The 57,671-nt window shown below is 64.1% G+C and carries 48 protein-coding genes and 1 pseudogene (2 of these 49 cut by a window edge); 12 read left to right on the forward strand and 37 right to left on the reverse strand.

The features are described 5' to 3' along the window. Together PWP93_RS06110 and PWP93_RS06115 are read right to left on the reverse strand one after the other, a co-directional pair. A protein-coding gene (locus PWP93_RS06110) for an ABC-F family ATPase (protein WP_421043830.1) crosses the window boundary here: on the reverse strand, positions 1-235 show its beginning. Its footprint begins 1,358 nt before the window's first position; the window shows 235 of its 1,593 coding nt (coding positions 1-235); the start codon lies at positions 233-235; the stop codon falls past the left edge of the window. Positions 236-459: 224 nt separating this feature from the next. Next, complete coding sequence (locus tag PWP93_RS06115; protein ID WP_421023912.1) at positions 460-1,362, reverse strand: NAD(P)-dependent oxidoreductase; 903 nt, start codon at positions 1,360-1,362, stop codon at positions 460-462. Positions 1,363-1,640: 278 nt separating this feature from the next. On the opposite strand from PWP93_RS06115, the gene PWP93_RS06120 reads away from it, so the two are divergent. Then, positions 1,641-1,850, forward strand: coding sequence for a dodecin (locus PWP93_RS06120; protein ID WP_421023911.1), 210 nt, complete (start codon positions 1,641-1,643; stop codon positions 1,848-1,850). 43 nt (positions 1,851-1,893) lie between these two features. Here PWP93_RS06120 and PWP93_RS06125 read toward each other — a convergent pair whose 3' ends face one another. From PWP93_RS06125 to PWP93_RS06140, 4 genes are all read right to left on the reverse strand, one after another. Continuing rightward, the gene (locus PWP93_RS06125; RefSeq protein WP_421023910.1) at positions 1,894-2,979 is read right to left on the reverse strand and encodes a BMP family ABC transporter substrate-binding protein; all 1,086 of its coding nucleotides are present in this window, start codon (positions 2,977-2,979) and stop codon (positions 1,894-1,896) included. Between the two features lie 72 nt (positions 2,980-3,051). Beyond that, a complete protein-coding gene (locus PWP93_RS06130) occupies positions 3,052-3,981 on the reverse strand; it encodes an ABC transporter permease (protein WP_421023909.1) in 930 nt (309 codons plus the stop codon). A 64-nt stretch (positions 3,982-4,045) separates the two neighbouring features. Continuing rightward, a complete protein-coding gene (locus PWP93_RS06135; protein WP_421023908.1) occupies positions 4,046-5,152 on the reverse strand; it encodes an ABC transporter permease in 1,107 nt (368 codons plus the stop codon). An 84-nt stretch (positions 5,153-5,236) separates the two neighbouring features. Next, on the reverse strand, positions 5,237-6,901 hold the full coding sequence (locus PWP93_RS06140) for an ABC transporter ATP-binding protein (RefSeq protein ID WP_421043831.1): 1,665 nt from the start codon (positions 6,899-6,901) through the stop codon (positions 5,237-5,239). A 279-nt stretch (positions 6,902-7,180) separates the two neighbouring features. Between PWP93_RS06140 and PWP93_RS06145 the strand changes: the two genes are divergently transcribed. Beyond that, a complete protein-coding gene (locus PWP93_RS06145; RefSeq protein WP_035532552.1) occupies positions 7,181-8,113 on the forward strand; it encodes a LysR substrate-binding domain-containing protein in 933 nt (310 codons plus the stop codon). Between the two features lie 149 nt (positions 8,114-8,262). On the opposite strand, the gene PWP93_RS06150 is transcribed toward PWP93_RS06145, so the two are convergent. Next, positions 8,263-9,666, reverse strand: a complete 1,404-nt coding sequence (locus tag PWP93_RS06150; RefSeq protein ID WP_421043832.1) for an 8-oxoguanine deaminase — start codon at positions 9,664-9,666, stop codon at positions 8,263-8,265. Between the two features lie 612 nt (positions 9,667-10,278). Between PWP93_RS06150 and uraH the strand changes: the two genes are divergently transcribed. Together uraH and PWP93_RS06160 are read left to right on the forward strand one after the other, a co-directional pair. Next, positions 10,279-10,632: a hydroxyisourate hydrolase gene (gene uraH / locus PWP93_RS06155; protein ID WP_421043833.1), complete on the forward strand. Its 354-nt coding sequence runs from the start codon at positions 10,279-10,281 to the stop codon at positions 10,630-10,632. A gap of 194 nt (positions 10,633-10,826) precedes the next feature. After that, the gene (locus tag PWP93_RS06160; protein WP_421043834.1) at positions 10,827-12,020 is read left to right on the forward strand and encodes a urate hydroxylase PuuD; all 1,194 of its coding nucleotides are present in this window, start codon (positions 10,827-10,829) and stop codon (positions 12,018-12,020) included. 84 nt (positions 12,021-12,104) lie between these two features. Here PWP93_RS06160 and PWP93_RS06165 read toward each other — a convergent pair whose 3' ends face one another. The 4 genes from PWP93_RS06165 to PWP93_RS06180 all read right to left on the reverse strand — a co-directional run bounded on the left by PWP93_RS06165 (position 12,105) and on the right by PWP93_RS06180 (position 18,096). Beyond that, positions 12,105-13,709 carry a TolC family outer membrane protein gene (locus PWP93_RS06165; protein ID WP_421043835.1) on the reverse strand — a complete coding sequence of 535 codons (1,605 nt, stop codon included), beginning with the start codon at positions 13,707-13,709 and terminating at the stop codon, positions 12,105-12,107. Continuing rightward, entirely contained in the window at positions 13,706-15,820 is a 2,115-nt protein-coding gene (locus tag PWP93_RS06170) for a peptidase domain-containing ABC transporter (protein ID WP_421043836.1), read from the reverse strand. The genes PWP93_RS06165 and PWP93_RS06170 overlap by 4 nt, the downstream gene beginning before the upstream one ends. Before the next feature lies 1 nt (position 15,821). Continuing rightward, the gene (locus PWP93_RS06175; RefSeq protein WP_421043837.1) at positions 15,822-17,039 is read right to left on the reverse strand and encodes an HlyD family efflux transporter periplasmic adaptor subunit; all 1,218 of its coding nucleotides are present in this window, start codon (positions 17,037-17,039) and stop codon (positions 15,822-15,824) included. A 100-nt stretch (positions 17,040-17,139) separates the two neighbouring features. Then, positions 17,140-18,096: a hypothetical protein gene (locus tag PWP93_RS06180; RefSeq protein WP_421043838.1), complete on the reverse strand. Its 957-nt coding sequence runs from the start codon at positions 18,094-18,096 to the stop codon at positions 17,140-17,142. A 605-nt stretch (positions 18,097-18,701) separates the two neighbouring features. On the opposite strand from PWP93_RS06180, the gene PWP93_RS06185 reads away from it, so the two are divergent. Further along, a complete protein-coding gene (locus PWP93_RS06185; protein ID WP_421043839.1) occupies positions 18,702-23,837 on the forward strand; it encodes an ESPR-type extended signal peptide-containing protein in 5,136 nt (1,711 codons plus the stop codon). A 115-nt stretch (positions 23,838-23,952) separates the two neighbouring features. Here PWP93_RS06185 and PWP93_RS06190 read toward each other — a convergent pair whose 3' ends face one another. The 11 genes from PWP93_RS06190 to PWP93_RS06240 form a co-directional block, all read right to left on the reverse strand. After that, positions 23,953-24,462 (reverse strand): ureidoglycolate lyase, encoded by a 510-nt coding sequence (locus PWP93_RS06190; RefSeq protein ID WP_421023896.1) that lies wholly within the window; start codon positions 24,460-24,462, stop codon positions 23,953-23,955. A gap of 131 nt (positions 24,463-24,593) precedes the next feature. Then, the gene (gene uraD, locus PWP93_RS06195; protein ID WP_421043840.1) at positions 24,594-25,115 is read right to left on the reverse strand and encodes a 2-oxo-4-hydroxy-4-carboxy-5-ureidoimidazoline decarboxylase; all 522 of its coding nucleotides are present in this window, start codon (positions 25,113-25,115) and stop codon (positions 24,594-24,596) included. Further along, the gene (gene puuE, locus PWP93_RS06200) at positions 25,112-26,071 is read right to left on the reverse strand and encodes an allantoinase PuuE (RefSeq protein ID WP_421043841.1); all 960 of its coding nucleotides are present in this window, start codon (positions 26,069-26,071) and stop codon (positions 25,112-25,114) included. The genes uraD and puuE overlap by 4 nt, the downstream gene beginning before the upstream one ends. 257 nt (positions 26,072-26,328) lie before the next feature. Next, positions 26,329-27,117 (reverse strand): aspartate/glutamate racemase family protein, encoded by a 789-nt coding sequence (locus tag PWP93_RS06205; protein ID WP_421043842.1) that lies wholly within the window; start codon positions 27,115-27,117, stop codon positions 26,329-26,331. Positions 27,118-27,162: 45 nt separating this feature from the next. After that, positions 27,163-28,677 (reverse strand): NCS1 family nucleobase:cation symporter-1, encoded by a 1,515-nt coding sequence (locus PWP93_RS06210; protein WP_421043843.1) that lies wholly within the window; start codon positions 28,675-28,677, stop codon positions 27,163-27,165. Between the two features lie 370 nt (positions 28,678-29,047). Further along, on the reverse strand, positions 29,048-29,770 hold the full coding sequence (locus tag PWP93_RS06215) for a GntR family transcriptional regulator (protein ID WP_421043844.1): 723 nt from the start codon (positions 29,768-29,770) through the stop codon (positions 29,048-29,050). A 314-nt stretch (positions 29,771-30,084) separates the two neighbouring features. After that, positions 30,085-31,011 carry a muramoyltetrapeptide carboxypeptidase gene (gene ldcA, locus PWP93_RS06220; protein ID WP_421043845.1) on the reverse strand — a complete coding sequence of 309 codons (927 nt, stop codon included), beginning with the start codon at positions 31,009-31,011 and terminating at the stop codon, positions 30,085-30,087. 103 nt (positions 31,012-31,114) lie between these two features. Next, complete coding sequence (gene tadA / locus PWP93_RS06225; RefSeq protein WP_421045019.1) at positions 31,115-31,684, reverse strand: tRNA adenosine(34) deaminase TadA; 570 nt, start codon at positions 31,682-31,684, stop codon at positions 31,115-31,117. Positions 31,685-31,803: 119 nt separating this feature from the next. Further along, positions 31,804-32,202 carry a DnaJ family domain-containing protein gene (locus tag PWP93_RS06230; RefSeq protein ID WP_421043846.1) on the reverse strand — a complete coding sequence of 133 codons (399 nt, stop codon included), beginning with the start codon at positions 32,200-32,202 and terminating at the stop codon, positions 31,804-31,806. A 538-nt stretch (positions 32,203-32,740) separates the two neighbouring features. Further along, positions 32,741-33,937, reverse strand: a complete 1,197-nt coding sequence (locus PWP93_RS06235) for an amino acid aminotransferase (RefSeq protein WP_421043847.1) — start codon at positions 33,935-33,937, stop codon at positions 32,741-32,743. A 72-nt stretch (positions 33,938-34,009) separates the two neighbouring features. Then, positions 34,010-35,437 carry an amino acid permease gene (locus tag PWP93_RS06240; RefSeq protein ID WP_421043848.1) on the reverse strand — a complete coding sequence of 476 codons (1,428 nt, stop codon included), beginning with the start codon at positions 35,435-35,437 and terminating at the stop codon, positions 34,010-34,012. Positions 35,438-35,691: 254 nt separating this feature from the next. On the opposite strand from PWP93_RS06240, the gene PWP93_RS06245 reads away from it, so the two are divergent. Further along, on the forward strand, positions 35,692-36,165 hold the full coding sequence (locus PWP93_RS06245; RefSeq protein WP_421043849.1) for an Lrp/AsnC family transcriptional regulator: 474 nt from the start codon (positions 35,692-35,694) through the stop codon (positions 36,163-36,165). A gap of 173 nt (positions 36,166-36,338) precedes the next feature. Here PWP93_RS06245 and PWP93_RS06250 read toward each other — a convergent pair whose 3' ends face one another. Continuing rightward, entirely contained in the window at positions 36,339-36,494 is a 156-nt protein-coding gene (locus PWP93_RS06250; RefSeq protein WP_421043850.1) for a hypothetical protein, read from the reverse strand. A 495-nt stretch (positions 36,495-36,989) separates the two neighbouring features. Between PWP93_RS06250 and PWP93_RS06255 the strand changes: the two genes are divergently transcribed. Beyond that, positions 36,990-37,811, forward strand: a complete 822-nt coding sequence (locus tag PWP93_RS06255) for an endonuclease NucS domain-containing protein (protein WP_421043851.1) — start codon at positions 36,990-36,992, stop codon at positions 37,809-37,811. After that, positions 37,808-38,524 (forward strand): hypothetical protein, encoded by a 717-nt coding sequence (locus PWP93_RS06260; protein ID WP_421043852.1) that lies wholly within the window; start codon positions 37,808-37,810, stop codon positions 38,522-38,524. The genes PWP93_RS06255 and PWP93_RS06260 overlap by 4 nt, the downstream gene beginning before the upstream one ends. Before the next feature lie 39 nt (positions 38,525-38,563). Here PWP93_RS06260 and PWP93_RS06265 read toward each other — a convergent pair whose 3' ends face one another. Then, positions 38,564-39,085, reverse strand: a complete 522-nt coding sequence (locus PWP93_RS06265) for a hypothetical protein (RefSeq protein ID WP_421043853.1) — start codon at positions 39,083-39,085, stop codon at positions 38,564-38,566. After that, entirely contained in the window at positions 39,082-39,255 is a 174-nt protein-coding gene (locus PWP93_RS06270) for an abortive infection family protein (RefSeq protein WP_421043854.1), read from the reverse strand. Before PWP93_RS06270 ends, PWP93_RS06265 begins: the two co-directional genes overlap by 4 nt. 642 nt (positions 39,256-39,897) lie before the next feature. On the opposite strand from PWP93_RS06270, the gene PWP93_RS06275 reads away from it, so the two are divergent. The 3 genes from PWP93_RS06275 to PWP93_RS06285 all read left to right on the forward strand — a co-directional run bounded on the left by PWP93_RS06275 (position 39,898) and on the right by PWP93_RS06285 (position 43,424). Beyond that, positions 39,898-40,731 carry a DUF932 domain-containing protein gene (locus PWP93_RS06275; RefSeq protein WP_421043855.1) on the forward strand — a complete coding sequence of 278 codons (834 nt, stop codon included), beginning with the start codon at positions 39,898-39,900 and terminating at the stop codon, positions 40,729-40,731. Between the two features lie 124 nt (positions 40,732-40,855). Beyond that, on the forward strand, positions 40,856-43,096 hold the full coding sequence (locus PWP93_RS06280) for a ParB N-terminal domain-containing protein (RefSeq protein WP_421043856.1): 2,241 nt from the start codon (positions 40,856-40,858) through the stop codon (positions 43,094-43,096). 82 nt (positions 43,097-43,178) lie between these two features. Next, the gene (locus PWP93_RS06285) at positions 43,179-43,424 is read left to right on the forward strand and encodes a hypothetical protein (RefSeq protein ID WP_421043857.1); all 246 of its coding nucleotides are present in this window, start codon (positions 43,179-43,181) and stop codon (positions 43,422-43,424) included. On the opposite strand, the gene PWP93_RS06290 is transcribed toward PWP93_RS06285, so the two are convergent. The 4 genes and pseudogenes from PWP93_RS06290 to PWP93_RS06305 form a co-directional block, all read right to left on the reverse strand. Further along, positions 43,325-44,098: a hypothetical protein gene (locus PWP93_RS06290; protein ID WP_421043858.1), complete on the reverse strand. Its 774-nt coding sequence runs from the start codon at positions 44,096-44,098 to the stop codon at positions 43,325-43,327. The genes PWP93_RS06285 and PWP93_RS06290 overlap by 100 nt on opposite strands. Further along, positions 44,091-44,783, reverse strand: coding sequence for a protein mobD (locus PWP93_RS06295; RefSeq protein ID WP_421043859.1), 693 nt, complete (start codon positions 44,781-44,783; stop codon positions 44,091-44,093). Before PWP93_RS06295 ends, PWP93_RS06290 begins: the two co-directional genes overlap by 8 nt. Before the next feature lie 9 nt (positions 44,784-44,792). Continuing rightward, entirely contained in the window at positions 44,793-45,257 is a 465-nt protein-coding gene (locus PWP93_RS06300) for a hypothetical protein (protein WP_421043860.1), read from the reverse strand. An 819-nt stretch (positions 45,258-46,076) separates the two neighbouring features. After that, positions 46,077-46,266 (reverse strand): annotated as a pseudogene (locus PWP93_RS06305) (LysR family transcriptional regulator); the annotation flags it as partial. A 294-nt stretch (positions 46,267-46,560) separates the two neighbouring features. Between PWP93_RS06305 and PWP93_RS06310 the strand changes: the two are divergent. Continuing rightward, positions 46,561-47,481: a LysR family transcriptional regulator gene (locus PWP93_RS06310; protein WP_057928653.1), complete on the forward strand. Its 921-nt coding sequence runs from the start codon at positions 46,561-46,563 to the stop codon at positions 47,479-47,481. Here PWP93_RS06310 and PWP93_RS06315 read toward each other — a convergent pair. The 8 genes from PWP93_RS06315 to PWP93_RS06350 all read right to left on the reverse strand — a co-directional run. After that, positions 47,478-48,179, reverse strand: a complete 702-nt coding sequence (locus PWP93_RS06315; protein ID WP_057928652.1) for a sterol desaturase family protein — start codon at positions 48,177-48,179, stop codon at positions 47,478-47,480. The genes PWP93_RS06310 and PWP93_RS06315 overlap by 4 nt on opposite strands. A 62-nt stretch (positions 48,180-48,241) precedes the next feature. Then, complete coding sequence (locus PWP93_RS06320) at positions 48,242-49,618, reverse strand: MFS transporter (RefSeq protein WP_057928651.1); 1,377 nt, start codon at positions 49,616-49,618, stop codon at positions 48,242-48,244. Between the two features lie 67 nt (positions 49,619-49,685). Next, positions 49,686-51,407, reverse strand: coding sequence for a GMC family oxidoreductase (locus PWP93_RS06325; protein WP_421023872.1), 1,722 nt, complete (start codon positions 51,405-51,407; stop codon positions 49,686-49,688). Between the two features lie 45 nt (positions 51,408-51,452). Beyond that, on the reverse strand, positions 51,453-52,259 hold the full coding sequence (locus tag PWP93_RS06330; protein ID WP_421023871.1) for an enoyl-CoA hydratase/isomerase family protein: 807 nt from the start codon (positions 52,257-52,259) through the stop codon (positions 51,453-51,455). Positions 52,260-52,265: 6 nt separating this feature from the next. Then, positions 52,266-53,840 (reverse strand): AMP-binding protein, encoded by a 1,575-nt coding sequence (locus PWP93_RS06335; protein WP_057928648.1) that lies wholly within the window; start codon positions 53,838-53,840, stop codon positions 52,266-52,268. Continuing rightward, positions 53,833-54,369: a (2Fe-2S)-binding protein gene (locus PWP93_RS06340; RefSeq protein WP_028213734.1), complete on the reverse strand. Its 537-nt coding sequence runs from the start codon at positions 54,367-54,369 to the stop codon at positions 53,833-53,835. Before PWP93_RS06340 ends, PWP93_RS06335 begins: the two co-directional genes overlap by 8 nt. Next, positions 54,366-55,187 (reverse strand): FAD binding domain-containing protein, encoded by an 822-nt coding sequence (locus tag PWP93_RS06345; protein WP_057928647.1) that lies wholly within the window; start codon positions 55,185-55,187, stop codon positions 54,366-54,368. The genes PWP93_RS06340 and PWP93_RS06345 overlap by 4 nt, the downstream gene beginning before the upstream one ends. Beyond that, on the reverse strand, positions 55,184-57,671 hold the 3' portion of the coding sequence (locus tag PWP93_RS06350) for a xanthine dehydrogenase family protein molybdopterin-binding subunit (protein ID WP_421043861.1). 554 nt of this gene lie beyond the right edge of the window; the window shows 2,488 of its 3,042 coding nt (coding positions 555-3,042); the start codon falls outside the window, past its right edge — the gene reads right to left on this strand; the stop codon is at positions 55,184-55,186. Before PWP93_RS06350 ends, PWP93_RS06345 begins: the two co-directional genes overlap by 4 nt.

Raw genomic sequence — 57,671 nt, forward strand, 5'->3', positions numbered from 1 at the left:
CGTCTTCGTACGCAAACTGGTCCTGGCGCAGCTTGCCCAGACGCACGTTCGGCTCGAGGATCACGGTGCCCGAGCTTTGCTCGAGATCGCCACCGAGGATCTTCATGAACGTGGACTTGCCGCAACCGTTCGCGCCGATCAGGCCATAGCGGTTGCCTTCGCCGAATTTGACCGAGATATTCTCGAACAAGGGCTTCGGCCCGAATTGCATGGTGATGTTGGCGGTAGAGAGCACAGCGCGTCCCGGAAAGTAGATCGACGAAAAACCTGTAATTTTAGCAGGTTATGCCAGTTCGCGCGCGGCTGCCAGCGCTCCGGCCTTGCAGGCGCACTCAGGAAAACTACCGGAAATTCGTGGCAGATTGGTGCAGGCGGCGCAGGGGCCGCCCGGGATGGGGTCTGATGAAAGCCCTTTGGGCAAGGGCGGCCGCTCGATGCCGCCTTCATCAGTTCACGCCATCAGGCGCGGCGCGGCGTCTGCAGGACGTCGACGAAACCCGACAAGTCCGCCTCGGCCAGGCCCATCGCGGCGCCGAGGCGCAGGACTTGCTGCACGGTGCCCGCGACGGGCATGGGCGTGCCGGTCTGGCGCGCGGCATCCGCGACCGTGTCCACGTCCTTCTGGAACGTTCTCAGTGCACCGATCGGCACGAGGCCGTCCTGCGTCATGCGCGGCACGAACGTGCGCAGCAGCGTGGAGTCGGCCCAGCCGCCCGCGAGCGCCTCAGGCAGCTTGGCGGCGTCGATGCCGCTGCGGCGGGCGAGCCCCACCGCCTCGGCAATGGCCGCAACCGTCGCCGTGACGATCGCCTGGTTGCACAGCTTCGTGGTCTGACCGGCGCCGGGACCGCCCATGTGCGTGACTCGCGCCGCATAGGCAGCAAGTATCGGCGCCACCGCCCCGATGTCTTCCGCCGTCCCGCCCGCCATGACCGCGAGCGAGCCCGCCTGTGCGCCCGCCACGCCGCCCGACACGGGCGCGTCCACCCAGCCCACGCCCAGCGTCGCCGCGCGCGCGGCCAACTCGCGCGTCTGTTCGGGCGGGATGCTCGAATGGTCGACGATCCGGCGCACACGCACGGCTTGGCCGCCCTCGGCCACCGCAGCGGCCAGCAAGCCGTGCTCGCCGAACACGACCTGCTCGACGGCTGCGCCGTCCGCGACGCAAAGCAGCACCACATCCGCGTGCTGCGCCAGCGCCGCGGGGGTGGCCGCGACCTGCGCGCCATCGGCGACCAGCGCCTCGGCCTTCGCCGGAGAACGATTCCACACGTGCACCGTGTTACCCGCGCGCAACAAATGGCGAATCATCGGTGCGCCCATCAACCCCGGCCCGCAAAATCCCAGTTCCTGCTTCTGCATCCTCTCCGTCTCCTGCATCGTGCCTCGCTACATTCGAGTCGGGCACATTTCACATTCCGCGCCGCGTGCGGTCTCTGCCAGGCTCCGGCCGGCACGTCCGATGCGGCGCAATCGCAAGGCGCCATGATACCGGCCGTCGTTGTTCGCCGTTGCCCGCCGTTGCCTATACTCGATTGACACGTGCGCCGAATGCACCGCGCCGCCCCGCAAGAGCTTTGCATGGGACTGGGACTAAGCGCTAAAGCGCCAAGTCCCATCGACACACAGGAGACATTGTCATGAACGACCACGTCTACAAGCAGATCGAACTCACCGGCTCCTCCACCGTCTCGAGCGACGACGCCGTGCGCGGCGCCATTGCGCGCGCCTCGAAGACGCTGCGCAATCTGCACTGGTTCGAAGTCACCGAAACGCGCGGACTGATCGAGAACGACCAGATCACGCGCTGGCAGGTGACCATCAAAGTCGGGCTGCGCATCGACGAGTAAGGTTCGTGCGCCGCCGCGTGGCGCAGCCTGGCCCTGCTTCGGCTTACTTCGGCAACGCGCCGTCCACGCCCTCGACGTACCAGTTCAGGCGCTGCAGTTCCGGATCGGTCAGCGTCTTGCCGGCCGGAATCTTGACCGCGCCGGTCTGATCCTTGATCGGGCCCGTGAAGACGTCCCACTTGCCGCTCGCGATCTGTTCGCGCTTCGCGGCGACGGCCTTTTGCGCGTCGGCGGGTAGCTCGGACGTGTTCATGTCGCCAAGATCGACGGCCTTCTGCGCGATGCCCCACCAGACCGGATCGTTCTTCCACTTGCCGTCCAGCACCTGCTGGATCGCGGCCGTATAGTAGACGCCCCAGTTCGCCTCCACCGAGCCCAGGTGTGCATGCGGGCCGAACTTCTTCATGTTCGAGTCCCAGCCGAAGGCGTGAACGTGCTTCTCCTCGGCGGTCGCGAGCGTCGCGCTTGAATCGGTGTTTTGCAGCAGCATGTCGGCACCCTGGCCGATCAGCGTCTCGGCCGCCTGTTTCTCCTTGCCCGGATCGAACCAGCTATTGATCCAGATGACCTTGGTATGGACCTTCGGATTCACCGAGCGCGCGCCCAGCGTGTAAGCGTTGATGTTGCGCACGACTTCGGGAATCGGCACCGAGGCGACGAAACCCAGCGTATTGGTCTTGGTCGCGTAACCGGCCGCCACGCCTGCGAGATACGCGCCCTGATACATGCGCACGTCATAGGTGCCGAAGTTCGCGGCCTTCTTGTAGCCGGTCGCGTGCAGGAACACGGTATCGGGGAAATCCTTGGCGACTTTCAGTTCGAAGTCCTGATAACCGAAGCTCGTGCCAAAGATGATCTTGTTGCCCTTGTTCGCGAGATCACGGAACACGCGCTCCGAGTCGGCGGACTCGGGCACATTCTCGATGCGCGTGATCTTGATCTTGTTGCCGAACTTCTGCTCGACCATTTTCGAACCCTGATCGTGTGCGAAAGTCCAGCCGGCATCGCCCGGATTGCCGAGATAGACGAACGCGACGCCCGGCGCATCGGCGGCCTGGGCCTGCGGCGCGAGCGCCGCCGCGCTACAGGTTGCGGCTACGGCGAATGCGGTCAGGATGGTTTTTCTCATCGTGGATCTCCTGTCGTGGATAGGGGTACTGCGTGCGTTCGAAGCTTCAATGCGACCACCTGGGCGGCTCCCCTAAGCGGCTCCATAAAATGCCTTGCCGAGCGAGGCCGGCGCGTTCAGGCGAATCGTATTCGGATTACGGGAAATGAGGACCAGCACCACGATCGTCGCCACGTAGGGCAGCATGGCGAGAAACTGCGTGGGCACCGGCACGCCCACGGCCTGCGCATAGAATTGCGCGCCCGTGACAGCGCCAAACAGCAGCGCGCCGATCAGAAGGCGCCCCGGCCGCCACGTCGCGAACACGACCAGCGCGAGCGCGATCCAGCCGCGCCCCGCCGTGATCTGCTCTTGCCACAGGTGCAGTTGCACGACCGAGTAGTAGCTGCCCGCGAGCCCCGCCATCGCGCCACCGAACGCCGTCGCGCCATAGCGCACGCCGATCACCGGAAAGCCTACCGAATGCGCGACCTGCGGCGACTCGCCCACCGAGCGCAGCACGAGCCCCGCGCGCGTGCGATAGAGAAACCAGCCTACCGCGGCGAACATCAGGAATGCGAGGTAATCAACGGGCGTGAGGCTGAAGAGCGCCGGCCCGGCCACGGGCAGATGCGAGAGGCCCGGAATCGGCCAGGCGGCAATCGTCGCCGAGGTGGCAGCGGAAGTGTAGGGCTTGCCCACATACGCCGAAAGCCCGACGCCGAAGATTGTGAGCGACAGGCCGGTGGCGACCTGGTTGGCCTGCATCGTGAGCGTGAGAAAGCCGAACAGCAGCGCCATGGCAATGCCCGCGCCCATGCCGGCCAGCAGCCCGAGCCATGGATCGCCCGTGATGGTGGTGAGCGCGTAGCCGCTCACCGCGCCCATCAGCATCATGCCTTCGACGCCGAGATTGAGCACGCCCGACTTTTCCGTGACGAGTTCACCCACGCCCGCGAACATCAGCGGGATCGCTGCGGTGACGGCGCTCGATGCGAGCGAGCTGGCTTGCTGAATATCCATGTCCTGAGGCCTTTTTGTGGACTTTTTCGTGATGGTCTTTTTCGTGAACCGGTCGATTGGCGGATCAGCGGGCGGCGGCGATGGGATGGCGGCGGCGCACGCGGTAATTCACGAACAGGTCCGCGCCGAGCAGGCAGAACAGCAGCAGGCCCTGAAACACTCCTGACAGCGCCTGGGGCAATTGCAGCGAGGTCTGCACGGCTTCGCCACCCAGATAAAGGAGCGCCATCAGCAAGCTCGCGAGCACGATCCCGAGCGGATGCAAGCGCCCCACGAACGCGACGATGATCGCCGTGAAGCCGTAGCCCGGCGACCACGTTGCCTGCAACTGGCCGATCGGGCCCGCGATCTCGCTCATGCCCGCAAGTCCGGCGAGGCCGCCCGAGAGCAGCAGCGAGGTCCAGATCGTCGTCTTTTCCGAGAAGCCCGCGTAGCGCGCGGCGAGCGGCGCGAGGCCGCCCACGCTCATGCGGTAGCCTGCAAAGCTGCGGCGCATGAACAGCCAGACGAGCGGCACGGCCGCGAGCGTGAGGAAGATCGACGCGTTCAGGCGCGTGCCGCGCAGCCAGTGAATGCGCCAGTCGCCGCCGAAAGTCGGATAGAGCGCGTCGCCGCTGAACATCTCCGAAAGCGGGAAATTCATGCCGTTGGGGTCGCGCCACGGACCGCTCACGAGCCAGATCAGCAATTGCGTGGCGACGTAGGTGAGCATCAGGCTCGTGAGGATCTCGCTGGTGTTGAAGCGGCTCTTGAGCCAGGCGGGAATCGCCGCCCAGGCCATGCCGCCCAGCACGCCCGCGAGCATCATCAGGAACAGGATCCACCAGCCGCTCGATTGATCGAAATAGATGGCCACGCCGCTCGCCGCGATGCCGCCCAGCACCATCTGCCCTTCTGCTCCGATATTCCAGACGTTGGCGCGGTAACCCGCCGCAAGGCCCAGCGCGATCAGGCATAGCGGCGACGCCTTGAGCAGCAGCTCGGACCAGCCGTTGATGCTTGAGAGCGGATCGATGAAGAACGCGCGCATTGCCTGCACGGGATCGCGCCCGACGAGACCGAAGATCAGAAAGCCGATGGCGAGCGTGAGGAGCGCGGCAACCAGCGGCACGGCAATGCGCACCGTGCGGGACGGCGTCGTGCGGGCTTCGAGGCGGTACGGGAAGATCATGATGGCGATATCGTCAAGCGGTCCGGTGATTGTGGTGTTGGCTCTGCGCCAAAGCTTGGGGACGCAGCAGGTGGCGAGCTTCGCTCAGGGATGCATCACAGACTGGGCGGGCGGCGGGCCGCCGTCCGGGCGCCCCGCGCCTTCGCCGCGTTCCCCGAACAGGCCCGCCATCCAGCGGCCAATCTCCTCCGCATTGGTCTCGCCCGTGAGGCGCGCGGGCGAAAGACGGCCGCCCGCAAGCACCGCAATGCGGTCGCAGATGTCGAAGAGCTCGTCGAGCTCCTCTGAAATCACCAGGATTGCCACGCCGCGCGCCGAAAGATCGAGCAGTTGCTGCCGGATGAATGCGGCCGCCCCGACGTCCACGCCCCAGGTGGGTTGCGCGACCACCAGCACCTGCGGCGCCTGCAGGATCTCGCGCCCGACGATGTACTTCTGCAAGTTGCCGCCCGAGAGGCTTTGGGCAAGCGCGTCGGGACCGCCACAGCGCACGTCGAAAGCGTCGATGCAGCGCTCGGCGAATGCGCGCATCGCACCCGTGCGCAGCCAGCCCGGGATGGGCCAGCCGGAGCGCACCATGCCCTGCCGGTGGCCCGTGAGCAGCGCGTTTTCGGCTAGCGACATCGCGGGCACGGCGCCGCGCCCGAGCCGCTCCTCGGGCACGAAAGCGAAGCCGAGCTTGCGCCGCGCGCCGGCGGAAAGACGCGCGGCCGGCTTGCCGCAGATCGTCACTGCATCGGCGGCCACGCGGTGGCGGGCCGCCCGGGACTGGAGCGCATCGCGCGCCTCGCCCGAGAGCGCCGCGAGCAGTTCCGCCTGGCCGTTGCCTGACACTCCGGCGATCCCCAGGATCTCGCCCGCGTGCACGGCTAACGTGACATCGTCGAGCGAGGTGCCGAATGGATCCTCGCTTGGCATCGACAGATGCTTCACGTCGAGCCGCACGTCGCCCGGCGCATGCGCGCGGCGTGTGTAGTCAGGCAACTCGTGGCCCACCATCAGCCGCGCCAGCGAGGCGTGTGTCTCCTCGCGCGGGGTCACGTTGCCCGTCACCTTGCCGCCGCGCAGCACCGTGGCCGTGTCGCAAAGCGCCTGGATTTCGTCGAGCTTGTGGCTGATGTAGAGGATGCTGCAACCTTCCGAGGCCAGCCGGCGCAAGGTGCCGAACAACTTGCGCACGGCCTGCGGCGTCAGCACCGAGGTCGGCTCGTCCATGATCAGCAGGCGCGGGTTCTGCAAAAGGCAGCGCACGATCTCCACGCGCTGGCGCTCGCCGACCGTGAGGCTGTGCACATGACGCTGGGGATCGACGTCGAGCCCATATTGCGCCGACACCTCGCGAATACGCTTGGCCAAAGCCTTGAGGTCGAACGCCTCGTCGAGCGAAAGCGCAATGTTCTCGCCCACCGTAAGCGTTTCGAACAGCGAAAAATGCTGGAACACCATGCCGATGCCGAGCTTGCGCGCAGCAGCCGGACTGGGAATCTCGACCGTCTCCCCTTCCCAGCGGATTTCGCCGGCATCCGGGCGCACCGCACCGTAGACGATCTTCATGAGCGTGCTCTTGCCCGCGCCGTTCTCGCCGAGCAACGCGTGAATCTCGCCCGGCGCGACCGAGAGCGTGACATCGTCGTTCGCGCGCACTGAGGGATACTGCTTGGTGATGCCGGCAAGCGCCAGCCGCGGCACGTGCGCAGCAGCGCGCTCCGCGTGCGGACTGCCGGCCAGACGTGAAGATGAGTCGCCCATGGAGGTTTCGCTGTAGTACGTTATGGCAATCTGTGTTTCGACGTGGTGCGGTGCCGTTCGATGCCGCGGCGAGCCTCCGTGAGGCGTCGCCGCGCGAAATGACGATACTTGTTCACAGTGCCAGAGTCGAGCCGCCAAAAACCCGCGTTTCCCCGCGCGGCACAGGCTCGACAAGCACGCCTGGTAGAAAGACTCCCTTGACGGAGCTTTCAGTTCATATTAAAAATCATATACTGACAAAGCCCATCGATCAGCCTAAACATATAATCCGGAGAGTTCATGAGCCAGCAACGCGAGGCGATCGACACGTACCTCTTGCGCGTCTTGCACACCCTTTTGATGGAACGCAGCGTCACGCGCGCGGCCGTCAAACTGAATCAATCGCAACCCGCGATCAGCGCCGCGCTGCGGCGCCTGCGCGACATCACCGGCGACCCGCTCCTCGTGCGCGGCAAGTCCGGCATGGTCCCCACCGAATACGGCCTGCGCCTGCTCGAACCCGTGCAGAACGCCCTGCGCGAAATCGAGCGCATCCGTTTCCAGCAGCACAATTTCGATCCGGCCACCTCCATCCGCTGCTACCGCATCGGCTGCCCGGACTATCTGAACGTCCTGTTCGTGCCCACCGTGGTCGAGCGTTTCCGCCAGGCCGCGCCCAACGCCACGCTCGAGTTCCATTCGCTCGGGCCCGCGTTCGACTATGAACTCGCGCTCGAGGAGGGCAAGCTCGATATCGTGATCGGCAATTGGCCCGAGCCGCCCGAGCAGCTGCATCTTTCGAATCTGTTCGTCGACCAGATCGTCTGCCTGCTGAACAGCACGCACCCATACGCCAAGCGCGGCGGGCTCACGCTCGATCAGTACCTCAACGCGCCGCACCTCGCGCCCACGCCCTATTCCGTGGGCCAGCGCGGCGCCATCGACGTGCATCTCGCGCGCGAGCGCCTCAAACGCCACGTGGTCGTCACACTGCCATACTTCAACCTCGCGCCCTACGTGCTCATCAAGTCGGACCTCGTGTTCACGACCACGCGCCTGTTCGCCGACCACTATGCGCGCTTCCTGCCGCTCACGGTCGTGCCGGCGCCGCTCGACTTCCCGCCGATGCAGTATTACCAGTTGTGGCATGAACGCTGTCATTACTCGGACGAAGTACGCTGGTTGCGCAGTCTCGTGGCCGAAGCGACGAAGACGCTGATCGACAAGCCCTAAGCGGCAGGCAACGCTGCTGCGGCAAGCGGGCCGCATGAGGTTGCGCCGCCGCATTTTCTACGTTCCTTCCCTGCTTTATCCATTCCTGGACGGGCGGCACGCGCATGCGCACCGCCCCTCCCATCGGATCTTCCCTGCACTTATTCCACTTAGCGCGCCAACTGCGCGAGCTGCGACGCGAGCCGGTTATGCCGCTCGATCACTGGCCCCAGCTCGATGGTCTGCAGCACCCCCTCCTTCACCACAACCCGCCCGTTGATCACCGACAGCGCAACCTGCGACGGTGCGCAGAACACGAGCGCCGCGACCGGATCGTGCAACGCGCCCGCAAAGTGCGGCTGGCGCAGATCGAACGCGATGAAGTCAGCGGCCATGCCCGGTGCGAGTGCACCGATGTCGTCGCGGCCCAGCACGCGCGCGCCGCCCAGCGTGGCAATTTCGAGCGCTTCGCGCGCGGTCATCGCGTCGGGGCCGAAGCCTACGCGTGCGAGCAACATGGCCTGACGCGCCTCCGCCACCATCTGCGCGCCGTCGTTGGAAGCCGAGCCATCCACGCCGAGCCCCACCGGCACGCCAGCCAGGCGCATCTTCTTGATGGGCGCGATGCCCGAGGCAAGCCGCATATTCGAGCACGGGCAATGGGCGACGCCCGTGCCGGTGCGCCCGAACAGCCCGATGCCATGCTCGTCGAGCTGCACGCAGTGCGCATGCCAGACGTCGTGGCCCACCCAGCCCAGATCCTCGGCGTACTCGGCCGGCGTCATGCCGAATTTTTCGCGGCTATAGGCGACATCGTTGACGTTCTCCGCGAGGTGCGTGTGCATGGAGACGCCGTAGTGGCGCGCCAGCGTCGCCGATTCGCGCATGAGGTCGCGGCTCACCGAGAACGGTGAGCACGGCGCCACCACCATGCGCAGCATCGCGTAGCGGCCCTCGTCGTGATACGTCTCGATGAGACGCTGGGTATCGGCGAGAATCGCGTCTTCGTTTTCGACCACGGAATCGGGCGGCAAGCCGCCATCCTTCTGGCCGACGCTCATGCTGCCGCGCGCCGCGTGAAAGCGCATGCCGATCTGCTGCGCGGAGCGAATGCTGTCGTCGAGCCGGCTGCCGTTCGGGTAGATGTAAAGATGGTCGCTCGAGGTCGTGCAGCCCGAGAGCAGCAGCTCGGCCATGGCCGTGAGCGTCGACACCTCGATCATTTCGGGCGTGAGGTTCGCCCAGACCTTATAGAGATTCGTGAGCCAGCCGAACAGCTCGGCGTCCTGCGCGGCGGGAACGGCGCGCGTGAGGCTCTGGTACATGTGATGGTGAGTGTTGACGAGGCCCGGCAGCACCAGATGGCCGCGCATATCGAGTACTTTGTCGGCAGTTTCCGGCAGCTCGCCGGCCGTGCCGACCGCGACGATGCGGTTATCTTCGACGTAGAGACCGCCGCCGCGAATCTCGCGCCGCGCGCCGTCCATCGTCACCAGCATGTCAGCGTTTTTCACCAGCAAGGTCTTGCCGCGCTTTTGATTTGAGCCTTGCGCTGTGCGGTTCGTGGGTTCCATCGTGTCTGTTCGCTCCGTTGTCTTGCCGCGGCGCATGCCGCGCGCCAGTAAGCGCGCCGCACGCCGCATTTGAGATGACCATGAATGTGAAGCAGACGCCCTCGCCGCACGCGCCAGCCAATCCGGGACCCCGGTGCCGACGCGTCCCGACTGCAGACGCCGCTGGCCCGGTTACCCAGCGCCTGGCGCCGTCTTCGGGACGCGCGGCTCAACTCGTGAGCCGCACATAACCGTTACCTTGCGTGGCCAAAATCAGGCTGACAATTCACCCGGACGGGATAACCACATTCACGGAATACGTATAAAGGTCGATTTTTGACTCGTTCAAGATTCATCCATGGGTGAAAACCCCAACCCCTTGCCGCCGTGTAAGCCCCACGGAGCAAGGCTCGGCGCGCGAGGTACATGCTGCCTGGATTATCTTTCCTATCGGTCGCGCGCTTATGCCGCATTGTTCTTAAAATGCGTGCACGGCGCTCATATCGATCCGCCGACGGGTATGTAGCCACAGCTGACGTGGAGCCTCGATCCGCCAAGAACCTTCGGGTTCGACGGATCGGACTGCCGCCGAAACCTCGCAATGACACCAGGAAAAGACAAGGAAAACTGCGAATGGGCAAGCTGACTACCCACGTGCTCGACACCGCGAACGGCCGTCCCGGCGCGGGCATCAAGGTCGAACTCTACGCGCTCGAAGGCGAAACCCGCCGTGCGCTGAAGACCGTCACGACCAACCACGACGGCCGCTGCGACGAACCGCTGCTCGAAGGCGCGGCGCTCGCCAAGGGCGAATACGAACTGATCTTCCACGCGGGCGACTACTTCGCCGCGCTGGGCGCCAAAGTGCCGGAACCGCGCTTCGTCGACCGCGTCGCGCTGCGCTTTGGCATCGCCGACACGGACGCGCACTACCACGTGCCGCTGCTCGTTTCGCCGTGGTCCTACAGCACCTATCGCGGTAGCTGAACGGTCCCGCCAAACCCAAAAACGCATAACAGACTGAAAGCGGCCCGCGCAAGCGACACTCCGCTTTTGACGCGCCGCACTTTCTCTCGGCGTTTGGTGCGAGACCGGATTACCCGGTTCCTGCGCGCCGTCCCCGCAGTCAGCGCGAGACGCATTGCCGTCCGCGCGCATCGAATCAGGATTGGAGGAGTTTCATGGAAGGCTTTATTACCGACTGGCTGAACCTCGCATTGCGCTGGTTCCACGTCATCGCGGCCATCGCCTGGATTGGCGAGTCGTTCTACTTCGTCGCACTCGATAACAGCCTCAAACCGCCTACGGACGCCAACCAGCGTCGCCGCGGCGTCTTCGGCGAGTTGTGGCACGTGCACGGCGGCGGCTTCTACAACATGCAGAAGTACACCGTCGCGCCGCCCGAAATGCCCGAAGACCTGCACTGGTCGAAGTGGCCGTCGTACACGACGTGGCTCTCGGGCGCGTCGCTGTTCACGGTGCTGTATCTGATGGCGCCGAACACGTACCTGATCGACAAGAACGTGCTCGACATGGGCCCGGTCGTCGCGGTCTTCTCGGCACTCGGCTTCCTCGCCGCCGGCTGGATCGTCTACGACACGCTGTGCCGCACACTCGGCACGAACGACAAGCTGCTCGGCGTTTGCGTCGGCATCTATGTCGTGGTCGCGGCCTACCTCGCCTGCCACATTTTCTCGGGCCGCGCAGCGTACCTGATCATGGGCGGCATGCTGGCAACGATCATGTCGGCGAACGTGTTCTTCGTGATCATCCCGGGCCAGCGCAAGATGGTCGCAGCGATGCTCAAGGGCGAAACGCCGAACCCGATCTACGGCAAGCGCGGCAAGCAGCGTTCGGTGCACAACACCTACTTCACGCTGCCCGTTGTGTTCGCGATGCTGTCGAATCACTACGCCATGACCTACGCGCACGCCTACAACTGGGCCGTGCTCGTCGTGATCATGCTGGCCGGCGCGCTGATTCGCCAGTTCTTCGTGATGCGCCATCGTGGTCAGCAGCTGTGGTATCTGCCGATCGGCGGCGTGGTGCTGATGTTCGTCGCACTGATCTGGACGCTGCCGAAGCCGGTCGTGCCGCAGGCCGAAGCCGCGAACGCTCCGTCGATCAAGGTCTCGGACATCCAGCCGATCCTGCAGCAACGTTGCGCGGGCTGCCACTCGGCTCACCCGACGATGATGGGTGCAGCGCCCGCCGGCGTGATGCTCGATACGCCAGACGAAATCTCGCAGAACGCGCAGCGTCTGTACCAGCAGGCCGTCACGCTCAAGGCCATGCCGCTTGGCAACGTCACGCACATGACCGATGATGAGCGTCAGAAGATTGCAGCGTGGTTCCAGGGCGGCGCAAAGCAGTAATCTGCCCTCGCCGCGAAACAGGCAGTCAAGCAAAATGAAAAGCCCGAAGCGCAACGCTTCGGGCTTTTTCTTTTACCGATCAGATCAGCGAACGAACGGCACGTAGCTATTCAAGGCCTGCGCTGCGGGCGCCATGTCGGCCGCCGAAAGCACACGATGCGCTCGCGGCGCAGCCTGGGGCGGTGCGCTTTGTGCCGGCGCCGCCGCCGCTGCGCGTGGTGGAGGGACCGGCATCCAGGCGGGCTCCGGGGGGCGCATGACGGAGGCCTCGTTATCGACGACATCGCGCACGACCGGCTCGGCGATAGGCGCGCTTGCCTGCCTCGCACCGGCCTGGCTTGCCGTGGCCAGCGGCTGCCCGCGCTCGGGCATCGCACCGCTCGCGAAAAGCTGCGCATTGATCCGCCCCACTTCGTCCAGGTCAAGCGTGGCGGTCTGCGAGAGCAGCTTTAGCAACGCGAGCACCGATTCATAGCGCGCGCGGATCAGGTCGCGACGGCTCGCGTAGAACGTATCGGTCGCGCGCAGCACGTCCAGACTCGTGCGGCTGCCCACGCCGAAGCCGATGCGCGTCGCGTCGAGCGCCGTCTGCGAACGCCGCACGACCTGTTCGAGCGCGCTCACGCGCGCCTGGCCCGATGTCACGCGCAGCCACGCATCGCGCGCCCCCGCTCCCGAGTCGCGCACCGCCACGTCGAGATCGTCGCGCGCCTTGTCTTCGAGCGCCCTCGCCTCGTCGACTTTCGCCGAGATCTCGCCGCCCGCAAAAAGCGGAATCGTGACGGCGAGCATGCCGGTCGTCGTCGTCGTGGGTCTCGCATAGCCGCCCGCCGCACCGGCCGGCGTGTGACTCACTTGCAAGTCGACAGTCGGATAACGTTCCGCACGCGCCTTCTCGGTGTCGAACTTCGCGATCTGCAGCGCCACTTCGCCGATCTGCACCGCGTAGCCGTGCGTTTGCGCCTGCGTGACCCAAGGCTCGACATCGGCAGGCTGGAGCATGGGCGCGCCGCCGGGCGGCAGCGGCGCGAGCGTCTCCGCAGATTTTCCTGAAAGCCGTTCGAGCGCTGCGCGCGCAAGACGCGCCTGGCTTTGCGCGTCGAGCAACTGGAGTTGCGCCTGTGCGCGGCTCGCTTCGCCATCCTGCACATCGATGAGCGTCGCCTCGCCCGCTGCCTTCGCACGCTTGACCAGCGCTAGATGCGCGTCGAGCGCGCGCAAATAGTCCGTCGCCCGCGCCACCTCGTCGCCGGCCGCAAGCGCATCGAAATACGCACGCGCTGCGGCAAGGATGGTGTCCTGCGTCGCATTGGCCGCCTGCAGGCGAGCACGCATCACCTCGTAGTCGGCCTGCCGGTACGCAGTCCAGTTCGCCCAGTTGAATAGCGGTTGCGTCAACCCGATCGTCCAGCCGCTCTGCCAGTAATGCTGGGTCGGGAAATCCTCCATCACAATGCCGTTGTAAGCGCGGCCCCAACCGCCCGTGAACCGAGGCAGGAGCCCCGCGCGCGCCTTGGGCACGGCCTGCGCGGCTGCGCGCGTCGCCGCGCGCGAAGCGGCCAGCGCCGGATCGTGATCGAGCGCGTCGCCGACCACGGAAAGCAGGTCTGCGGCATGCACACCGTTCGCGAGCAGGAAGCACGCGAGCGCGAGCGCGCGCACGCCACGGCGGGAACGCGCGCCGCTCATGCCACGCCCTCCATCGCCGCGCCGGCGTGCTCGCGCTCGACGCGCACGAACGCACCATCGACGAGACGATAGTGCCGCTCGAAACCCTCGGCCATGGCAACGTCGTGCGTGATCACCACGACCGTGCGATCGAGCCGCTGAAGCAGCGCCGATATGCGCCGCACCGCAACGGGGTCGAGATTCGAAGTCGGCTCGTCGAGCAGCAGCAACTCGCGCCGCTGATAAAGCGCGCGGGCAAGCAGCAGCCGTTGCCGCTGGCCAGCGGAAATATTCGCGAGCGAATCGCTGATGATCGTGCGCGTGCGCATCGGCAAACGCATCACGTCATCGAGCAGACCGACCTCCTCGAGCAGCGCGAAAATGCGCGCTTCGTCCGGGCTGCCTTCGAAGAGCGAAATATTATCGGCGATCGAACCGTGAAGAATGATGTCGCCCTGGCGCATGTGAACGGCGTGGCGGCGGATTTCGTCGACGCTCAGATTGGGCCAGGCGACGCCGTTAAGCGTAATTTCTCCTTGCTGCGGCACTTCGGAAGCGGCCAGCAATTTGAAGAGCGTGGACTTGCCAGCGCCCGACGGTCCAGTAATCACGATCTTGTCGCCGCGCGCGATGTCGATGCTCGCCCCCGCGAGCACGGGCTGGTCGGAGACGCCATACGCAAAGGTCACATTGCGTACGCCGATGCGCTCGAACTCGCGCACTTCGACGGTCTTGTGCACGTCGGCGAGTGCCGTATAACGCTCGGGCTCGCAGGCAACGATGTCGTCGACCCGCGCGACCGGCACGCTCAGCATGTAGTACGCAAAGCCCGTGTTGATGGTGGAAGCGATCCGCTCCGAAAACAGCGCCTTGTAGATCATGAACGAGTAGAACGCGCCGACTGAAAGCACGCCGCCGAGCATCAGCTTCGCTGCGAACCAGGTGACGACCAGCGTCTCCACATGCATGAGCAGCTTGAGCACCGCGTCGCGCGTCGCCGCGAGCCGGCTGCTGCGGAACAGCGCCGACGCATAGGTGCGAAAGATCTCCATATAACGCGCCACGCGCCGCGTCTCGCCTTGCGACAGCTTGATGAGCGATGCGCCGCGCACGGTCTCGAAGAGTGCGTCGTCGCAACGTGCGCCTTCCTGGAGCACGCGCGCATGCGCGTCGCGCATCGAGGCGAAGATCGCTCCGGAAACGATGACGTAGGCTGCAAAAATCACCAGTACGAGGAGCGATAGTTTGACGTTCTGAACGAACATCAGGAACATCGCCAGCAACCCGACTGTGATGTCGATGCAAAACGACACGGCCTTGCGCGACGCGAAACCGTTGATTTCGTCCTGGGACTTGAAGCGCGTGAAGATATCTCCGACATTGCGCTTTTCGAAGTACGCGATGGGCACACGCAACAGATGCGCAAACAGCCCCTCCGTGGCATTCACGCTCGTGCGCGCGTAGAGCAACTCGACCAGCACGCCTTGCACATATTGGCTGAGCGCGCCCACGAGGAAGATCGATCCGAACGTGAGCGCGAGCACGTTAAGCAGTTCGAGATTGTCCGCGGACACGACATGATCGAGCACGAATGAACCGAAGTAAGGCTGCGCGAGAATCGCGAACTGCGCCCCCAGCGCGACGAAGAGAATCTTCGCGAACTGGCCGCGCATCTGCGGATTGAGCTCACGCACGCGTGCGAGCGCGGCGGGCACCCGCGAGCGCCGCTTGATCTGCGTGAGCGCCGGTGTTGGCGCGCATTCGATCAAATAGCCGGATACGCACGCGAGGAAGGTGTCCTTTGCGATGCGCCGGCGTCCGACAGCCGGATCGAGCAACGTGACGTAATGGCGTGAGGCACGCTCAAACACCACGAAATGCGCGCCGCCGAAATGGATGATCGAGCCGCGCTTGATCTCGCCCACCTGCGAGGCATCGAAGCGGAACGCCTGAACTTCAAGGCCAAAATCGGTTGCCGTGTCGTACAAGTCCATCAACGACAGGCCGTTAGCCGAAATCGGCCGGTACGCCGAAAGCTCGCGGACCTCCGTGGCGCGGCCGAAATGCGAGAGCACCATGGCAAGACACGCGTAGCCGCACTCGGCGACTTCGTTCTGGTAAATCACCTGCATTTCAGCCTCGTACGATCTTGAACAACGGCTCGAGCACCCATTCCGCGATGGTGCGCCGCTCGACAACGACGCTCGCGGTCGCCTGCATCCCCGGCAGAATGTCGAAACGCTGCGAGCCATAGTGGAACGTATTGCCGGGCAGCGTGACCCACGCAACGTACTCGTCGCCCTGCTCCGGCGGCGTGCCGCCGGTAGCCGCGGCGGCTGCATCCGCTCCGGTGGGCGGCGACGCAGCCGTTACCGTCGTGTGCGAAATCGAGTTGATGCGTGCCTCGTATGAGCCGAAGCGTGCGTAGGGAAATGCATCGAACTTCAGGCGCACCGTCTGGCCCTCGTGCACGAAACCGCGCCGACGTGACGGAATGCGCAATTCGGCGCGCAAGGGCTGCTTCGGATCGGTGACGATCACCATCGCTACGTCGTCGGGCTGCAGCGTGCTTCCCTGCACGAGGCGCGAGAACGTCACCATGCCAGCCTTCGGCGCCGAAATCGTCGCATCGCGCCGGTTTTGCTCGAAGCGCACATCCGCTTCCTGGAGTTCGCGCGCATGGCTCGATTCGAGTTCCTTGAGCTGCGCGGCGAGAGCCGTCTGGGTATTTTGCAGATCGGCGATCGCCGCCTGGGCCTGCTGACGCCGCGACGCCGCCTCGGCGCTCGCAATGCGGCTCTGGTGCAAGTCAGCGCGCGCCTGCTCGACACGGTCGGCGGCGACATAATCGGAAACGGATTCGAGACGCGCGAGCTTCTTTTGCGCCTCGCTCACGAGCAGGCTGTTCTGCGCGCCCTGCACGCCCAGTTCAGCGAGCTCAGCGCGGCGGCTGGCTTCGTTGCTGCGCGCCGTGGAGAGCTGCGTCGTGAGTTCGATGTGACGCTGGGTATAGCGCGCGTCGGCAGCGCGGCGCTCCTCGTCGCGCACCTGGGCGTCGAAGGCCGTTCGGCGCGTGCCGTCGGTCGCGAGCGACAAGTCGCGCTCGACGCGAAAAAGCGGCTGTCCCGCACTTACCTTCTCAGGCGGCTGAACGTAGATCGACGAGATCAACCCGCTCGCGCCCTGGATCTTGATTTCAGCCGGCGACACGATTTCGCAGCGCACGTCCTGCTTCAGCTCTACCTCGTGCGTGAAGGCAAACGCCACGCCAAACACCACGATCGTCGATGCCGCGTAGGCAATCCAGCGCCAGCGAATATCCCGGAACTCGGGAAGATAAATCGGTTCCACGTTGTTATCGTTCCCCTGCGGCCGGTCATGCCGGCCGAAGTGTATTTTTTCGACGCCATGCGCCGTTTGGTCTACTCGTGCTTGTACTTCTTAAGGATTTCTAACGGGCTGCCGCAAAGTGATACACCGACGGATGCCCAGCATAGAGCCAATGCGGATAATTTTCGCGACGCGCGATCTCGATATCGTTAGCGAGATATTGAGGCGCAGCGGCATCGGCAAGCGCGATAGGATCGAATATCCTAACGCCAAATCGTCCTTTCTCGAAACTAAGATAAAACGGGAGCAACAGCGCATCCACCGGCATGCCTAGCCGGAATACGCCGTTATGCACGCGCGCGGGCCGGTCCCCGATCGTCACACCGACCGTCTCCATGGGAAACTTGGCCAATGTATAAGGCGGAACATCGGAAAACACCACGGCCACGCCATCGCGACGCAATGCGCGTATGACCCGCAAGCCCAAACCGTTGCGGCTTTCGCGGCCATTCTCGTCGTAGGTGTAAAGCACACGGATCGAAGGAATCATCGCCGCGTCGTTACCGTACATGTCGCGCTGCACGCCGGAAACGACTGCCATTGATTCCATTCCCAGAACGCGACGCACTTCGTCCACCACCCAGATGTTCGCGTACTGCGACACATAGTGAAACGGCGAGAGCACGATAACGCGCCCCGGTTCTTTAGTCCTGATCTGATTGATTCGCAAAACCAATTGCTGAGCTGCCGCGCGCAGATCGGGCCAGGCGTCCCGGTGCAATGCGCGCCCGGCATAGATGCGTTCGTCCAGCCATGCTTCGCGCACGTTCGCACTCATCGTACGTAGCGCTTGAGTGCGTGCGAGGCCCACGTCAATGCGGCCGGTTTCGTAGCGCGATACACCGTTTGCGCGGGTGCCGCCGTCGAAGACCGATCGAATCATCCAGCTGGCAAGCGCCCCCCGCTCGACCGCGACGAATGGCAAACGGGCGAGCAGCCGGCGACGCAGCGCCAGACGCCCACCGGCAAATCGTGCGTAAAGGCGTTTGAAGAATTGTGAGATTGTGCCCGCGGACATTTCTTGGCCCAACAGTATCGGAACGAACCGAAGCCCTAAAAAAGCCGAAAGGGGGGCATTTAACCCCCCTTCGTTCAGATCAGGCGATCAACGCGGAACCGGCGTCGGATCCGGCTGAGGCTGATTCTTCGACTTGCAGCAGCCGCCTGCGAGCTTGGCGTTGGCCAGTTGACCACGATCGATTTTTTCCATTTTGGTTCTCCAGTTTTCGGATGAAAGCCACCCCGTTTTGGTGGCGCGGCTATCTTAACAGCCGGAATAAAATCCAATCCATTATTGACACATTTTCATATTAATTTTCAAATCTCCACAAATTTCTCAATTAAATAAGCAAAAGCGACCAATGAATAAGAATTTTGCTTTTTATGCTGTAGTCAAGGGATAGAAATTTCAGTCCCATCTTTATGTAAAAAATTTCCATTCCAGAAATTACGTCATCCTTAGAACTCGAATTAAGAATATTCGTATTCCTGACACCCGCACTCCCCCCATAGAGTTGCGCAACGCATCGCCGAAACGGGGTTTCCTTTTTCGACGGCCGTGCACTCACACGGAGGTCATTGGCGCATGCGCTGACGAAAATCAACTCTAATATGGTTGCCTGAATGAATAAGACCTATCGCTCTGTCTGGAGCGAAACAGACCAAACCTGGGTCGCCGCGCCCGAAACCGCCACGGCACACCGCAAATCTTCGCGCCGGCTCGCTGTCCTCGCCACCGGTGCTGTTGGATTCGCTGCAGGCCTCTCTTCCGCAACAACCGGTGCTGCAACGCTGACACCTGCGCAGCTTGCCGCTCTCTCCGCCGCGGCTTCGACGGCCAAAACCACGACAAGCACCACAACAGGTACAACCGTTGCGCCGGTGCCGGGAACGGTCGGCCAGGGCGGTCTTGAGATTTGCTCGGGCACCTCGGGATATTCGTGGGGCTCCAGCGGTGGCAGCCAGTCGCTCGATTGCTCCAGTGGCAGCGGCACGTCCGACGGCCTCGCCTTCTCGCTGAACAACGCCGCGGATGCAAAGGGTGGCTACGGATTCGGCGCATCGACCGCACAGGTCGCTGGCTACCAGAATGGCACGCTCGCTATCCGTGGCGCTAGCGTGATGGTTTACGGTCCGACGACGTTCGACAGCGTCGTCACGATGAGCAACCAGAAGATCGTGCAACTCGCGCCGGGCAAGATATCGGCGGACAGCACGGACGCCGTCAACGGCTCGCAACTCTACGCGCTCAGCGTCGGTGTCGGCAACGCCGTGCAGTACGACTCGCCGGAACAGGATTCTGTCACGCTTGGCGGCGCGGCAGCCATGAACCCGGTCGCGCTGCACAACGTCGCCAACGGCGAGCTCTCGGCGGCCAGCACCGATGCAGTCAACGGCGGCCAGCTCTACGCGACGAATTCGAGTATCTCGAACCTCGCAGGCGACGTCACCAACATCCAGGGCGACATCACCAACATCAACGGCAAGCTCGCTGATGCCGTGGTTTACGACTCGTCCGCGCACGATTCGCTGACGCTCGGTGGCACCGATGCAAGCGCACCGGTCGCGCTGCACAACGTCGCCAACGGCGAGCTCTCGGCGGCCAGCACCGATGCAGTCAACGGCGGCCAGCTCTACGCGACGAATTCGAGCATCTCGAACCTCGCAGGCGACGTCACCAACATCCAGGGCGACATCACCAACATCAACGGCAAGCTCGCTGATGCGGTGGTCTACGATTCGTCCGCGCACGATTCGCTGACGCTCGGTGGCACCGATGCAAGCGCACCGGTCGCGCTGCACAACGTCGCCAACGGCGAGCTCTCGGCGGCCAGCACCGATGCAGTCAACGGCGGCCAGCTCTACGCGACGAATTCGAGCATCTCGAACCTCGCAGGCGACGTCACCAACATCCAGGGCGACATCACCAACATCAACGGCAAGCTCGCTGATGCGGTGGTCTACGATTCGTCCGCGCACGATTCGCTGACGCTCGGTGGCACCGATGCAAGCGCACCGGTCGCGCTGCACAACGTCGCCAACGGCGAGCTCTCGGCGGCCAGCACCGATGCAGTCAACGGCGGCCAGCTCTACGCGACGAATTCGAGCATCTCGAACCTCGCAGGCGACGTCACCAACATCCAGGGCGACATCACCAACATCAACGGCAAGCTCGCTGATGCGGTGGTCTACGATTCGTCCGCGCACGATTCGCTGACGCTCGGTGGCACCGATGCAAGCGCACCGGTCGCGCTGCACAACGTCGCCAACGGCGAGCTCTCGGCGGCCAGCACCGATGCAGTCAACGGCGGCCAGCTCTACGCGACGAATTCGAGCATCTCGAACCTCGCAGGCGACGTCACCAACATCCAGGGCGACATCACCAACATCAACGGCAAGCTCGCTGATGCGGTGGTCTACGATTCGTCCGCGCACGATTCGCTGACGCTCGGTGGCACCGATGCAAGCGCACCGGTCGCGCTGCACAACGTCGCCAACGGCGAGCTCTCGGCGGCCAGCACCGATGCAGTCAACGGCGGCCAGCTCTACGCGACGAATTCGAGCATCTCGAACCTCGCAGGCGACGTCACCAACATCCAGGGCGACATCACCAACATCAACGGCAAGCTCGCTGATGCGGTGGTCTACGATTCGTCCGCGCACGATTCGCTGACGCTCGGTGGCACCGATGCAAGCGCACCGGTCGCGCTGCACAACGTCGCCAACGGCGAGCTCTCGGCGGCCAGCACCGATGCAGTCAACGGCGGCCAGCTCTACGCGACGAATTCGAGCATCTCGAACCTCGCAGGCGACGTCACCAACATCCAGGGCGACATCACCAACATCAACGGCAAGCTCGCTGATGCGGTGGTCTACGATTCGTCCGCGCACGATTCGCTGACGCTCGGTGGCACCGATGCAAGCGCACCGGTCGCGCTGCACAACGTCGCCAACGGCGAGCTCTCGGCGGCCAGCACCGATGCAGTCAACGGCGGCCAGCTCTACGCGACGAATTCGAGCATCTCGAACCTCGCAGGCGACGTCACCAACATCCAGGGCGACATCACCAACATCAACGGCAAGCTCGCTGATGCCGTGGTCTACGACTCGTCCGCGCACGATTCGGTAACGCTGGGCAACGCGAGCGACATGAAACCCGTCGGACTGCATAACGTCGCCAATGGTGAAGTCTCGGTTGCCAGCACCGACGCCATCAACGGTTCGCAGCTCTATGACGCCATCCAGAAATTCGACAGCAAGTCGACGCATTACGTCGGCATCAACAGCACGCCGAACGATGGCAACTACAACGGAGAAGGCGCAACCGGCACGGCTGCGATCGCCGTCGGCGCGAACGCACTCGCCAGCGGCGATAATGCGCTCGCCATCGGCACTGGCGCCACGGCCTCGCACAGCGACGCCGTCGCACTCGGCGCGGGCTCGACGACGGAAGCCGCAATCGCCACCACCGACGCCACGATCGGCGGTCAGGACTACACTTTCGCGGGCAGCAATCCGGCAAGCACCGTCAGCATCGGCAGCGTCGGTAACGAACGTACGCTCACGAACGTCGCAGCCGGCCGCCTGAGCGCTTCGTCGACCGACGCCGTCAACGGTTCGCAGCTGTACGCGACCAATAGCGCGCTCGACAACCTCGCGCAGCAAACCAGCAACATCGTGCAGTACGACGATACGAGCAAGAGCACCATCACGTTCGGCGGCGCACAAGGCACGAAGCTCACCAACGTGGCGGCTGGAGACGTGTCGGTTTCGAGCACGGACGCGGTTAACGGCGCGCAGCTGTACGACGTCAAGGAAGGCGCCAATATCGCCATTACGAAGATCAACAACACGCTGACTACCGCGGGCTGGGGTGCGCAGGCTGTGTCGTCGGATCCCACAGGCTATACGTATGGCGGCTTCATCATGGACGCCAGCGGCAAGGTCAGCAATCCTGCCGTCCTCTATGTTCCGAACACCATCGGGACCTCGGCATCGCAGATCGTCCTCGATCCGGGCCAGGGCAATAGCCCGTATTTCGTCAACGGCAGCCGGTCCCAGTACCTGCCCAAGGGCACCGTCATCAGCAACGTGGCGAACGGTCTGGTGGACACCGACGCGGCCAGCGTGGGCCAGGTCTACGACATCGTCAGTGCGGCAACGGGCGGCGGCCTCCAGAGCACCTTGCTGCGCTCACAGGCACCCGACCCCGCGAACGGCAGCTCCGGCGTCAACGCGGCCGGCCTCACGCGGACCTATACGACTGCGGCGTACTACTCGCAAGTCAGCGGCCTCGCGGACAGCTCCGGTTCTCGGGGTCCGTCCGACGCGGCACGCGCTTCGGGCGCCGGCTCTATCGCGATCGGCTCGAACGCCTTTACGCCTTCGGCAAACGGCGTCGCTGTCGGTGTGCAGGCGTTTGCGAGCGCGAAGGACGCGGTAGCGATCGGCGCTGGCTCGGTGGCGAACCAGTCAAACACGGTCTCGGTCGGTAATGACGGTACCGGTTCGTATATCGCCTATGACGCGAACGGCCAGGTGCAGACGATCCAGAACGCCGTCAACACGCGCCGTATCGTCAACCTCGCAGCGGGCCAGGGCGACACGGACGCGGTCAATGTCGGCCAGCTGCGCAGTGTGGCAGCGGCTCTGGGCGGCGGCGCCGGTATCAATGCGGCCGGCGGCCTGATTGCACCGTCCTACTCGGTGGGCGGCACGACGGTCAACACGGTGGGCGACGCCATCGCCAATCTCGACAACCGCGTGCAGAAGAACACGGCCGAGATCGCGGCGCTGGCTGCGGACGCAACGAGTTCGTCGGCAACGGTCCAAAGCGCATCGAGCACGGCAGCGGCTGCGCCCGTGGTGCAAATGGCTGCGGCACCGCGCTCGCTGCTCGGCACAAGCACGGCCGGCAGCAACTCCGTCAGGTCGATGGCCGCCGTTGGCGACACCTCGTCCAGCACCGACGCCGATGCAGTCCATTACGATAACGCCGACCACTCGAGCGTGACGCTCGCCAGCACGAGCGGCGGCAATGTCAAGCTGAGCGGCCTGTCGAACGGCGCCCTCTCGCTGGACAGCACGGACGCGGTGACCGGCCAGCAGCTCTACGCCACGAACCAGCAGGTCGACAGCCTGAACCAGGCCCTGCAGAACATCAGCGTGGGCGGCTCCACGGCAACCTCGATCAACTCGACGAGCGGCGTCGCGGCAGCCTCGGGCTCGCAATCGGTTGCAGTCGGCGGCGGCGCCGTGGCAACGGGCGCGAGCTCGACGGCGATCGGTGACAAGGCCAACGCGTCGGCGAACAACGCCGTGGCGATCGGCGCGAACTCGATCGCGAACCGCGACAACGCGGTCTCGGTCGGCGCCGAAGGCTCCGAGCGTCAGATCGTCAACGTCGCGGCCGGCACGTCGGGCACCGACGCGGTCAACCTGAACCAGTTGAACAACGCGATGGCGCAGCAATCGAACGCGTTCGGTCAGCAGATCGGCAATCTGCAGAACTCGATCAACACGGTTTCGAAGAACGCGTACGCCGGCGTGGCCGCTGCAATGGCCATGCCGAACCTCACGCCTTCGGGTCCGGGGCGCACGGTGGTCGCGGCGGGTGGCGGCTACTACATGGGCGGCAGCGCTGCGGCAGTCGGCGTGACGTATCGTTCGGCGAACGCGCACTGGCTCGTCAACGGTGGCGTCTCTGTCACGAGCACCGGCAACACGGCGGCTCGCGCTCAGGTCGGCTACGAGTTCTGATCGCAGCCAAACTCGCATGACCGGGGCATGTCGCTAACGCGCATGCCTCTTCAAATGCAAAAAACCACGGCCTCGGCCGTGGTTTTTTCTTTCGCCAGCGCGATGCTTCAGCGCATCAGCGTTGCGCTGCGACCATCGCCTCTTCGGTCAGCCAGAGCGACTCCGGCAGATCCTGCTCGTTGAGGTTCAAGCCATCGCCACCGCGATCGACGACGATGAAGTCGCTCACCTCGCCCAGTGCGATCAGCGGGTGATGCCAGACGCCCTTCGCATAGTTCACGCCTTGCCAGCCGTGCGAAACGAATGCGCGAATCTTCGCGACGTCCAGATCGCCCGCCGGCGCCACCACGACGAGATACGGCTTGTCGTTGAGCGGCACGAATGCCTGGCTGCCGAGCGGATGGCGCTCGAGCATCTTGATCTCGAACGGCAGCACGCGCGGCTGGCCGCGGAAGAGATTGACCAGCGTGCGGCCGTTCTCGTCCGTGACGTCCACTTTCGCGAGATCGTGATAGCGGATCGTCGTGCCCAGATTGATCGGAATTTGCTTCGCGCCAGCCAGCTCGATCACGTCGCCGAAGGGCGCGAATGCTTCGGGGGTCAGCAGTTCGATTGCTAGTGTCATGCCAAGATCCTGTGTCGTATCGCTCATATTCGCCTCGTTATCGCTCAAGCGGGTGCACGCGCGAACCCTGGGTTAGCGGCGCCGCGCGGTAGCAGACGCGCCGTCGCGATATGCGAGGCGCGGCGTCAATCTCATGCGTCGATCAACTCGTCGAGCCGGAAGCGCGCGATGCGATAGATCTGGTCGAGACTCGCGCGCATTTCGTCGGCGCGCGTGTTGTTCACACGCGACTCGAAATTCGCGATGATGCTATGGCGGTCATAGCCGCGCACCGCGAGAATGAACGGAAAACCGAACTTCTCGCGATAAGCCTGGTTGAGGGCCTGCAGCTTGTCGAATTCCTCCTGCGTGCACAGGTTCAGGCCAGCGCCACTTTGCTCACGCGTGGATTCGTCGGTCAGCTCGCCGCGCACGGCGGCCTTGCCCGCGAGTTCCGGGTGAGCGTTGATGAGTGCGAGCTGCTTCTCTTCGCCAGCGGTCTCCACGATATTCGACATCGTCTTGTGCAACGTGTCGATGCTCGTGTAGGGGCGCTGCTGCGCCGCTGCTTCCGCCACCCAGGGCGAGTGCTCGAAAATGCCCGAAAGCGCTGCCACGAAGGCGTCGGTCGAGGCGGTATTCAACTGGTCGAGGGTGTATTGCATTGCCTTCATGCGGCGGCCCCGCGGTGGTCGTTCTGCTGCGGTTGATAGGGATGGTGCTCGCGCCAGTGGCGCGCAATGTCAACACGACGCGTGACCCACACGCGATCGTGCAGTTCGATGTGATCAAGGAAGCGCTGCAGTGCGCGGAACCGCCCCGGGCGGCCGAGCAAACGGCAGTGCATACCGATCGAAAGCATTTTCGGCGCTTCGTCGCCTTCTGCGTAGAGCACGTCGAACGCGTCGCGCAGGTAGGTGAAGAAGTGATCTGCCGTGTTGAAGCCCTGCGGCGTCGCAAACCGCATGTCGTTGGTGTCGAGCGTATAAGGCACGATCAGTTGTGGCACCTGCTTGCCGCCGGCGACTTCGACATCCATCCAGAACGGCAGATCGTCGCCGTAATTGTCGGAGTCGTAGAGGAAGCCGCCGTGTTCCGCCACGAGGCGGTGCGTGTTGGGGCTGTCACGGCCGGTGTACCAGCCTAGCGGACGCACGCCCGTCACGCGCTCGATCGCTTCCATGCCGAGCTTCATATGCTCGGCTTCGAGTTCGGGCGTGGCGTCCTGATAGTGAATCCAGCGATAGCCGTGGCATGCGATCTCGTGGCCGAGCTCGACGAATGCGCGCGCAACTTCGGGATGGCGCTCGATTGCCATGCCGACACCGAACACGGTGAGCGGCAGGCCGCGCTTTTCGAATTCGCGCAGAATACGCCACACACCCGCGCGCGAGCCGTACTCATAGATCGACTCCATGCTCATGTGACGCGCCGGATAAGCGGCAGCGCCAACGATCTCGGAGAGGAACTGCTCGGAGGCTGGATCGCCGTGGAGCACGCAGTTCTCACCGCCCTCTTCGTAATTGAGCACGAACTGCACTGCGACGCGCGCCTGACCGGGCCAGTTGGCCTGCACCGGATGCCGGCCATAGCCGATCAGATCGCGGGGATATTGGGGATCGAGTAGCATGCTGATCGAATCTTTCGGAATGGATAACGAAACGTAAAAACCGCGCGGACGGTCCACACTTTCAGAAAGCGGCTGAACCGGCTGAAAGCCTTGCGCCACAAGGCTTTGCGACGCGCCGGGCGAGACTGCTTTTAGAATCGGCTCAGTGTAGCTAAATCACCCGGGCACGCCCATACGCACTGACAGATAGTAGGGGTCAAGCGAGATGTATGTGCCGCGCAAGCCCCGTCCGGCGCGGCACTGGGCCCGTTGCGTGTTTACCCGAACCGCAGCGGCCGCGCCGGCGACGGCGTTTCGGTGGCGCTCGCCGCACTGGTCGGGCTAAAGTGCGCGAATTCTCCATCGTAACGCTTCACGAGGGGCCGCGCGAAGTCGCCCCGCTTGGCCGTCGCGAGACGCAGCGCGACCAGCGCCTCCACCCACTTCACGGCTGCTGTCACGCCATCCACCACCGGTACGCCAAGCGCGTCTTCCACTTGTGCGCAAAGGCTCGTCATGCCGGCGCAGCCAAGCACGATCGCGTCCGCGCCGTCTTCGTCGAGCGCCCGGCGGCACTCGTCAACGATCGCGCGGCGCGCCGCCGAGCCCGGCTCGTCAAGTTCGAGTACGGCCACATCGATCGCCCGCACGTTGCGGCAAAAGCGATTCATGCCATAACGCTCGGCGAGATGCCACGCCATCGCCTTGGTGCGCGAGAGCGTGGTCACGACCGAAAAGCCCGGCGCGAGCACGCTCGCCGCGTGCATGGCCGCTTCGGCGATCCCCACCACCGGCCCGCGCGCGAGCTCGCGCGCCGCGTACAGCCCCGGATCGCCGAAACAGGCGATCACGTAACCATCGAAGCCCTCGCGCTCGCCCGCCTCCACTTCTGCGAGCAGGCCCGGCGTCGCGAGCGCCTCGTCGTAGTAGCCCTCGATAGAGGGCGGCCCCATCGTCGGACTCACGGCGACGATCTCCGTACCCGCCGCAGCCACCGCGCGGGCGCACTGCCCCATCGCAGCCGTCATGCGCTGCGTGGTGTTCGGATTGATCAGTTTGATACGCATGTCAGTTCTCTGGTCGTTTGGCACCTGTTTGGCACCTGTTTCGTGTTACGTGCGTGCCCGTGCACGCTCACCCATCGTCAAGGCGCGATAGAACAGTGCGCCCAGTCCCGCGCCGATGAACCACGAGAAGTTCGCTGCGCTCTCGAGCGACGGCAGCATCACGCAGAGAATCGCGATGACCGCTGCGGGCAGCAGCGCCAACACCGCCCGCCAGTTCACGCCGTTGCTGTACCAGTACGCGCCCTTCGGCGAGACGGTGTAGAGATCGTCGACGGCGAGACGGCCGCGCTTCACGAGATAGAAGTCGACGATCAGGACGCCATACAAAGGCCCGATGAAGGCGCCCAGCACGTCGAGCGTGTAGTGAATCACGGCGGGATTGTTGAAGAGATTCCACGGCGTGATGAAAATCGACGCCACAGCGGCAAGCATGCCGCCCGCACGCCAGCTAATGAGACGCGGTGCCACGTTCGAAAAATCGAACGCCGGCGAAACGAAGTTCGCGACAATATTGATGCCGATGGTCGCGATCGTGAACGTCAGCGCACCGAGAATGACGGCGGTGGGATGATCGATGCGGCTCACCGTTTCCACCGGATCAGTAATCAGTTGTCCGAACACAGGCAGCGTCGCCGAGGTCGTGATCACCGTGACGATCGAGAACGCGAGGAAGTTGACCGGCAAGCCCCAGAAGTTGCCGCGATGCACGCTTCTGAGCGATTTTCCGTAGCGTGAGAAGTCACCGAAGTTGAGCATCGGCCCCGAGAAATACGACACCACGAGCGAGACCGCAGTGATCATCACCGGGATCACCTCCGCGCCGTGATACTTCACGCCACCGAGATTCAGGCCGATGTTGTGCCAGCCCGCGCGATACACCATGTAGCCCGCCAGAATGAACATCACCGCATAGACTGCCGGACCGGCGAAGTCGATGAACTTCTTGATGGTTTCCATGCCGTTCCAGAACACCAGTGCCTGCAGCACCCACAGTGTCATGAAACCGGCCCAGCCCATTGCCGAGAGTCCGAGCATGCCGTGCTTGTGGACGTCCGCGTATGGCATCAGTTGCGGCATGAATTTGAGCACGACGATCACGAGCGCGCTCGACGCCAGATAAGTTTGGATTCCATACCATGCCACTGCAATCAGGCCGCGAATCACAGCAGGAATGTTCGCGCCGAGCACGCCGAAGGTGCCACGGCAGGCGACCGGATACGGCACGCCGTGACGCTGGCTGGGCCGCGCGATGAGGTTGCATAGGACGTTGACGAGCGAGATGCCGACGATCAGTACCAGCAACACCTGCCAGCTCGTCAGGCCGAGAGCGAAGAGACTGCCCGCGAACACATAGCCGCCGACGCTGTGCACGTCCGACATCCAGAACGCAAAGATGTTATAGGCACCCCAGGTCTGCTCCTTGAGCGGTGCGAGGTCTTCGTTGTAGAGGCGTTCGCTGTAGCCGGCCGGCAGACGCATGCCGTCCGCCGTGTCGCTGCTCTCGGAAGAATCGAAGGTGGGCACTGCCGGACTGCCTGGTGATGCGCTGAATTGAGCCATGGTCCGCTCCTTGGGATGGATACGCCGACGGAAAAAAGACGCGTGAAACGCCTCGAAACGCGCGCTGCGCCGCATGCCGCGGCCGCCGCGATATTCCCGGATGGCTCCGGACCCAGGCAAGGGGCGTTGCGCCCTCGCGGCGTCTGGCTCGACGCCCATCGCACCGTGCGGTCGCGCCTACGCGCGCCCTGCCCATGGTGTTGCCCGTCCTGCGGGCGCCGTAGCGACGCCCGCTGCCACATCGATCCTTTCTCTAGCGCGCGGCGGCCCGAATTTCGCAGCGCCGCGCGTGTCTCCAGTTCAATTCAGTGTTGCACTTTTGCCCGGCGCCGCGCTGCTCCGCACCGGTGGGAAATCACTCGATCTTTCGTCAACGCCCAGCCGTGGCTGCGGCGCGCGTGCCGAACACGTCCTGCAGATCCACCGACGCGCCCGCCGGACGGTCGAGCATCCTGAGCTCGACGCCCTGCAGGTGGCACGTCATCAGCGCGGTGGCCTCCTGCACCTGTCCGGCCTCCAGCGCCTGCACGATCGCCTCGTGGTCGTCGAACGAGCATGGGCTGCGGCCCGGCGACTCGTACAGCGCCGAGATCAGCGTCGAGCGCGCCACGAGGCCATTGAGGCAATCGCACAACACGGTATTGCCAGTCAGTGCCGCAAGCTGCGTATGAAATTCGCCCGACAGCCGGATCCAGGCCGGAAAATCGCGCCCTTCGAACGCCTTGCGCTCGCGCCGAATGGTCTCGCCGATGCCCTTGAGCCGCCGGCTGCCATGCTGCGCACTGCAAATGCGCTCCACCACCGCCAGTTCGATGATGCGGCGCATCTCGAACACCTCGTGCACCTCCTGGAGCGACGGGCTGGCGACAAACGCGCCGCGGTTCGGCTCCAGATCGACGAGGTGATCGCCGGCGAGCAGCGAAAGCGCCTGCCGGATCGGCCCGCGCTTCACATTGAACACTTCGCACAACTGCGCCTCCGTGAGCTTCGCGCCAGGCGGCAAACGATGTTCGAGGATCGCGGCGCGGATGCGCGCGGCAATGGCCTCGGGTTTCGTGCCGGTCACGTCGGCTTCGGTATCGGCGTTTCGCATGTCTCTCACCTTGATGTTGTGTATCCTAGTTTGGACATAAAGATTGTCAACAATTTTATCGACAAACCTGGGGAAGATACCCAGATCAGCGTCCGATTCGTATGCCCAATCTTCGCAAAACCCGCGCAAACATGGGGTACAACGCACCGATCCAGTGAGCCCCTACTCCATTCCAGCTCATTTTTTGTCAACAATTTAATGGCGATGACGCTTCCAGAGCAACGGCCAAACTTGTAAGTTTTTGGCTGTTAGTTGCATATATGGCACCTAGAAAAAGCGCCCGAAGGCGCTTTTTCTATCTCGCAATCGTAGAGTCAGGCGAGATATGGATAGTCGCTCACAGTGAGTTCGAAGCCGTGAGCGTCGGCATTCAGGTGAGCCTGGGCGCCGAACGGCAGCGTGACCATGTTGTCGATGTGGCCGAACGGCAGGCCCGTAATAACCGGAATCCCCACCACCGAGCGAACTTGCTCGACCATCGCCAGGAAGTCGTAGCCGTTGTCGTAATCGTAGGATTTGCCGCCGGAAAAATCGCCGAGCACCAACGCATGCTGGCGCGAAAGAATGCCCGATAGATGGAGTTGATAAAGCATCCGCTCCACCCGGAACGGCTGTTCGTTGATGTCCTCGACAAACAGGATCCCGCCCTCCACCGGCGGCATATAGGGCGTGCCGACGAGCGAAGTGAGCATAGCGAGATTGCCGCCCCACAGCATGCCCGAAACGTTGGCGTGCTGCGCCTGCGGCGCGTCGACCTTGAGCGTGAATTCGGGCTTCGAGAGCGTGTTCCAGAAGTGGTCCATCGTGAAGCTGCTCAACTCCGGCGCGCCGAAATCGCTCACGAGCATCGGACCGCCGAATGTCGTGAGCCCGGCTTGTGCGTAGAGCGCAAGCTGGATCGCGGTGAAGTCGCTATGTCCGACGAATGCGATCGACTGTCCGGAGAGGCGCTTTTGCAGGCCGTGGTAGTCGAGGCCGTGCAGGATGCGCACGGCGCCGTAGCCGCCGCGCACGGCGAGCACGATATCGGGCAGGTCGCGCCCGGGATCGGCGAGGCGATTCAGCTCAGCGGCGCGCTGACCATCGGTGCCGGCAAACCGCTGGAAGCGCCGCTCGGCGGCCTCGGTTCCCTCTACGCGGTGGCCCTGCGCGCGAAGACGCGTAATCCCGCGGTACACGGCTTCCTGGTCATGCGGATAGCCCGACGGTGCAATCAGTTCGATGGTGCGATGCATGGTCATGGTCAACAGGTCAGGTAATCGGCGACCGTGCCATGCGCCTGCCACGGCGCGGACGCGTGGCCGCCAGCGGCTATTATCCGTTGTTATCGATTGCTATCGCTTGTTATTGCTTGTTTTCGGGCACACCGGGATCGGCGCCGGCAATGGCCGCGCGGCGCGCTTCGCGGCTCGCGCGGCGGCGCTCCGCGAAGAACGAGCGCAGTGCATCGCCGCATTCGGTCTCGAGCACGCCCCCCGCCACGCGCGTGTGGTGGTTGAGCTGGCCGTTCGAAAAGGCGTCGACGACACTGCCACATGCCCCGGTTTTCGGATCGCGCGCGCCGTACACCACGCGCGCGATGCGGGCGTGCATGATCGCCCCCGCGCACATCAGGCACGGCTCCAGGGTCACATAGAGTTCGCAGCCGGGCAAGCGATAGTTGCTCAGCGCCGTGCCGGCGGCGCGCAGCGCGGCCATTTCGGCATGCGCCGAAGGATCGTGTGCACCTATCGGATGATTGAAGCCCGTCGCGACAACCTCGTCGCCACGCACCAGCACCGCGCCGACAGGCACTTCGCCGGCCGCGCGCGCCGTTTCGGCCGCGTCCAGTGCAAGGCGCATGAAATGGCGGTCGCGCTCGGTGACGGGTTCGCCGACAAGCTCGGCTCGGGCCTCGGCAGCTCCGGTGGATATGGGAGAATCTGTGGATCCAGGCGGATCGCTTTGCGGCGCGCCCTCGCCCGGCACGGGCTCAGGGCGCTCCACGTGGCGCTTCTCGAGCTCGCACAGCGGCGTGGCAGCGGGCACGCCGCTCACGCGGCCCCCGCCGCGACGCCTTGCAGCGTCGCACGCTCGGTCAGACGCTCGGCAATGCGGCGGCGATACTCATGCGGCACCACCAGCGGGCCGCCGCGCAGCGACTCCAGCGCCATGTCGAGCGCCAGCATGCGGGCGCGCAGCCGGCACTGGGCGGCCTTGTCGCTCACCTTGGCGAGTTCTTCCTCGAGATCGCGCAGTGCGCGAAGCTGTTCGACCGCAGGCGGCACGAAACCCGCATTTTTCAGAATGCGGTTCGCCACGCGCACCTCTTCGGGGACGAAGGGGTCGTCGCCGAGCGCCTGCGGCGCTCCGGCGCCCGGCAAATCGTCGAATTCGCCGCGCGCGGCTGCGGCGGCAATCCGTTGTTCGACGAGAGCATCAAGCAATTTCATCAGCAATCCACTACGTTGCGTCGATCAGATTCTATCAGGGTAACACCTGGAAGACCCTGCGCGTCTGTCATGGCTGACGTTCGTTTCCGACGGATTGACAGATGGAGAATTTAATGCGATGCGCATGTGATCGCCGGCAACGCAAAGCCGGATTCGTCTGATTGGAGCGCACATGCCGAGTAGCTTATTTTCGAGCCAGATCCGCAACGGCCGCGATGGAGCGGCGATCCGGCGGCTCAATTCCGCTTTCAGGCTCAACTCGGGCACAATTCGCGCTTAAAAAACCATGAAATCTGCTTCGATTTTCGACGCTTCGCCGGCTTCCGGCGATCGCACCGACGCCCCCCACGCTGGTTCGCGCAGCTACCGCACCGCGCGGCGGCTGCGCCTTGGGGCCGCTTTAATGCTGCTGGCCGCCACCGTTTCCGGCTGCGGCGTGTTTTGCGCCGCGGGCGGCGGCAGCGGCGGCATAGGAGGAGGATGCGGAGTGGGAACGGGAATGAGATTTTGAGGCGCCGCTGAGGGCGCCCCCGGACTGTCAGGCCTTCAGCACCTTGCCCACCGCATCGACCACGATGCTCACGTTGCTTTCGTTGAGCCCCGCGACACACATGCGGCCCGAGCGCAGGATATACACCCCGAACTCCTCCTTCAGACGCTCGACCTGATCCGCGCTCAGGCCCGTGTACGTGAACATGCCGCGCTGCTTCACATAGCGCGAAAGCGCCTCGCCGCTCACGTGCGCCGCGAGCCCGTCATGAATCGCCCGACGCATGCGCGCGATGCGCTCGCACATCGCCGCCAGCTCCGCTTCCCACGACGCCTTGAGCTCCGGGTTCGTGAGCACCCGCGTAACGATCTTCGCGCCGTGCGTCGGCGGATTGCTGTAGTTCGAACGCACCGCGCCCGTCAGTTGCCCGAGCACGCGATCGGCCGCCTGGGCGTCATCGCAGATTACGTGCAGACCGCCGCAGCGCTCGCCGTACAGCGAGAAGTTCTTCGAGAACGAATTCGCCACCAGCGCCGGCACACCGCGCCGCCCAAGCTCGCGCACCGCGAATGCGTCGGCATCGAGACCCGCGCCGAAGCCCTGATAGGCCATGTCGACGAACGGCAGCAGATCGCGCTTTTGCAGCACGTCGATCAGCTGGGCCCATTGCGACTCGTCCAGATCCACGCCGGTCGGGTTATGGCAGCAGGCATGCAGCAGCACGACGCTCTTCGCGGGCAGTGCGTCGATGGCCGAAAGCATGGCCTCGAACTTCAGGCCACCGTTGGCTTCGTCGTAGTACGGGTAGGTGTTCACCACGAATCCCGCGCGCTCGAAGATAAAGCGATGGTTTTCCCACGTCGGGTCGCTCACCCACACCTGGCTCTGCGGGAAATAGCGCTTGATGAAATCGGCGCCTACCTTGAGCGCACCCGAGCCGCCAAGCGTCTGCACCGTGGCGATGCGGTTCGCCGCACGCGACGGACATTGCGCACCGAACACGAGCGCCTGCACAGCGTCGCGATATTGCGCGAAACCGGCCATGGGCAAATACGGCTTCGCGCCCGGTTCGGCCAGGATCGCTGCTTCGGCCTCGTGAACCGCCTTCATCACCGGCAGACGGCCTTCATCGTCGAAATAGATGCCAATGCTCAGATTGACCTTGTTCTGTCGCGGATCTTTCTGGAAGTTCTCGTTGAGCGAGAGGATCGGGTCGCCGGGGTAGGCATCGATATGTTCGAACATGGCGTTGGCTTGCGAGTTATGGATGTTTACGAAATGCTGGCCGGAGCGATGCGACGTGACGTGCGACAGCGTCTAGCGCGCCTGGACGCTGCCTTGCAGCGTCGGCACCGCGCCGCGGCGCCAGAAACGATAGGCGAGCGCGAGCACCGCCAGCCAGACCGGAATCAGATAGACGGAAATCCGCAGATCCGGAATCAGATACATTACAACGAGAATGCCGGCGAGGAACACCAGGCACAGGTAATTCGTGAGCGGATAACCGAGGCTCTGAAAACGCGTCGTCTGGCCCGCGCGAGCCTTCTCGCGGCGGAACCTCAGGTGAATCAGGCTGATCATCGCCCAGTTGATGATGAGCGCCGACACCACCAGCCCCATCAGCAACTCGAACGCCCTGCCCGGCATGAAGTAATTGATGATCACGCACGCCGCCGTCGCGACCGCCGTCACGGCGAGCGCCGCCAGCGGAATGCCGCGCCGGTTCACCTTGAGCAATGCCTTGGGCGCATTGCCCTGCTGTGCCAGACCGTAAAGCATGCGGCTGTTGCAATAAACACCGCTGTTGTAGACCGAAAGCGCCGCCGTGAGCACCACTACGTTGAGCACGTTTGCGACCAGATTGCTGTTCATCGCGTGAAAGATCAGCACGAAGGGGCTGCCGCCAGACACGACCTTTTCCCACGGATAAAGCGAGAGCAGCACGCCCAGCGCGCCCACATAGAAAATCAGGATGCGATAGATCACCTGATTGGTCGCGCGCGGAATCGTGTGCGAGGGGTCGTCGGCTTCGGCGGCGGTGATGCCGACGAGTTCGAGACCGCCGAACGAGAACATCACGACCGCCATCGACATCACGAGACCCGACATGCCATGGGGGAAGAAGCCGCCATGGCGCCAGAGGTTCGACACGCCCGCTTCCGGCCCCGCCGAGCCCGAGAGCAGCAGCCAGCCGCCGAACGCGATCATGCCGACGATCGCCAGCACCTTGATGATCGCGAACCAGAACTCGAGTTCGCCATATGACTTGACGCTCGCGAGATTGACGCCATTGATCACGACGAAGAAAACGAGCGCCGACACCCAGGTCGGCAGCGCCGGCCACCAGTAATGCATGTAGATGCCCACGGCCGAAAGCTCGGCCATGCTCACGAGCACGTAGAGCACCCAGTAGTTCCAGCCCGACAGAAAGCCGGCGAACGGACCGAAATATTTATCGGCGAAATAGCTGAAGGATCCGGCGACGGGCTCGTCGACGACCATCTCGCCCAGTTGCCGCATGATGAAGAACGCGACGATGCCCGCAATCGCGTAGCCGAGCAGCACCGAGGGGCCGGCGGTCTGGATCGTCTGCGCGATGCCGAGGAACAGTCCCGTGCCGATCGCGCCGCCCAGTGCGATCAGCTGGATATGACGGTTTTTGAGGCCGCGCTTCAGGTGACCGTCCTGGTCGCCGGGTTGCGCACCGGGTTGACCACTGCCGCCACGTGTGTCGTTTGAAACCATGTCTCTTCCTGTCTCTTCTTTATCGATGCGTCCGCCGGGGATCCTGGTGGGTTCCCAGCGCGGCCGCGCGAAATAAAATTGCGCGCACAACCTTCTGCGCCGGCGCGCTCTCAAGGCCGTCAGCGTTGACCGACAGTCCCGTCAGGCGAACAAAGTGTATAGGCGGAGCGGAAAAATATGATTTCATCTGATACGCAGGCAAACCCTGATTGGTACAATTTCATTTCGCATTAGCCACCCCCAAGGCAACGAAAGTGCAAAACTTCACCCTCGACTCCATCGACCTGCGGCTCCTTGCCGCGCTACAGGAGCACGGACGCGCCTCGAATCTGGAACTGGCCGCCGCCGTCAAGCTCTCGCCGGCCCAAACGCTGAGACGTCATCGCCGGCTCGAGGAACTGGGAGTCGTCAAGCGCTACGAGACGCGGCTCGACGCCCAGGCGCTCGGCTTTGGCGTGGTCGCGTTCATTCAGGTGACGATGGAGCGCGGGCACATGCGCGAGCTCGTCAAGTTCAAGGAACTCGTCGCGCAGTTGCCCCAGGTGCAGGAGTGCTATTCCGTGACTGGCGATATCGACTATGTACTGAAGGTGGTCGCGCGCGATCTCAAGGCGCTGTCCGAATTCCTGCTCGACACGCTCATGCGCGCGCCCGGTGTGAGCAGCGTGCATTCGATCGTCTGCCTCGATGAACTCAAGGGAACGAGCGCCCTGCCGCTGGAGGCGTGAGCGGAGCGTCAGACGGAGTGAAGCAGGCTTGCTGGGGATAAGTCCAGTGCGAAACGCAATTTTATAGCATTTGCATGCCCCGTATGAGGGATGATTGCGCTCTCGGTGAGGGAAGGCATGCCGGCAGTGGACTTGCGCGCGGGCACGGGAGATCCCGATAACTATCAGCGCTCTCAGTCCGACGGGCCGCTGCACTTCAGCAGCCAACGACCTTTTGTGTCGTAACGCGTCTTGCCGAGGCAGCTATCGACCAGAACGAATTCCCGCACGGTCCATGTGATCGGCTTAATCTCGCGCGGATCGACCGGGCCGTCGTCGCCGTACAGCACGTGAGGTGCAGGCGCTCGGTATGCAGCAGTCTCGTCGTGACATGCATCTCGGTCATCGCGCAAAAAACAACGCCCGGCAAGTATTCCCTGCCGGGCGTTTCTCAGAACACTGGGTGAGCAGCGGTTTGCGGCCAACTACCATTCGATACGTTGGGCGTGCGGCGACGGCCGTTGGCCCGGCCGCGCCGCTGGGGATCACTCCCACTCGATTGTCAACCCAGCGGCTGGAGCCTTGTGGGCACGGCGTGTCGGCCCGGTCACGCGTCGTCGATACCGCCAGCGATACCGAAAATCCCGCTCGGCACTTAGGGGCTCACTTCAGACCACACCAGAGAATCCACGCCCGCTATGTTTCAAAGATCGCGGGAATCAGTGCCTCAGAACAATTTGCTAGCACAATACCGGCTCTGATACCGTCAGGCTCTTTTGAGGGCGGTCCTAGATACCGTATAAGCGCAGGACTCGACGACAATATTAACGCGAGCAAACTGACCCGTGAGCACCACCAACCGACCGCCCATTTGGCAACTCATCCACGAAGCCGTGGCCCCATTGGGCCGCGAGACAAGCAACGCGGAGATTAAGCAGCTCCTGCTGCGCGCGTACCCGGACCTCAACGAAGCAACCATCGCCTGTCAGATCGCCATCTGCACCGTCAACCGGGTCGGTCGGGTTAACTACCCGGAAAACAAGAAGCCCCGTCTGGCGAACGGTCCGTACGACTTCCTCTTTGCCACCAGCCGCGGTCGCGTCGTGTGGTACGACGCAGACAAGCACGGCTTGTGGTCGATCGAGCAGACGTCGGACGGCCTAGCGGTGCGCCGCGTGGACGACGCCATCGAGGAAGCGGCGGCCATGCCCGACATCGACAGCGCGGAACCGGTAGACGATGGGTTCGGCGGCGGTGCGTTCGCGCTCGAGAGCCACCTGCGGGACTACTTAGCGCGCAACCCGCCCAGCACCACGATGCACGGCCCCCTCAGCCTGTTCGTCGACGCCGACGGTCGGGATGGCGTGGAGTACCAGACCGACTGCGGGCCCGCGGATGTCATCTTCCAGGACCGCGAGGGCAATTTCGTGGTGTTCGAGCTGAAACTGGGCCGAGGGCCGGACGCCGCCCTCGGCCAGGTGCAGCGCTACATGGGGCGCTTGGCCAACGGCAAGAACGTGTCCGGGGTGATCGTGGCGAACTTGATCAGCGACAAGCTCAAATACGCGGGCAAGGTCGCCCCGCGCGTTCAGCTCATGGAATACCGCCTGAGCGTCGAGCTGGCGCCTGTCGCTCTGACCGCGCCCGCGCCGGAAGGTCGAACATGATCGCGTGGTTGTCGCCGGCCTGGACCGCAGTGGTGTCGTTCGTCGGGGATCTCAACGAAGGCGAGCTGCGGTTGTTGGCCGGCGCCGTGTCGGTGGTGACGGTGCTCATCTCGGTCTTCGCCATCACCCGCCCGTTGCGCTACCAGAAGAACGCGGCCCTCCTCGACCAGGCCGTCCGCGCGCTCGAACGCGCGTACAACGCCCTGACCGTTGACGGCGCCCAAACGGATCCGGTCCCGGCCGACCGGTTGAACTGGCTGACCGCCGCCCGTAACCTGGAAACGTACAAGGCGCTGAAACACGAGATCGGGGTGAAGGTCCACCGCCGGATCGCCGACGATCACGAGGAACACTGGCGCCACCTGTTCTACCTCGCGCTCCAAGGCAACGCGTACCACCAGCCGACCTACTACCGCGAACCGATCGCCACACCCCGGGCTCAGCGCACCGGCGGGATTGAACCGCATTCCGCCGTCATCGTCCACGCGTTCGCGAAGTGGCCGGACGGTCGCCCGGACCCGGTGGAGCATGCGGACTTCGATCGGATTTTCGAGGAGACGGACCCGCGCCCGGGCAACGTAGGACTGAGATTGTTCCTGGACGACACCGAGAACCGAGTTACCTGCCGCTTCTGCAATCTCCCGGCCCCCTACCCCAAGGGAACATGGTGGAGGCGCTGCGTTCGAACGCTTCGTCCACGCAAACGCCTATGACCTTCGTCTAAACCGCCGACGCTGCTGCCCCACCTGCGCTCAGCGCTCCCACATGGGTTTGGTTGCGGTATTGGTAATCAATCCATGCAGTGCTACCGCCGCTTCGTGGATCTTGGCGGTGACCTCCTTGATGTCGGTGACCCGCACGATCTCAACGTTGGTCTTGAACGTGCCGCGGGCCGACATGTATGCGATGTGAACCAGACCATCCTCGTCCAGAGAAAGCGCGTTGTGCGCGTACTTGTTGCGCCCTGCTTGGGCCGCCCTGACCTTCTTGATGACGATCTCGTAGTCCTTTAAGTGAGGCACCTGATCCACAAGCTGTCCGCACAGGGAGCTTACGATGTCCACCCGCTGCTGGAAGTTGCTGTGCGCCACCATCGCCAACGCGCGGATGTCGGTCGGCGACTCGTAGCCAGCCAGTTTCGAGATCGCGACCGCAGTCGTCGATTCGAGGGAACCCCACACGCTCACCATGCGCCCGAGTTCGAGCAGGTATTCGTCGGGCACTGGCCAGTTAGGGTTGAACTCGCCGCGTTTGGAGGTCTTCTGGGTGGTCATTGCTCGTTTGCCTGGATCTTCGCTTCGATGGTTTTGAGAAAACGGACAAGGCCACCGATGTGACTGACAATCAGTACGGCCTCGTCGTGATTCAGCATGGGGTTGTCGTGCGCCAGGCTTTGGTCGTTGCGCACCGCGTTCATCGCTTCCAGGTTGGATATGCTGACCACCTCACGGACCCGTCGCACCTGCACTGACCGGCGCACCGCAATCCCGTCGCATACGCATGCGGCCAGATACCTGCACCGTACCGCGCGACAGACACGGCAACTGGGCGTTGACCACCGCCTCGTTTCAGACCTGCGGCCTGGTCCGTTGGCAATGGATTGCAACTGGCGCCTGCGCTCGCCACCCGTGTCAACGTCGGGCGCCCCCCGCCGCTTACGCGTCGTGACCGGGCTTTCGCGCTGCGCGTCGAGCCCCGTTCCGCGTCTCGCCCCTGACGGGCATCAATCCCTGGCGCAGCAGTTAGCCCCGTCGCGTTCGAGGAAGATGCCGCATCCGCGGCACCGCTGCCCAGTCCACCCGGGACGCGGCATGCATCCGGCTCCCTGGTTACCGCCCTTGACCCGCGACCGTAGCCGATAGCGGGCAGGCATCAAGGGGCGAGGGACCGTGTTGCCCGCACCCCTCCCTCGCCTTTTTCCTTGACGCCCGCCCGCTATCGGCTCCTTCAGTCGCACGGGCGGAAACCCGGGAGCCTGGCGGCAGCAACGCCAACCCCGAGTTCCACCGGAAGGTGAGCCGCCGCAACGGCAAGGCACACCTCCCCGCCCGGTTCAGGTCCTCAACCTTGACTGTGGAGAACTGCCATGCAACTCGCTTCCTCCTTCCGTTACGGCTCCCCGATGCTGCGCGCCGACTCGCCCCTGTCGGATGACCAGATTCGCCGCGTTGCCCCGTCCATCTTCGCGGATGGCAAGCACGAAAGCCGCTCGGAACGCTACACCTATATTCCGACCATCGACGTGCTGCGCGGCTTGCGTAACGAAGGTTTCCAGCCGTTCATGGTCTGCCAGACCCGCGTGCGCGATCAGGGCAAGCGCGAATTCACCAAGCACATGCTGCGGCTCCGCCATGCCGGGCAGATCAATGGCGACGAAGCCAACGAAATCGTGATGCTGAACTCGCACGATGGCAGCAGCAGCTACCAGATGCTCGCTGGCGTGCTGCGCTTCGTCTGCCAGAACGGCATGGTGGCAGGCGAAAACGTGCGCGACATCCGCGTACCCCACAAGGGCAACATCGTCCAGAACGTTATCAACGGCGCATTCGACGTGCTCGACGGCTTCGACCTGATCCGCGAGCAGAAGGACGGCATGCGTGCTGTCGAACTGAACCGCGACGAGCAACAGGCGTTCGCCCGCTCCGCGCTCGCCCTGCGCTACGACCCGACCGATGCCGAGACACCGGCACCCGTCACTGAAAACCAGCTTCTCTCCCCGCGCCGTTTCGAGGATCGCCGCGACGACCTCTGGACGGTATTCAACCGCGTACAGGAAAACCTCACGAAGGGCGGCCTGCATGGCCGTTCGCGCAGCGGGCGCGCCATGTCCACGCGCCCCATCACCGGCATCGACCAGAACGTAAAGCTCAACCGCGCGCTGTGGATGCTCGCTGACGCCATGCGCCAGATGAAGGCGTAAGCGCCCCTGGGGCGGCAGCGTCCCGCTCCCGCCTCATTCCATCAGGAGTCCTGTCCGGGTCATGTCCTGATGGAATCCGGTAGCACCGACCCGGAACTTTCTTTCCAACTTTCTGGAGTCAGTCATGCAAACCCAAGTCGCAACCATCACGGGAGATACCGCCGAAACGGCCTCTCCGCTCGAAACCAATTTCGGTAACGAGCAGCCCATTGTGACCGTACCCTATTCCAGCCTGTGGCCCTCGCCGCTTAACGCCCGCACGAAACCCCTGTCGGGCATTCCGCCCCTCGCCGCCAACATCCGCGCGAAAGGACTGCTGCAGAATCTCGTCGTCCACGAGATGAAGGGCGGGCGCGGCAAGCAACGCCGGTACGGAGTCTGTGCAGGCCAGCGCCGCGAGGCCGCGCTCGACCTGCTGTACGAACAGAAGCACATCACCACGGGTTATCCCGTGCCAGTGCGGATCGTCAGCGAAGGCGAAGCACTCGCCATCAGTCTGATCGAGAACAGCGAACGCGAAGGGCTCGACCCGTTCGACGTCCTGCGCGCGTACCGGATGCTCGCAGAGGAAGGCCGCAGCGTCGATTACATCGCCGCGCTTTTCTCCGCTTCGCCGCTCACGGTCAAGCGGCGCTTGAAGCTCGCCAACGTGTCGCCGAAGCTGCTCGCCTTGCTGCGCGAGGACGCGATCACGCTCGACCAGCTTGCCGCGCTCGCCCTCGCAGACGACCACGAGACGCAGGAGCATATCTGGTCCGAGGCGAACGAGTGGCAGCGCCAGCCGAACTACCTTCGGCAAGCCATCACGCGCGCCGAGATCGACGCGAGCCGCAGCCGCCTCGTGCGCTTCGTCGGCCTCGCCGTCTATGAAGAAGCAGGCGGCTACGTTCGTCGGGATCTTTTTAGCGACGATGAAAACGCGGGCTACATCGCCGAAGCCGAACTACTGCAGAAGCTCGTCGCGCAGAAGCTTGACGTTGCAGCAGCCGAAGTGCGGACCGAGGGATGGGGCTGGACGGAAACGCGAGTCGAACGGGATTTTTCCGAACTGAACCGCCACGGCAGACTGCGCCCGGTGCGGCGCCCGTACACCGGGGACGAGCAGCGCGAAATGGACGCCCTCACCGCGCAGCAGGACGAACTCGCTGAAAAGATCGAGGCGCTGTCGGAGGACGACGATAACGCCTACGAAGAAGCCGAACGGCTCAACGACGAAATCGAGCGGGTCAATGGCGCAATCATCGCGCTCGAAGGCCGCACGGTGGTATGGGACACGCAGCAGATGGCCGAAGCCGGCGCATTCGTGATCGTCGGGCCACAGGGCGAACTTTTCATCGAACGCGGCCTCGTGCGGCGCGAGAACAGCGCGGCGCTGGACGTTGCAGGGGCGACCGTCACCGGCATCGCCACAGCAGAAGGCCCGGACGCCGAATCCGCGCGGGCTCCGAAGGTCAAACCCGTCCATGGCGCGAAGCTCTGCCAGCGGCTCACCGCGCACCGCACCGCTGCTCTCCACGCGGAACTGGTCACACAGCCCACCGTGGCGCTCGCCGCGCTGCTGCACGACCTGATCCCGAGGGCACTCCCCGAGCACTACGGGCACGCGTCCCCGAGCGGCTATCTGGCGCTATCCGGCGAGAACAACCACGACAGCCTGCTGCGCGCCGCCGATGACCTGCCCGCCAGCCCTGCGTGGAACGCCATCGAAACACAGCGGGCACGCTGGATTGCGGAACTGCCCGCAAAACGGGCCGACCTGCTGCCGTGGCTCATCGAGCAGGAGCCCGGCACGACGCTGCTCGACCTGCTCGCGTTCTGCACCGGCACCCTGCTCGACGGCATTGCGGGCGAGGAAAAGCCGCATGCGATCAACGGACTCGCGGTCGCGCTGAACCTCGATATGACCCGGTACTGGACGCCGACGCGCGCCACCTATTTCGATCACGTCAGCAAGGCGCGTATCGCGGAAGTCGTGTCCGCCGCCGTGTCACCCAAGACCGCATCCGACTTCGACAGGATGAAAAAGGCCGACGCGGCTGCAGCCGCCGAGCTTCGGCTCGCAAAGGCAGCTTGGCTCCCGGAAATCCTCACCGATCGTGAAGTCCCGTCTACGCCGTCATGGGAAAACCGTGACGATGAGGATGAGGACGACAGCGACGACGCGGATACCGGAGCCGGCGCGGATGAAACGCCGGAAGGCGAGGATACTGACGCGGAACCGGATGCCGGCAACGGCACGGAACACGTCAACAACACGCCCACCGACGCAGCAGCCGCGCCCCTCGCCGGTAGCCCGCCGACACCATGGCCCTTCCCGACTGCCGACAGCATGAACGGCACGCAATCCGGCACGCTCGCCGCGTGACCCCACCCATCGCCCCGGCGACGGGGCGAAGCAGGCGGCTAGCCCGCATCTGCCATGCCAGACTGAACCGAAGGAACACATCATGACCAACCGCATCCGCGTAGCCGTGCTGGCCACAAATGCCGAAGGCTTCCTCGACCTCTACCTGTCCTTCGTCGAGGCCACCGACCTGGAATACAGCGAAAGCCAGCAATACGACATGGCACTTGCCCAAGCCGAAGATGGAGGCTACCGGGTACCGATGATTGCCTTTGACCAGAACGACGCGGCAGCAGACGTGCTCCGCCACGCCGACGAATTCATGGAAGGTGATACCGACGAGGTGTAACTCGTGCGGGCAGACGGCGAGCCGTCTGCCCGCACCCAATGCACGCCTGCCCACCATCCGGCCAGCGCACCCACACCCGCCGCCGCCAGCATCACAATCAGGCCACCGACGACCAGTCCATAGCACACCCGCTCGAGCCGCCGCATAGCGATGCGCTCGAATGACGTGAGCGCAGTGTCGATCCGCTTCTGCTGCGCACGTGCAGCGACAGCCGTCGACCCCACGAGCCGGTTTCCGGCAACGTGAGCAATGCGGTTCGCCGCCCGCTGCGTAAGCGCAGCCAGCGCCTCGTCGTTCAGCGCTGCCAGCGCGGCGCGGTAGCGCGCCTCGTGTTCGTCGGTCATCTGCCCAGCCAGTTCAATCGTCGCCTTGCAGCGCGCGAGCGCGTCACGATGCTGCGTCATCAATGCATCCGTCGCTGCTCGTGCCTCCGTCCGCACAACATCCAGACTGCCCGCACCCGCCTGCCGGATGCGCTCCGGCATGGTCTCGTAGAGTCGCCCGTAGTATTCGAGCATAACCAGAACAGACCACAGCGCATCGTTATCGCGCAGGTTGAGCGCACTCGATACCCGCCGCATTCGCAGCACACTGGCGTCGTCCGGCAATTCGCCGGTGACGTCGAGAAACAAAGAGGCAAGCGCATCCACCGGCCTGCCCTGCCTGCTATCCATCGACCGTTACCTTCGCGAACATGGCATCGCATAACGAACGCCAACGCAGTAGCTCGACCCGTTCACCGATATGCATCGTCTCCGCTGCCTTGCGGATCGACATGCGCTGGCTGCGAAGCTCGTCCGCAACCCGATCCGCAAGATCGGGAAAGTCCAGTGAGTGACCGCGCGCTTCGATGGAACGACGAAGCTGCGATCCCTGATACAGCGTGAACTTGTCAGCCGGACCGAAGTAGCCGTTGCGCACGACATTCGTTATCGCGTCCGGGAACGTCTCGCTGAAAGCGCTCAGCAGTTCAAGGCTGTCGCGTTGCCGGTTGATCACCCACAGGACAACAAGCCGACGCCGAAGCTCGCCAAGCGCACCGGCCAGTGTCGCGCCGAACTGCTCAACACCCGTCTGGCTCCGCGCAGCCGTGTTCACAACAATCGCCGCGTCCCGTTGCTCGTCGCAGAAATTAACGAGGCCGATCCAGCCGTCTGCATCGTCCAGGTTATAGGCGATGCAACGCATCTCATCCTGAACCGCTTTCATCACGTCCGGATTGGCGGTATCGGTTTCCACCAGCGCCGCATGAATATCGCGCCGTAGCAGATAATCGGCCAGCGCGAGCGCAACAAAGCTCTTGCCCACGCCGCCCTTGCTGCCACCAACGAGGTAGATGGGGTAAGTCGTCATGTCCATTTGAATCCTCTAAAGGTTCTCGGTGTCAGGCCTGATCTCGAATGAGAATGCGTCACGCATCACCATGCTTCCCGACCTGCTGACTGGCTGTCCCCCATCCTGCTTTTGATCTTCTCTGATAACCTCCGCGCGCGGCACATCGTCCTTGGCTGGCTTCATCGCGCGAGGCGATGGCGCGGCATTACTTCGTGCCGATTCCTTCGCACCCTGTCGAGCCGGCTTGTCTTTCTTCGATGGGTATAACGCGTACTTGACGGAGCCAACGCTAAAATCGACGCCCTTCTTCCTTGCATGTTCAACGATTTCTTCCAGCGTATAGCCCTTCTTCCTCACCGCGCCGATCACCAGACGCATCTCTTTCATCGCATCGGTAATCGACACGCGCTGCTCGGCCTCGGGCTTGACCGGCAGTGACTCCAGAGAGCGGACAAGCTCATCCCATTGCGTCCGGGTATAGCTTTTCGCAACTGGCATGGCTCACTCCGTCGTGCTCTCTTCATCCCATCTTGTTCACTCAGGAAGACGCCGTCAACACCTGTTTTTTGCCGGATTTCGACTATCGGAACGTCATGGAATCAGATAGATTGCGACGGAATAAAAGAAATATTCTGGACGCGTCTGGCAGAAGCAACCGACGTCGGCTGACGTCCCCCCAAAAAATAGAGAGCCTTCCAGGCCGACGCTACGACGGCGCAATCGCGGAACGATCGCTACCAACGTGCAAAATCGCTCTGACCATCACGACAGGAACGAGGAACTGCGCGCCGACGGCGAAACGACAAGACCGCAGATCTACAGACCATGCTTCCCGAACGCCCGATAGCCGTGATGGCATACCCTCGGAAACAACGTGCAGATTTCGGGAGATCAACATTCGCCCGAAGCGAGATCGACCTGACAGATTCAGGGCATGCGATTGCCGACTCCAACTGCGCCCTCGCAGACATCACGCATTCAGATATCGGTCGTGGACCAGATCACTGCGCAGGAATCTGGCCGCCCAGTACGCAGACTCGATCAATCGACATCCTGCACTCACGCGGCGCGGTACGCGATCACGCAAAGAGACACCAGCGGCTTCATTGGGAGCATCCTGCGGACGCCGCTGGTTATCTCACAGAAATTCTCGACCGACCTCGCCGAAAGCGTATAGCCGGAAGATAAAAAACGACATTGAAACGAGGGATGGCAGGATAGGCTACCGCCGGATTTGGGCGCCGTATGCAATGTCTGTAAATCGGGGACGACGGATTTGCGCGTTTAGTCAAGTCGGTCTCGTCGATCATCGATACCGAGGGCCTCGCCCGCAGGTGTCGGCACCGCCCCATCTCGCACCAACAGGGGCGTCTAGCGAAGCTTCCAGTGCATTGATCCGTTGAGAAACCGCACCGCGGGTGATGTTCAATGCACTGGCCGCTCGCCCGAAATGCCCCAGTTCTACGACAACGGCGAAGGTCTCCAATTGCTGGCGATCGAATACCATACTCCCCCTCGTCAGCGTCGTGCACGCGCCCGACGCGGCGCAAGGCTGACGGGCGAGGCCACGTCGGGACTACCGCTCGGGCGCTGCGAACCGGGCTCCATGCGCAAGAAACGGTAGCCCAACGCCACGCCGCCTCCCCCGTGGTATGGCTTGCGCAATCGCCTCGGTCGGCCCTGATGGACGCTCGGCTACAATCAGCGAATCGATACCGTGGGTTAGCGATACGACGCCCACCTCATGAAAGACGGCGCGCGGTACTATCTTCGTCGGCCCCGTCCCGTATACCCCTGTCCCATGGAACTGAAGCAGATCCAGTACTTCATCGCGCTTTTCGAAGAAGGCACCGTCACGCGCGCCGCCAGGCGGCTCAACATCGCGCAACCAGCGCTCAGCATGCAGATCGCCAAGCTCGAAACGGAGATTCGGCAGAAGCTCTTCGAGCGTGGGCCGCACGGCATGGCGCCGACCGAAGCCGCACGGTTGATGTACCGCCTTTACACGCCGATCATGCGCGACATCGATCACGCACGCGAGCACCTGAGTCGTCGCGATGTCATCGTGACGGGCCGCGTGTCGCTGGGCATGGTGTCGTCGGAGGCGCAGAGCGTATTGCCCGAATCGCTCGCCAGATTCGATGCGCTTTTCCCGCAAGTCGAAGTCTCCGTCGCCGATGGCTTCAGCGCGCAACTGATCGACGCTGTCGAATCTGGCCGGCTTGATGCCGCCATCATCAACAAGCCGCGCGGACGGCTGACGCTCCACGTAGAGCCTTTGCTCGTCGAAGAAATGGTGCTGGTGACGAGCGTGGTGCATGGCCCAACGCTGCCCGACGAGATCGATCTCACGCAGCAGTCGGGCATCGAATTCGTGCTGCCCACGCGCCGCAACGGCCTGCGAGGCGCGCTCGATGCCGCGCTGATGGCGGCTGACGTCGTCATCAAGCCGAAGTTTGAGATCGATCTGCTCAGCACCATCGTGCAGTTCGTTGAGCAGAGCAGTTTCGCGACAATCCTGCCGCGCGTCGTCGTGCAGGCGAAAGTGGACGAAGGGCGCTTGCGCGCACGCACGATCGCGTCGCCGCCGATCGTGCGCCACATCATTCAGGTCACGCATCCGAAGCGGCCGATCGGGCCGGCCGCCCAGGCGCTCATCACGATTATCACTGATGAGATAAAGCGCGTGACGACGGGTGTTTTGGGGAAACAAGCGCCTTAGCGGCCGCGTTCCAACGGCTCGCGCGCACTACTCGGAACGTCGCTGCGCGTGCCGAACAGCGTGTCGCAGATCGGGAACGTGAGGTTGAAGTTCTGTGTCGCCATCACTTCGGGATCGTGGTGTGTGGCGTGCAGGCGCCGCACTGTGTTGACGAGCGGAACGCGGTCGAGGAACGGGCTGTCGGTGACGTGTGAGAGCGTATGCAGGCCCTCGTACATCAGAAAGTACGCCGCCATCGTGAGCAGCGCGATGTAGCCTGCGTTGCGGGAGAATACGAACCCAATCACGAGCGCGAACGGCACGGCCGCCAGCACGAACGCAACCGGCGCAAAAGGCGGAAACAGCAGCGCGCGCCAGTGACGGTGACCCTTGTATTCAAGCGTCACATGCGTGAAGAACCGGTGATGGACGGCGCAATGGCGCTTGTAGATCATGCTGAAATACTTCGTCGGACGATGCAGCACGTAGCGGTGCGCCGCCCATTCCGCCCAGTTGCCGAACAGAAAGAGCGGAATGACCGCCAGCCATTCGGCGAGCGTCGGTGCATGAAGCTGCATCAGGCAATACACGATCACGCCGCCGGTGAAGAGCAATGTGAAGCCGAGGTGCATTTCGCCGCGATACCACCATGGCGTGGCATTGACATACTCGTCACGGAACTTGTAGGAACGCGCACGAACGTCTTCTTCGAATTTCATCGATGTCTCCGGCTGTTGTGAAAGGCGTGCGCCCGTTGGCGTCCGCCGTTATGCCCAATGACTCAGGAGGGACTGCGCGCGGAACCGCCTTCGAGCTTGCCGAGCGTCTCGGGCACGACGAATGCGCCCACGAGAAAGATCACGCTGATCGCGCCGACGAAGATGGCTAGCGTCATCGGCAACTGACTCGCGTCCTTCGCCACCAGCGACACGGCCGTCGGCATCACTCCGCCGATCGCGAAGCCGATATTCCAGGAGAGGCCCGTGCCGGTCGCGCGGATCGAGGTCGGGAAGCGTTCGTTCAGGAAGATCAGGACCGGCGCGTAGCCGGCGCTGCCGAGCGCGCTGAGAAGGACTGCATAGACGCCGACCATCATGATGCTGTCTGCGGTAGGCAGCAGCAAAAATAGCGCGGGCAACGCGATGAGCCGGATGATGCCGATCAAGATAAACGCGCCCTTGCGTCCGATGAACGTACTCACGTGCCCTGCCGCGACCGAAGCGATCACCACGGCCGCGCTGCAGATCATCAGGATCGCAGCGGCGGCACCGTTCGGCGCATGACTCACGACTTTGAGGAACGTCGGCAGGTAGCCCGATGTCAGGTAGTAGCCGCTGCCGCCGCCGATAGTCAGCAGCAGATTGACGAACAGCACGCCGCGATATTCACGCGAGAAAAGCGTGCGGATCGGCGAGCGCGCCACTTCGACGGTCGCGCTCTTGACCTGCGCGGTGGCCCTCGCAGCCTTTTCGGCGGCGAGCTTCTTCCACAGAGGCGACTCTTCAAGGCTGTTGAACACGAAGAGACCAAGCACCGAGCTGATGATGCCGGTGAAGAACATGCAGCGCCAGCCCCATACGTCAAAGGCATCGCCGGGGAAAAGCGCCGACATCGCGAGGAACGTTACTGAAGCGAGCAGCGCGCCGAGTCCCGCGCCGCCGCCGCCGATCAGCCCCGACACCGCGCCGCGATACTTCGGCGCGACGGATTCGGTGCCAATGGTATGCGTGGATGCGACCACGCCGCCGACGAACACGCCCTGCACGAGACGCAGCAGCAAGAACAACACCGGCGCGACGATGCCCGCCTGGGCGACCGTCGGCAGCACGCCGAAGGCCGCCGTCGACACGCCGACGCCGACGACCGCGACGATCATCGCGCCCTTGCGGCCGTGACGGTCCGCGTAAGAGCCGAAGAGCGCGGAGCCGAGCGGCCGCATCAACAGCGTCACCGCAAACGACGCGTAGACCGCAGCGAGCGAAAGCATCGCGTGCTCGGACGGGAAGAACAGACGCCCGACGACCGGCGCGACGTACAACAACACGAACAGGTCGAACAGATCGAGCGCCCAGCCCATGCACGACGCCAGCACCGCGCCCATGATCTGCCGCTGATTAACCGGAAGCACGGTGGCCCCGTCTTGCGCTGCTACAGACATTTGTATCTCCTTGTGTGTCACAGGCACGCTTTGTTGGATGCGCGCTCTTGTCGAGGTTGAAAAATCGTCAGTGGGCCGCGGCGAGCGGCGATGCCACGCTCGCCCGTCGCTGGGCAACCATCGCATCGGCGATTTTCTCGGCGATCATGATGGTCGGTATGTTCGTATTCGCCGATGGCAGTCGCGGCATCAGCGATGCATCCACAACGCGCAGCCCTCGTGTGCCTCGCACGCGGCCTTCCGTGTCGGTGACGGCGTCGCAGTCCTGCGCGCCACCCATGCGGCAGGTGCCGCTCGCATGCCACACGCCGAACACGTTCGCGCGGATGAAATCGGCGAGCGCGCGGTCGTCGGCAAGCAGCGCGCCCATCTTCAGCCCGCGCGTGAAGAAGCGTTCGATCAGCAAACGCCTCACGGGCGCGGGCGTATCGAGCAGCGCGCCGAGCATCGAAGTCAGAAGCGCATTGCCTTCGCCTACCTTGCTCAGCGCCTTCACGCGCGGCGAGAAAGCCGCCGGAAAGAAGTCACGTAAATCGCGTCCCAGACCCGATGCATCGACAATGCGGGCCAGCATCCGCACGCCAGCGGCGAGCCGTTGCAGATCGCGTTCGTCGTCGAGCAGATTCAGATCGACGCGCGGCGCAACGGCCGCATCGGGCGATGCCAGTTGCACGCGGCCACGCGAATACGGCCGGTTGCACCACAGGAAAAAGAGGCCCAGCCGGTTGCCGAGCGCATGCCACGCTGCGCGCGTCGCGCTCGACAGATACAGATCCGACTCGTCGCAGCCCGCGACGCCCGAACTCATGCGCGCGGCCATCATGCTCGCGCGGCGTCGCGCGAGCGGCATCCGAAAGCGCGGCTCGAGAAAATGACAGAACGTGAGCGACGGATGATCCTGCAGATTGCGTCCGACGCCCGGCAAATCGACCGTACACGGGATACCCATCGCCACGAGTTGGCGCGCATCGCCGATACCGGCGCGCATCAGCATCGCGGGCGACTGCAACGCGCCCGCGCTCAGCACCACTTCGCCCGCATCGAAACGCACGCGCTCGCCGTTCGCCGCAATCGCGGCGACACCGCGCGCCGTCGCACCTTCCATCACGATGCGTTCGACGCGCAGATTCGAATAGATGCTGAGATTCGGGCGCTTGCGCGTGGCTTCGTCGAGATAGGCGATGGCCGTCGACACGCGCTTGTCGTCGATGTTCGAGAACGCGCCCGGAAAGAAGCCGTCGCCGAATTCGCCGTTCTGGTCCTGAAGTTCCGCGAAGCCGTTCGCGCGCAAACCCTTCGCGAATGCATGACAGAACGCCGGCCAGTCCTTCGGCAAGATGCGGCGGATCGGTACGGGACCGTCGCCGCCGTGCAACTCGCCGCCGGGAAAGTCCACGTCGCGTTCGAGCTTGCGAAAGTACGGCAGCACGTCGCGCCACGACCAGCCTTCGGCGCCGTTCGCGGCCCATTCGTCGTAGTCGCGCGGCAGCCCGCGATTGGCCGACTGCACGTTGATGCTCGACCCGCCGCCCATCACGCGACCCTGCTCGTAGACGCGCGGCGCGGCGTGCTGCGTGGCTTTCGCTTTCAGATCGGGCCAGATGTAGGTGTCGCCGCAGAAGACAGGCATCGGATAGCTGTCGAGTATCGCCGCGGGCACCGCGCCCGGCGGCGTGTCGGCGCCCGCCTCGATCAGCGCGACGCGCACCGACGGCTCCGCCGACAGTCGATGCGCAAGCACGCATCCTGCCGAGCCGCCGCCTACGATCACGTAGTCGAAGCGATCCATCGCGTTGTCTCCTCTTGTCTCGTCCGCCGCGCGGCGTGTCAGGTATCAGCTGCCGCGAAACACCGGCTTGCGCTTCCCATGAAACGCTTCGACGCCTTCACGGAAATCGTCCGACGAGCGCAGACGGCTATAGCAATGGCCTTCGAGTTCGATCGCGATCGACAGCGGCGCGTCTTCCGAATCGTTCAAGAGCTTCTTCGCGGTGCGCTGCGCGAGCGGCGAGAACGCGCGCAGTTCGTCGACGAGCGCATCCGTCGCCGATTCTAGTTCCGCGTCCGCGACGCATTCGACCGCGATGCCCCACTCGTACGCCTGCTTGCCCGGAATGCGGCGCGAGCGCATCACGATGTCCTTCGTGCGGCCGATGCCGACCATCGATTGCAAACGCGCCGAGCCGCCCGAGCCGGGAATCTGGCCGAGCTTCTGCTCCGGCAGCGCATAGAAGGTCGTATCGGTGACGATGCGGAAATCGCACGCCAGCGACAACTCGAATCCCACGCCGAAGCAGAAGCCGCGATTCGCCGCGATGACCGGCTTCGAGCAGCGCGCGGGCGCCGCGATATTCCACGCGAGCTTCGACACGTGTTCCGGCGATGCTTCCAGAAAGCCCTTGATGTCGCCGCCGCTCGAGAAGTGCTCGCCCTTCGCGCGCACGACGATCACGCGCACGCGTTCGTCTTCGTCGAGTGCTTCGAATACGGCGCGCAACTGGTCGCGAGCGCGCATCGAAATAACATTGAACGGCGGGCGATGCAGGATGATGTCCGCGCGCGCGCGCTGCGCGTCGATTTCGACCGAGAAGCCGTCGAGGTCTTGCAGCAGTGTCTGGCCGTGATGGTTGAGATCACTCATTGTGGGTTACTCCTTGGTGGTTTCTGTAGGTTGCGTGGCCTGGGCGTTCGAATCGGGCGTGTACTCGCCCGCTTGCAGCTTGCGGCGCAGAATCTTGCCGACAGGCGACTTCGGAATGTCATCGACGAACACGTAGTCGCGCGGGCGCTTGAAGTTGACGAGGTCGGACTGGCGGCACCATGCATCGAGCGAGTCGGAATCGACGTACTCGCGGCGCTTGATGAATGCAACCACGCGCTGGCCCCAGCGCTCGTCCTTGACACCCGCGACCGCGACTTCATCGACGGAGGGATGCAGCGACAACACCGATTCGATATCCACCGGCGAGATGTTTTCTCCACCGCTGATGATCATGTCGTCGACGCGGCCCGTCACGTACAGATCGCCGTCGCGGTCGAGATAGCCCGTGTCCCCGGTGAAGTACCAGCCCTCGCGCAAGCACTTCGCATTCGCGTCCGGGCGATTCCAGTAGCCTTCGAAGGCCTCGTCGCCGAGCAGGTCCACGATGATCTGCCCTTCTTCGCCGACTTCGGCGACCTCATCGGGCGAGAGCGCATCGAGCCTCACGACGCGCAGCCGCGTATTGATGCCCGCGCGGCCCGCGCTGCCGGGCTTCTTTGTCGCGTCCTGGTCGATGCTGAACGTGTAGACCTCGGACGAGCCGTAGTGATTGACGAAGAGCTCCGGCTCGAACGCGGCCGAGAGGCGCTTGAGCAGGCCGTCGCTCATCGGTGCGCCCGCGAAGCCGAGCTTTCTGACCGACGACGTGTCCGTGCTCGCGAACGCGCTGTCAGCGAGCAGATCGTGATAGAGCGTCGGCACGAGATAGAGGCAGGTGAGCGCGTGCTTCGAGATGCTTTCGAGCGCGAGCTTCGCGTTCCAGCGCCGCACGCAAACGAAAAGGCCATCGACGAGCGCCATCGCGAGCAGCGAGCGCACGCCCATCGTGTGATAGAGCGGCATCACGCCGAGCGTGCGTTCGCCGCGCCTGTACAGGTTCTGCGCGACGTGCGCGAGCGCGCCCGCGCGTTCATGCCGATGCCGGCGCGGCACACCCTTGCCTTTGCCCGTCGTGCCGGACGTGTAAAGGATCAGCGAGATGTCGTCGGCGGTGGCGTGCGTCGTGTCGGTCACGTCGCCGCTGCGCGTTCGTTCGGCGATGAGCGCATCGAAGGTGGTGGTGCGGCCGGGTGCATCGTCGAGTCCGACGCGCGGCACGTTTTGCGCGGCGGCGCTCTGCGCGACGGAATCGGCGCTGACGGGTTCGTAGACGATCGCCTTCGCCCCCGCGTCAGTCACGCAGTAATCGACTTCTTCCGGCTTCGCGCGCCAGTTGAGCGGCACGATCACGATGCCCGCAAACTGTCCGGCCCAATGCAGCGTCGCCATTTCCCAGCGGTTTTGCAGCACGACAAGCAGCCGGTCGCCGCGTTGCAGGCCGAGCTCGCGCAGGCCATCGGCGACATTCAGGATCATGCGATGCCACTGCGCGTACGTCAGTTGGACATCGCCATCGACGAGCGCGAGCACGTTCGGACTGCGCTCGACGCTTTGCAGAAACGTGCGGCCGAGATCAAGCATGTTCGACCTCTTCCGTGCTTGCCTCGGCCCGGCGGCGCGCGGCCACGTCGAGCACGGCGGCTACGATCGGCGTGTAGCCCGTACAGCGGCAGATATGACCCGAGAGCATCTCGCGCACTTGCTCTTCGGACGGATCCGGCACGCGCCGCAGATAATCCGCGCACGACATCAGAATGCCCGCCGTGCAGAAGCCGCATTGCAGCGCGTGATGCCGCTGGAACGCCTGCTGCAGGTCGCCAAGCGTCTGATCGGGCGCAAGGCCTTCGACGGTATCGATATGCCGCCCATCGGCCTGCACCGCGAGCATCAGGCACGAGCGCGCCGCGACGCCATCGACCTGCACGGTACATGCGCCGCACACGCCGTGTTCGCAGCCGACGTGCGTGCCCGTCGCGCCGAGTTCGTGCCGGATGAAGTCCGACAGCAGTTCGCGCGGCTCGCAATGGCCGCTTCGTTCGCGGCCGTTCAGCGTCAGCGCGATGCGCTGCGCTTTGCCGTGCCGCATGATGGTGTCCGACATCTTGCTCACTTTGCCTCCTCGATCACGCGCCATCCAAGTTGCCGGACCAGATTCCGGCGATATTTCGCGCTGATGTGCGCATCGTCCTGCGCGTTCAGTTTCCAGCTCAAATCGTTCAATGCGCCACGCAGGTCGTCGCCCTGCAAACGCGGCCATTGCTCAGTCACCGGCCGGTCAGCGACGCCGCCGACTGCAATGCGGATCGACTCGTCGGTGACCACGGCCGCGCACGCGACGATCGCGAAATCACCGTGTCGCGCGGAAAATTCCGCGAACGCGTAGCGCTCGCCTGCCTTGCACAGCGGGAAGCGGACCGCTTCGACGAGTTCGTCGGGCTCGCGCGCGGTCATCAGCATTCCCTGAAAGAAGTCCTGCGCGGCGAGCGTGCGGCGCCTCTTTCGCGAGCGCAGCATCACGTCGCCGCGGAGCGCCGAAAGCACGAGCGGCAACTCCGCGCTCGGGTCCGCATGCGCGATCGATCCGCACACGGTTCCACGATTGCGAATCTGAAAGTGCGAGATATGCGGGAACGCCATCGCGAGCAGCGGCACTTCGTCGGTGAGCGTGCTGCGCCATTCGACGCTGCCTTGCGTCGCCGCGGCGTTCACGACGAGATGCCCCGCCTGCTTGTCCACGCGCACGGCATCGAGTTCGGCGGTGCGCGAGATATCGACGAGCACCTTCGGCTGCGCGAGCCGCATATTGAGCACGGCCATCAGCGACTGGCCGCCCGCCAGCACGCGGGCGTCTTCGCCGTATTGCGCGAGCGCGTCGAGCGCGTCTTGCGCGGTCATCGCGCGCAGGTAATCGAACGGTGCGGGCTTCATGCGTGTCTCCTGAAACGTGCGAGGAGTCTTGCGATCCACGATCCGTGCGCTTGCACGGGCTTACCCGCCGCCTGGCGTCCGAGCGATTCGAACAACTGCTTGAGCACGACCTTCGCCGCGCCTTCGAGCATGCGGCCGCCGACCGCCGCGACCTTGCCTGACACCTGCGCTTCGTAGTCGTACGTGAGCCGCGTGCCGCTGCCTTGCGGCGTCAGTTCGACGAGACCGCTGCCGCGCGCGCTGCCGAGCGGCGAGATGCCCGCGCCAGCGAGTCGCAGGCGGCGCGGCGCATCGATCTCCGACAAGCCGATACGCGCCTCGAAACGCGCCTTGATCATGCCGACGCCGACGGTCACGTCCGCGCGATACTGGTTCGGCGCCGTCTCTTCGAGCGCGTGACAGCCGGGAATGACGTTCGCGAGTGCCTTCGGATCGAGCAGCACGGCGAACACAGCTTCGGGTGTCGCGGGCAGATCGACAGCGCCCTGCGCCGTCAGTGCGCGTCCGCCGCCTGGCGTCGCGGGCTTCGTGGCGGGCGCTTCGCGATATTCCGGCCGCGACGGTTCGGGATCGTCCACGCCGATCATCGCCATCACTCTGGGCGGCGTGAGCGGCAGGCGAATGTCTTCGACGCCGAGCGCGTCCGCCACCGCATTCGCGATGCACGGCGGCGTGCTCATGTTGTTGCCTTCGCCGAGACCCTTCGCGCCAAGCGGCGTGAAAGGCGAAGGCGTCTCCAGATGGACGATCAGCGGATCGGGCACTTCGCAGGTCGTCGGCATCAGATAGTCGGCGAGCGTGCCGGACTGGAAGCTGCCGTCCGCGCCGTAGCGGAACTCTTCCATCAGCGCCGCGCCGACGCCTTGCGCGAACGCGCCGCGAATCTGGCCATCGGCGAGTGCGGGATTGAGGATGGTGCCGGCGTCGTGCACGGTCACATATCGGTCGATGCGCACGCGTCCCGTCACGCGATCCACTTCGACGCCGCACATGTCGAACGCGAAGCCATACGCCGCCGATGTATTGATGCGGTCCTGTTCGTCGGGCGCATCCATGTGCGGCGGCGACCAGAACACGGTTTCGCGCAGGCCAGGCTCTTCGCCCTCGGGCAAGAGCGCGGGCGCCCAGTGCGGCGCATTGCTCGCGGCGCGCGCGAACGGCAGTGCGCGGTCTTCGGCGTCGTGCGGAAAGACGCGCGCGCCTGCGAAGCGCACGTCGCCGGGCGCGCAGTTGAACTGCTTCGCGAGCACGCGCGCGAGCTTGTCGCGCACGCGCGTCGCGGCGAGATGCACCGTGCCCGCCACTGCGCCCGCGAACCGGCTCGAATAATTGCCCGCCGCGGCGGACCAGGCGTCCTTGTGCGTATCGAATTCGACGTTGACGACGATGTCCTTCGGATCGAGCCCGAGCACATCGGCGACGACTTGCGCACACACCGTCATGTGGCCCTGGCCCGCGGGCGTCGAAGCAATCGTGACGACCACGCCACCGAGCAGATCGACGCTGACGGTCGCGCTCGCGATCGCGCCGTTCTTCGGCCCGGCTTTCCTGCGCGCATCGGCGGGCATCACGGTCGTGATGTAGCCCATGTTCGATACCGACGGCTCGACGATCGCCGCGAAGCCGATGCCATACAGCCGCCCTTCGTTGCGCGCGGCGTCGCGGCGCGCAACGAGTTCCCGGTATCCGCCTTCGTCGAGTGAACGGCGCAGCGCTTCCTGATAATTGCCTGAATCGAGCAGCGCGCCCGCCGCCGCGCGATACGGGAACGCATCGGCGGGAACGAAGTTGCGGCGATACACGTCGAGCACATCGAGCTTCAGTTCGATCGCGATGCGCTGGATCAGCCGCTCCAGCGTGAAGTACACCTGCGGCCCGCCGAAGCCGCGCACGAGCCCCGTCGGCGTCTTGTTCGTCAGCACGACGCGGTTGCGCACGAGCAGATTCGGGATCGCGTACGCGCCCGTCAGGCAGCCGTGCATCCGGTAGAACGTCGCGGGCTCGGGCGCGCGCACGTAGCCGCCGACGTCTTCCAACTGATCGTAAGACAGCGCGACGATGCGGCCATCCGCTTCGACGGCCGCTTCTATCGTTGAAACACGCGCCGTCGCCGATGTCGCCGCGCTCAAGTGCTCGAGCCGATCCTCCACCCACTTCACTGGCACACCCGCCTTGCGCGACGCGAGGCACATCAGCACGACATACGGAAACACGGCCTGCTTCACGCCGAAGCTGCCGCCGGAATCGCGCGGGGCCTTATGACGCAGGCGATTGCCGGGCACGTTCAACGCCATTGCCATGACGGCGTGCAGCGAGAACGGCCCCATGAAATTCGACGTGACGTCGTAGCCTTCATCGCCCGAAAGATACTCGGCGATGACCACGCCGCACTCGATCGGCGCGCACGTGTTGCGCGGATAATGCGCGACCAGCTTCACGCGATGCGGCGCGCGCTCGAAGGCCGCTTCCGGCTCGCCGTAGCGG

The sequence above is a fragment of the Paraburkholderia sp. A1RI-2L genome (genome assembly GCF_048957375.1).
Taxonomy (GTDB): Bacteria; Pseudomonadota; Gammaproteobacteria; order Burkholderiales; family Burkholderiaceae; genus Paraburkholderia.

Bases quoted from the DNA above. Each gene is read 5' to 3' on its own strand.
- PWP93_RS06320 (WP_057928651.1), bottom strand. From the start codon at position 49,618: ATGTCTGTAGCAGCGCAAGACGGGGCCACCGTGCTTCCGGTTAATCAG.
- PWP93_RS06315 (WP_057928652.1), bottom strand. From the start codon at position 48,179: ATGAAATTCGAAGAAGACGTTCGTGCGCGTTCCTACAAGTTCCGTGAC.
- PWP93_RS06300 (WP_421043860.1), bottom strand. From the start codon at position 45,257: ATGCCAGTTGCGAAAAGCTATACCCGGACGCAATGGGATGAGCTTGTC.
- PWP93_RS06120 (WP_421023911.1), top strand. From the start codon at position 1,641: ATGAACGACCACGTCTACAAGCAGATCGAACTCACCGGCTCCTCCACC.
- PWP93_RS06185 (WP_421043839.1), top strand. From the start codon at position 18,702: ATGAATAAGACCTATCGCTCTGTCTGGAGCGAAACAGACCAAACCTGG.
- PWP93_RS06180 (WP_421043838.1), bottom strand. From the start codon at position 18,096: ATGTCCGCGGGCACAATCTCACAATTCTTCAAACGCCTTTACGCACGA.
- PWP93_RS06140 (WP_421043831.1), bottom strand. From the start codon at position 6,901: ATGGGCGACTCATCTTCACGTCTGGCCGGCAGTCCGCACGCGGAGCGC.
- PWP93_RS06265 (WP_421043853.1), bottom strand. From the start codon at position 39,085: ATGACCACCCAGAAGACCTCCAAACGCGGCGAGTTCAACCCTAACTGG.
- PWP93_RS06130 (WP_421023909.1), bottom strand. From the start codon at position 3,981: ATGGATATTCAGCAAGCCAGCTCGCTCGCATCGAGCGCCGTCACCGCA.
- PWP93_RS06205 (WP_421043842.1), bottom strand. From the start codon at position 27,117: ATGCGTATCAAACTGATCAATCCGAACACCACGCAGCGCATGACGGCT.
- PWP93_RS06285 (WP_421043857.1), top strand. From the start codon at position 43,179: ATGACCAACCGCATCCGCGTAGCCGTGCTGGCCACAAATGCCGAAGGC.
- PWP93_RS06215 (WP_421043844.1), bottom strand. From the start codon at position 29,770: ATGCGAAACGCCGATACCGAAGCCGACGTGACCGGCACGAAACCCGAG.
- PWP93_RS06290 (WP_421043858.1), bottom strand. From the start codon at position 44,098: ATGGATAGCAGGCAGGGCAGGCCGGTGGATGCGCTTGCCTCTTTGTTT.
- PWP93_RS06135 (WP_421023908.1), bottom strand. From the start codon at position 5,152: ATGATCTTCCCGTACCGCCTCGAAGCCCGCACGACGCCGTCCCGCACG.
- PWP93_RS06310 (WP_057928653.1), top strand. From the start codon at position 46,561: ATGGAACTGAAGCAGATCCAGTACTTCATCGCGCTTTTCGAAGAAGGC.
- PWP93_RS06210 (WP_421043843.1), bottom strand. From the start codon at position 28,677: ATGGCTCAATTCAGCGCATCACCAGGCAGTCCGGCAGTGCCCACCTTC.
- uraH (WP_421043833.1), top strand. From the start codon at position 10,279: ATGGGCAAGCTGACTACCCACGTGCTCGACACCGCGAACGGCCGTCCC.
- PWP93_RS06235 (WP_421043847.1), bottom strand. From the start codon at position 33,937: ATGTTCGAACATATCGATGCCTACCCCGGCGACCCGATCCTCTCGCTC.
- PWP93_RS06240 (WP_421043848.1), bottom strand. From the start codon at position 35,437: ATGGTTTCAAACGACACACGTGGCGGCAGTGGTCAACCCGGTGCGCAA.
- PWP93_RS06230 (WP_421043846.1), bottom strand. From the start codon at position 32,202: ATGAAATTGCTTGATGCTCTCGTCGAACAACGGATTGCCGCCGCAGCC.
- PWP93_RS06345 (WP_057928647.1), bottom strand. From the start codon at position 55,187: ATGAAGCCCGCACCGTTCGATTACCTGCGCGCGATGACCGCGCAAGAC.
- PWP93_RS06325 (WP_421023872.1), bottom strand. From the start codon at position 51,407: ATGGATCGCTTCGACTACGTGATCGTAGGCGGCGGCTCGGCAGGATGC.
- PWP93_RS06330 (WP_421023871.1), bottom strand. From the start codon at position 52,259: ATGAGTGATCTCAACCATCACGGCCAGACACTGCTGCAAGACCTCGAC.
- PWP93_RS06260 (WP_421043852.1), top strand. From the start codon at position 37,808: ATGATCGCGTGGTTGTCGCCGGCCTGGACCGCAGTGGTGTCGTTCGTC.
- PWP93_RS06170 (WP_421043836.1), bottom strand. From the start codon at position 15,820: ATGCAGGTGATTTACCAGAACGAAGTCGCCGAGTGCGGCTACGCGTGT.
- ldcA (WP_421043845.1), bottom strand. From the start codon at position 31,011: ATGACCATGCATCGCACCATCGAACTGATTGCACCGTCGGGCTATCCG.
- PWP93_RS06150 (WP_421043832.1), bottom strand. From the start codon at position 9,666: ATGGAACCCACGAACCGCACAGCGCAAGGCTCAAATCAAAAGCGCGGC.
- PWP93_RS06190 (WP_421023896.1), bottom strand. From the start codon at position 24,462: ATGACACTAGCAATCGAACTGCTGACCCCCGAAGCATTCGCGCCCTTC.
- PWP93_RS06160 (WP_421043834.1), top strand. From the start codon at position 10,827: ATGGAAGGCTTTATTACCGACTGGCTGAACCTCGCATTGCGCTGGTTC.
- PWP93_RS06165 (WP_421043835.1), bottom strand. From the start codon at position 13,709: ATGAGCGGCGCGCGTTCCCGCCGTGGCGTGCGCGCGCTCGCGCTCGCG.
- PWP93_RS06280 (WP_421043856.1), top strand. From the start codon at position 40,856: ATGCAAACCCAAGTCGCAACCATCACGGGAGATACCGCCGAAACGGCC.
- PWP93_RS06145 (WP_035532552.1), top strand. From the start codon at position 7,181: ATGAGCCAGCAACGCGAGGCGATCGACACGTACCTCTTGCGCGTCTTG.
- PWP93_RS06335 (WP_057928648.1), bottom strand. From the start codon at position 53,840: ATGCTTGATCTCGGCCGCACGTTTCTGCAAAGCGTCGAGCGCAGTCCG.
- PWP93_RS06275 (WP_421043855.1), top strand. From the start codon at position 39,898: ATGCAACTCGCTTCCTCCTTCCGTTACGGCTCCCCGATGCTGCGCGCC.
- uraD (WP_421043840.1), bottom strand. From the start codon at position 25,115: ATGAAGGCAATGCAATACACCCTCGACCAGTTGAATACCGCCTCGACC.
- puuE (WP_421043841.1), bottom strand. From the start codon at position 26,071: ATGCTACTCGATCCCCAATATCCCCGCGATCTGATCGGCTATGGCCGG.
- PWP93_RS06295 (WP_421043859.1), bottom strand. From the start codon at position 44,783: ATGGACATGACGACTTACCCCATCTACCTCGTTGGTGGCAGCAAGGGC.
- PWP93_RS06125 (WP_421023910.1), bottom strand. From the start codon at position 2,979: ATGAGAAAAACCATCCTGACCGCATTCGCCGTAGCCGCAACCTGTAGC.
- PWP93_RS06115 (WP_421023912.1), bottom strand. From the start codon at position 1,362: ATGCAGAAGCAGGAACTGGGATTTTGCGGGCCGGGGTTGATGGGCGCA.